The organism is Bradyrhizobium sp. HKCCYLRH3061 (assembly GCF_051168015.1).
Classification (GTDB): Bacteria; Pseudomonadota; Alphaproteobacteria; order Rhizobiales; family Xanthobacteraceae; genus Bradyrhizobium.
In genome coordinates this window covers 56,887-111,587 of record NZ_JBNPUE010000023.1, presented here as the reverse complement: position 1 = coordinate 111,587, position 54,701 = coordinate 56,887, and the positions used below count along the sequence as shown (strand labels likewise).

Below are 54,701 nucleotides of genomic sequence, written 5' to 3'. Positions count from 1 at the left end.
TGCTCACGGGGCCACCCCAACTTGCCAAAAACCCACAACAGTTGAGCCTCGCAATATGCGGAAGCTGAACCGGACAGTCGTGGGACAAGCCCGGCCATGACGTGCAAGACGTGAGGTCTGTCGCCTCACCGGCCTCCGGCTGCTCATTCACCAGAGCGCGAGCTACCCCTTGATGAACGCCAGCAGGTCCGCATTGATCACGTCGGCATGCGTCGTCGCCATGCCGTGCGGGAAACCGGGATAGGTCTTCAAGGTCCCATGCTTCAGCAGCTTGATGCCGATGCGCGCGGAGTCGTCGATCGGGACGATCTGGTCGTCCTCGCCATGCATCAGCAGCACCGGCACGTCGATCGCCTTGAGATCCTCGGTGAAGTCGGTTTCCGAGAACGCCTTGATGCAATCATAGTGTGCCTTGGTGCCGCCCATCATGCCCTGGCGCCACCAGTTGCGGATGACGCCTTCGGAGATCTTGGCGCCGTCGCGGTTGAAGCCGTAGAACGGGCCGGTCGGAATATCGAGGAAGAATTGCGCGCGATTGGCGGCGAGCGCCGTGCGGAAGCCGTCGAACACCTCGATCGGCAGCCCGCCGGGGTTCTTGTCGGACTTGACCATGACCGGCGGCACCGCGCCGAGCAGGGCGGCCTTGGCGACGCGACCTTTGCCGTGCTTCGCCACGTAGCGCGCGACCTCGCCGCCGCCGGTGGAGTGGCCGACATGGATGGCGTCCCTGAGGTCGAGCTTGGCGGCGAGCGCCGCAACGTCGGCCGCGTAGGTGTCCATCTCGTTGCCGGTCTCGGTCTGGCTCGAGCGGCCGTGGCCGCGGCGGTCATGCGCGATGACGCGAAAGCCCTTGTCGAGGAAGAACAGCATCTGCGCGTCCCAATCGTCGGACGACAATGGCCAGCCATGATGAAAGACGATGGGCCGGCCCGAGCCCCAATCCTTGTAGAAGATCTGCGTGCCGTCCGATGTCGTCACGAATCCTGAGCTCATGGGATGTCTGCCTTTCTCACTGGATGGAATCTGCCGCGTTCAAGGCGCGGCGTGATGGCGCTCCTCGTCGCGTCGATACGCAACCAAGGATGTCCGCTGCTACCTTAGCGACGGAGGGTGACGATCTCAGCAACACAGACTCGTGTGCGACATCGTTGCATCTCAACGGGACGCGCGATGGCTGCCCAATCCTGAGCGTAGCGGCATGCGTCGGCGGCGCATGACCTGCATGATTTGCGGGCTGCTTTGCGGTTCCGCGGCCGGACACCCGGTTTTTCCTCCTGGAACCGGGCAGGGCCGTCATTGCGCCCCGGCGCGTCATCGCATAAAGCGTGTTCCCAAATCGTTCAATTCAGCTCAAGCTCCTGGGCTAACCCACTGAAAGCTCAACGCTAATGGGAAAATCACTGATTCCGCCGGAGCCGGCGGAGATTCACGAGGTCGCGCTGCGCGAGGCGCTGGAGGAGCGCTATCTCGCCTACGCGCTCTCGACCATCATGCACCGGGCGCTGCCCGACGCGCGCGACGGCCTCAAGCCGGTGCACCGGCGCATCCTTTACGGCATGCGGCTGCTGCGGCTCGATCCCGGCACCGCGTTCAAGAAGTCCGCCAAGATCGTCGGCGACGTGATGGGCTCGTTCCATCCGCATGGCGACCAGGCGATCTACGACGCGATGGTCCGCCTCGCGCAGGACTTTTCCTCGCGCTATCCGCTGGTCGACGGCCAGGGCAATTTCGGCAACATCGACGGCGATAATCCGGCGGCCTATCGCTACACCGAAGCGCGCATGACCGACGTCGCGCGGCTGCTGCTCGAAGGCATCGACGAGGACGGCGTCGAGTTCCGGCCGAACTATGACGGCCAGTCCAAGGAGCCGGTGGTGCTGCCCGGCGGCTTCCCGAACCTGCTCGCCAACGGCGCGCAGGGCATCGCGGTGGGCATGGCGACCTCGATCCCGCCGCACAACGCCGCCGAGCTGTGTGACGCCGCCCTGCATCTGATCGAGAAGCCCGACGCCAAGTCGCGCGCGCTGCTGCGCTGGGTGAAGGGCCCGGACTTCCCGACCGGCGGCACCGTGATCGATTCAAAGGAATCGATCATCGAGGCCTACACCACCGGCCGCGGCTCGTTCCGCGTCCGCGCCAAGTGGAAGCAGGAGGAGGGCAACCGCGGCACCTGGATCGTCGTCATCACCGAGATTCCCTATCTCGTGCAGAAGTCGCGCCTGGTCGAGAAGATCGCCGAGCTGCTCAACGAGAAGAAGCTGCCGCTGGTCGGCGACGTCCGCGACGAATCCGCCGAGGACGTGCGGCTCGTGATCGAGCCGAAGTCGAAGAACGTCGATCCGGCGCTGATGATGGAATCGCTGTTCCGGCTCACCGATCTCGAGAGCAAGATTCCGCTGAACCTCAACGTGCTGATCAAGGGCAAGATCCCGAAGGTGGTGGGTCTCGCCGAGTGCCTGCGCGAATGGCTCGATCATCTGCGCGACGTGCTGCTGCGCCGCTCGAACTACCGCAAGAAGCAGATAGAGAACCGGCTGGAGATCCTCGGCGGCTATCTGATCGCCTATCTCAACATCGACGAGGTGATCCGGATCATCCGCACCGAGGACGAGCCGAGGCCGGTCCTGATGAAGACCTTCAAGCTCACCGAGGTGCAGGCCGAGGCCATCCTCAACATGCGCCTGCGTAGCTTGCGCAAGCTCGAGGAAATGGAGATCCGCACCGAGGACAAGAACCTGCGCGGCGAGCTCAAGGGCATCAATGCGCTGCTCGGTTCTGAGCAACTGCAATGGGCCAAGGTCGGCGAGCAGGTCAAGACGGTCCGCGACCTGTTCGGGCCGAAGACGCCGCTCGGCAAGCGCCGCACCAATTTTGCCGACGCGCCGGAGCATGACCTCGCCGCGATCGAGGAGGCCTTCATCGAGCGCGAGCCGGTCACGGTCGTCGTCTCCGACAAGGGCTGGGTGCGCACGCTGAAGGGCCACGTCGCCGATCTGTCGAACCTGCAGTTCAAGACCGACGACCAGCTCGGCCAGGCGTTCTTTGCCGAGAATACGTCCAAGGTGCTGCTGTTTGCGAGCAACGGCAAGTTCTACTCGCTCGACGTCGGCAAGCTGCCCGGCGGCCGCGGCCATGGCGAGCCGATCCGCATGTTCATCGATCTCGACCAGGATGCCTCGATCGTGTCGATGTTCGTCACCAAGGGCGAGCGCAGGTTCCTGGTGGCGGCGTCCGACGGCCAGGGCTTCATCGTCAAGGAAGAGGATTGCGTCAGCAACACCCGCAAGGGCAAGCAGGTGCTGAACGTGACCGCACCGGCGGAAGCGCGCGCGATCACCACCGTCCAGGGCGATCAGGTCGCGGTCATCGGCACCAACCACAAGATGGTGGTGTTCGGGCTCGACCAGGTGCCGGAGATGGCGCGTGGCCGCGGCGTCCGGCTGCAGAAATACACCAGCGCGCAGCTGTCCGACGTCACGACGTTCGAGCAGAAGCAGGGGCTCGCCTGGAAGGATTCCGCCGGCCGCGACCAGGGCCTGAGCTGGAAGGAATTGGCCGACTACCGTGGCAACCGCGCCGATGCCGGCCGCATCGCGCAGGGCCTGCCGAAGTCGAACAAGTTCAACCGGCCGATCGAGTAGCGACGTAATAGTATCCGTCCGGCGGCCGTCTATATCAGACAGCGGGCGATCGCGAGGTGCGCGATCGCCCGGAGACATGTTGGATGGCGCACTCGCATTCTCATCATCCCGACCATGATCATTCCCATGATCATGGCTCCCCGCACGCCCATGGCCACGCCGGCCACAGCCACGCGCCCGCCAGCTTCGGCACGGCGTTCGCGATCGGCGTGTCGCTCAACACGGCCTTCGTCATCGCCGAGCTCATCTTCGGCTATGCCGCGCATTCGCTGGCGCTGATCTCGGACGCCGTCCACAATCTCTCCGACGTGATGTCGCTGCTCCTGGCCTGGGGCGCGCTGTGGCTGTCGGGCCGGCGGCCGACCGACCGCCACACCTATGGCTATCGCCGCGCCTCGATCCTGGCCGCGCTGATCAATGCCGGCCTGCTGCTGCTCGTGGTCGGCGGCATCGCCGTTGAGGCCTTCGACCGCCTGCGCAATCCGGACGAGGTCGCCGGCACGACCGTGCTGTGGGTGGCTGCGCTCGGCATCGTCATCAACGGCGCCACCGCGATGCTGTTCATGCGTGGCCGCGACACCGACCTCAATATTCGCGGCGCCTACCTGCACATGGCCGCCGACGCCGCCGTGTCGTTCGGCGTGGTCATCGCGGCGCTGGTGACGATCTGGACCGGATGGCTGTGGGTCGACCCGGTGGTCAGCCTGATCATCGCGCTCGTGGTGCTCCTGAGCGGCTGGGATCTCGCCCGCGACAGCGTCAATCTGGCGCTCGACGCCGTGCCGCGCGACATCGCCCTGCCGGCGGTACGCGATTATCTCGCCTCCCTCGACGGCGTCAGCGAGGTGCACGACCTCCACGTCTGGGCGATGAGCACCAACGAGACCGCGTTGACGGCGCATCTGGTAAGGGCAGGCGGAACGGATGATGCCTTCCTGCATCGCGTCTGCGCTGAGCTGTCCCATCGCTTCAATATCCAGCATCCCACCCTGCAGATCGAGGCCGATGGCTGCGCCTGCAAGCTCGCTCCCGCCGACGTGGTGTGAGCAGTACGCGAATGTGCCCTCGGCACGCAACGACTGGACAGCCCATGCCCGTGACGATCTTCCACAATCCCGCCTGCGGCACGTCGCGCAACACGCTCGCAATGATCCGCGCCTCGGGTGAGGAGCCCGAGGTGATCGAATATCTGAAGACGCCGCCGAGCCGCGAGCAGCTGATCGCGCTGATCAACGCGATGGGCGTCAAGGTGCGCGACGTGCTGCGCGAAAAGGGAACGCCCTATGCCGAGCTTGGGCTGGGCGATCCCAAATGGACCGACGACCAGCTGATCGAGGCGATGCTCGCGCACCCCGTCCTGATCAACCGGCCGATCGTGGTGACCAGCAAGGGCGCGCGGCTCTGCCGCCCGTCCGAACTCGTGCTCGACCTGCTCGATCATCCCGTCTCCTCCTTCACCAAGGAGGACGGCGAGGTGGTGAGCCGGCCTGGCTGAAGCTTTCCGGATCGTGACGCGTTGGTGAGTTGAAACCATGGATACGGCGACCCGTCTCGAAGTGGCGAACTGGCTCGTGGCTCAGAGCCTGACCGGCATGCCGGAAAACGAGATCCTGCGCGGCTTCTGCGAGCGCTGCCGCGCGGCCGGACTCGAATTGTCACGCAGCCTCGCGATCATCGACACGCTGCATCCGATCTTCGAGGGGCGTGGCTTCCGCTGGAACGATTTCGACACGAACGAGGCCGACAGCTTCGAATATGGCTCCAGCAATGAGGGAGAGGCGGCACAGAACTGGCGGCGCTCGGTCTTCCACCACATGCTGGAGAACGGCCATGACGAGTTCAGCATCGACTTCCTGAATTGTGCGCATCTCGATTTTCCGATCATCGAGGAGCTTACCGCACAGGGGCATCGGCACTATCTCGCCTTCGTGCACCGGTTCGGCGAAGCCGGCACGCTCGGCCAGATGGACTGCTTCTATTCGAACTGGCTGACGCGGCGTGACGGCGGCTTCACCGACACGCAGGTCGGCGCGTTGCGCGACCTTGTCCCGCTGCTCGCGCTGACGATCAAATCCGCGCAGCAGGTCGACATCGTGCGAACCCTTGGCCGCGTCTATCTCGGCCGCGATGCGTCGGAGCAGGTGCTGCGCGGCCGCATCTCCCGCGGTGTCACCGAGCGCATCAATGCCGTGCTGTGGTTCTCCGACCTGCGCAGTTCGACCGCGATCAGCGAGAGCATCTCGCCGGACGAGATCATCCCGCTGCTCAACGACTATGCGGAGGCGTCGATCGACGCGATCTACGAGTCCGGTGGCGACGTGCTGAAGCTGATCGGCGATGGCGTGCTGGCGATCTTCACCGGCGGCGACATGGCCTCGGCCCGTCACGCCGCGCTGCGCGCCGAGCATCGCTTTCGGCTGAACATCCTGAAGCTGAACGCACGGCGCGCCGGCGAGGGACGGCCTGTCACCTCGGCCTATGTCGGCCTGCATGTCGGTGAGGTGTTCTACGGCAATATCGGCAGCGAGGACCGGCTCGACTTCACCGTCGTGGGACCGGCCGTCAACGAGGTCAGCCGCATCGCCTCGATGTGCCGCTCGGTCGATCGCGAACTGTTGGCATCCTCCGAATTTTGCGAGGGGCTCGACGGCGAAGGTCGGCGCTATCTGGTGTCGACCGGGCGCTACGCGCTGCGCGGCATCGGCCGCGCGCAGGATCTGTTCACGCTGGATCCGGACATTGCCGGCAGCGCCTCGGCCACGCGGGCCTACGAGAACTACCTGGCGGACGAGATGTCGCACCCTTGACCCACGTCAATGCCCAGCAGAAGCGAGTCTGCCCAGCATTCTCCGCCGGGAGATGAAAGCTCATGTACAAACATATTCTGCTGCCGACCGATGGCTCCGATCTGTCCAAGGCCGCGATCAAGCACGGCATCGCGCTCGCCAAGGCGACCGGCGCCAAGGTCACGGCGCTGGTGGTGTCGACGCCGCTGCATTCGCTGGTCGTCGATCCCCACGCTGCGACCAAGGCGCTCGCGCAATACAAGTCGTTGGTGGCCGATCAGACCGCGAAATATCTCGATCATGTGAAGGACGATGCCGAGCAGGCCGGCGTGGCCTGCGCCACGCTGTGCGTCGAGCACGACAAGCCCTATGAGGCGATCGTCGAGACCGCGCGCAAGCAGCATTGCGATCTGGTGCTGATGGCCTCGCACGGGCTGCGCGGCGTGTCGGCGATCCTGGGCAGCGAGACCTTGAAGGTGCTGACGCATTCGACCGTGCCAATCCTGGTCTATCGCTAGGCGGGCTGCGGCTCCGGCTGGCGCGCGATCGCGACGACCGGCGAGGCGAGGATGACGAGCGCCTGCAGGCCGAAGATGGCGGCGACGAGGTAGAGACAGATGTCGGCGCCGTAGCGGCCGCCGACGACCGCGCCGAGCAGCGAGCCCAGTGGACGGGCGCCGTAGCTCAGGATGTTGATGGCCGAGACGCGCCCGAGCAGGCCGGCCGGCGTCACCGACTGCCGCAGCGTGGTTGTCGAGATCACCCAGAGGATCGGTCCGGCGCCGAGCAGGAAGAAGCTGAGCGCGGCCAGGAGAGGCGAGGGGATGACCGTGGTGAGCGCCATCACCAGCGCCGCGGTGAAGCCGGTGACGGGGCCGAGCCCGATGACGGTGCCGAACGGCAGAAGCCGCATGATGCGCGTCGCCAGCAGCGCGCCGCACACCATGCCGACGCCGAACATCGACAGCACCGTGCCGACGCCTCCCGCCGACAGGCCAAGCCGGTGGACTGCATAGGGCACGAACACCGCGAGCAGCAGGAAATGCGCCGTGTTGAAGATGAACTGGGTCACGAACACCGGCCGCAGCAGCGGATGTTGCAGCACGAAGGCGGCGCCCTCCCGGATGTCGGCGAGCGGATGGCGGCGCGGCACGGGCGCGCGGGCGGGCTCGGCGATGCCGGCCAGGCAGGTGGCTGCGACCAGCGAGAGCGCCGCGGCGCAGCCGAAGGCGGGCGCGCCGCCGATCCAGCCGACCAGCACGCCGCCGAGCGCAGGCCCCGCCGCAAAGGCGATGGTGCGGGCAAGCTCGATGCGCGCATTGGCAGGCGCCAACTGGGCCGGGGCGACGAGGCTCGGCACCACGGCCGGCGCGGCGACGCTGAACACGACCGTGCCGCACACCGCTGCGAATCCGAGCGCCGCCAGCAGCGGCAGCGTGAGCACGCCGGCCGCCAAGGCGATGAGGATCGCGAGCAGCGCCAGCGCGCGAAGCGTCTCGGCCATGGCCATCAGCAGCCGTCTCGGCATCCGGTCGGCGAGCAGCCCCGCAGGGATCGCGAACAGCACGAAGGGCGCGGTCAGCGCCGTCTGCAGCAACCCGGTCTCGCCCTCGCCGACACCGAGCGCGAGCACCGCGACGATCGGTGCTGCGGCGAGCGCGATCTGCTCGGCCGATTGCGCGGTGAGGTTGGACCAGGCGAGGCGGTGGAAGGCGGCGGGCAGGGCGGAGGGAGACATGAACAGGAACCTGTTGTGATGATGCGGCCATCATCACTGCGCCGCCTCCTTGCGCCCACCCGCTTCCTGATCTCCTGCATCGCCCCTCGCGCGGCGGACGGCCTATGCCGCGGTCGGTGCCTCGGCCAATCCCCATTCCGGAGGCAGCGTGCGGAACGCCAGATGCGTGCCCGCATTCAGCGGCGCCGTCTTGAAGCCGAACCGGTGCCAGGCCAGCGCCAGCGCATGCTGGGTGTAGATCGAGATGTGGCCGTTGCGCGGCGCGACGTACCACCAGGACATGCCCTGGCTGTCGAAATCGTCCGGCTGGGTCAATGTGGAGTAGAACACCGCGCCGGGCTCGGCCACGCAGGCCGCCATGGCTCCGATCGTCGCCAGCGGATCGGGAACGTGCTCGAGGGTCTCGAAGCAGGTCACGAGATCGAACTTGCGATCGGGGCGGGTCGCGTGCTCGGCCACCATCGGATCATAGGTGACCGCTTCGGCAAAGCCTTGAGCGCGCAGGCCGGTGCAGAACAGGTCGTTGCCGCCGCCGAAGTCGAGCACCCGCATCCCGGCCTTGTGCGGCGCCCAGAAGCGGGCCACGGCCGCCGCATTGTCGGTTGGCCGCTTGATCCGATAGTCTGGATCCACGGCTTCGTAGCCGTCGTTGTAAATGTGGGTCTTGAACTGCTCGATGCCCCAGTCGTCGAAGGCGTCCGTAAACAGGAAGCCGCAATCCGAGCAGCGCCGGTAGTAGATCGGCACGCCGGCCAGCGGCGGGCGATGTGCATGGGCCGTCTGGCAGGGGCGGTTCATGTCGACCACGCCGTAGAGAGAGGCAGGACCGTCACAGATCTTGCAGGGCACGGGCGCGTTCGTGACCGGTCGGAGACCGAGTTGGGGGGAGAGCATGTTGGATCCCGTCAGTGGGGCAGTGGCACCCGTCGCCGGCGGCACGCCGCGAGGGCCGCGCGCGAATCGGCAGCAACAGGCTCTCGCGATGATGAAGCGGTATCGGAGGATTTCCAGCCTCTCTGCGAGGCGCAGCCATAGGCGGGAGACGCACTTGCAAATAAGTTGCATTAAAGCTCGGTTTCGTCCAGGATGATGTCATGGACGCAAAATCGTCAGACCTTTCGCAACTGCACGCCATGGTTCCGCCGAGCGACCGCCTGATGAACGCAGGCTGGCGCGGCGAGCGCGGCGATCCGTCGCTCGGCGACATGTTCGCGACGGTACGAACCGCAACAAAAGGGTCGCTCTGGCGGAAGCTGCTGGCCTTTCTCGGACCCGGTTACCTTGTCGCCGTCGGCTATATGGACCCCGGCAATTGGGCGACGTCGCTCGCTGGCGGTTCCAAATTCGGCTACGTCCTGCTCTCGGTCGCGCTGCTGTCCAACCTGATGGCGATCGTGCTGCAGTCGCTGTGCACGCGGCTCGGCGTCGCCACCGGCCGCGACCTCGCCCAGGCCTGTCGCGACTCCACCCCGCGCTGGGTCTCGGTGCCGCTGTGGCTGTCGGCGGAGATCGCGATCACCGCCACCGATCTCGCCGAGGTGATCGGCACAGCGATCGGTCTCAGCCTGCTGTTCGGGCTGCCGCTGTCGATCGGCGTCTGCGTCACCGCGCTCGATGTCTTCCTGATCCTGGCGCTGCAGGCGTTCGGCTTTCGCTGGATCGAGGCCTTCGTGGTCGCGCTGCTCGGCATCATCGCGCTGTGCTTCGCGATCCAGATCGCGATGGCCGAGCCCGACTGGGCCGAGGTGGTGAAGGGCTTCGTGCCCAGCGGTCAGCTGATCGCCAATCCGGAGATGCTCTATCTGGCGCTCGGCATTCTCGGCGCGACCGTGATGCCGCACAATTTGTATCTCCATTCGGGCCTGGTCCAGACGCGCGGCTACGGCGACAGCCCGGAGGACAAGCGCGAGGCGATCACGCTTTCCACGATCGATTCCACCATCGCGCTGTGCCTGGCGCTGACCATCAACGCCTCGATCCTGATCCTGGCGGCGGCAACGTTCCACCGTACCGGACAGCGCGACGTGGCCGAGCTCGACCAGGCGCATTCCTTCCTGGCGCCGCTCCTGGGATCGACGCTGGCACCGACGCTGTTTGCAATCGCGCTGTTGTGTTGCGGCCTGAACTCGACGATCACCGCGACCCTGTCCGGCCAGATCGTGATGGAAGGCTTCCTCCACTGGCGGATCGCGCCCTGGCTGCGCCGGCTGATCACGCGCATGATCGCGATCGTGCCGGCGGTGGTGGTGACGATCTGGGCCGGCGAGAAGGCGACCGGGCAGCTCCTGATCCTCAGTCAGGTCGTGCTCAGCCTGCAACTGCCGTTCGCCATCGTGCCGCTGGTGCTGCTCACCGCGAGCCGCGCCAAGATGGGGCAGTTCGTGGCGCCGCGCTGGCTGACGGCGATTGCGAGCCTGATCGCGGTGGTGATCATCGCGCTCAATGCCAAGCTGGTGTGGGATCTGGCGATAGGTTGATGGAGGCGAGTAGCGAATAGGGAGTAGCGAATAGCGGTCGTTCAAATCCCTATTCGCTACTCCCTATTCGCCATTCGCTTCTTCATTCCTGCGGCTCCGGCGCGGTGTCGCCCTCGGCATCCACGCGGAGCCATCCGGCCGCCGCGAGCCGCTGCTGCGGCAGATAGCGGCTCTTGTAGTCCATCTTTTTCGAGCCCTCGATCCAGTAGCCGAGATAGACGTAGGGCAGGCCCTGGCGCCGCGCCCGGGCGATGTGGTCGAGGATCATGAAGGTGCCGAGCGAGCGCGTGGTCTCCGACGGGTCGAAGAACGAGTACACCATCGACAGGCCGTCGCTGAGCACGTCCGTCAGCGCCACCGCGACCAGCTCGCCACCGCGGGCGTTCGGACCGTTGCTCAGATTGCGGCGGCGGTACTCGATGATTCGCGTCTCGACATGGCTGTCCTCGACCATCATTGCGTAATCGAGCACCGTCATGTCGGCCATGCCGCCATGGCGATGGCGCTGATCGAGATAGCCGCGGAAGATCGAATATTGCTCCGACGTCGGCACCGCGCTGCGCTGCTCGCCGACCAGATCGGAATTGCGCGCGAGCACCTTGCGGAAGTTGCGCGAGGGGCGGAATTCGTTGGCGATCACGCGGACGGACACGCAGGCGCGGCACTGGTCGCAGGCCGGCCGGTAGGCGATCGACTGGCTGCGGCGGAAGCCGCCATGGGTCAGGAGGTCGTTGAGATCGGTCGCCTTGTCGCCGACCAGATGCGTGAACACCTTGCGCTCCTGCCGGCCCGGCAGATACGGGCAGGGCGATGGCGCGGTCAGGTAGAATTGCGGGGTGTCACGCGAATGCTGGGTCAAGGAACGTCGTGAGCCTCCGAGGCGATCATCAACAGAATTGCGCTCCGGAGGCGGCCGGTCAATCGCTTTTGCTGCGCCACCTGACGTCTCATCACGTGCGAGCCGGTTCAACCAGCTGCGAGCGCACCGACGTGTTGATCACGACGGTGCCGAGCACGAAGTCGTGCAGCAGCCGGCGGCGGCCGTTGAACAGTCCGATCAGCAGCACGAGCGGCGACAACACCGAGACGGAGATCCAGAAGCAGACCGCATGCACGGCACCGAGCACAAAGTAGCCCGGCGCGCCGTACCAGGTCCGGAGCTCCAGATCCATCACCCGCATGCCGATCGTCGCCGAGCTCGGGCCGCCGATCGTGGCGCCGTAGTAGACGATCGCCCAGATCACCGAGGCCGGCGACACCAGCCAGAACAACGCCCAGCCGAGGCCCAGCGTGACCAGGCCGAACACGGCGATGAAGATCACCGCCAGGATCACCGGGACGGAGAGCACCAAGAGATCGATCAGGAATGCAATCATCCGCCGCGTCAGCACACCGCGAAACAATTCCGGCTGCTGATAGGGGTCGTAGGCGTGCGGCCGGGTACCGGCACCGCCATTGCTATCGCCTGAACCCATATACGCCATGAATCTGCCCTCCGGATTGGCTCAGAGGACATGGGAACCCCACTTCCGCTTGCAAGAGCCGTTCGTGCATGGGGCGCGGCAAATTTCCGGCGATTTCGCGATTTGCAAGCCCGCTTGTAAGCCGGCGCGCGCGCATAGCCGGCGCGCCCGGAAGACCGCCGCAGACCCAGATCCCGAGGCGCCCGCTCAGCGCTGCTGCTGCAGCCGCTCGGCAGCCTGCGGGGCGAAATAGGTGAGCACACCGTCGGCGCCGGCGCGCTTGAAGGCGAGCAGGCTCTCCATCATCGCCCGGTCGCCGTCGATCCAGCCATTGTTGGCGGCCGCCGCGATCATCGCGTATTCGCCCGACACCTGATAGGCGAAGGTCGGCATGCTGAAGGTGTCCTTCACGCGCCTGACGACGTCGAGATAGGGCATGCCCGGCTTCACCATCACCATGTCGGCGCCCTCGGCGATGTCGAGCTCGACCTCGCGCAACGCCTCGTCGGAGTTGGCGCTGTCCATCTGGTAGGTCCGCTTGTCGCCGGTGAGCGTCTTGGCCGAGCCGATCGCGTCGCGGAACGGGCCGTAGAAGGCGGAGGCATATTTGGCCGCATAGGCCATGATCTGCACGTCGAGGAAGCCGGCCTGATCCAGCGCCTGGCGGATCGCGCCGACCCGGCCGTCCATCATGTCCGACGGCGCGATGATGTCGCAACCGGCCTCGGCCTGCACGAGGGCCTGGCGCACCAGCACCGCGACCGTCTCGTCGTTGAGGATGCGGCCGTCCCGGATCAAGCCGTCATGGCCGTGGCTGGTGAACGGATCGAGCGCGACGTCGCAGAGCACGCCGATCTCCGGAAACTCCTTCTTGATCGCGCGCACCGCCTGGCAAACCAGATTGTCCGGGTTGCAGGCCTCGGAGCCGTGCTCGTCGCGCAGCGACGGCTCGGTGTAGGGGAACAGGGCGATGCAGGGGATGTCGAGCTTGGCGGCGCGTTCGGCATCGCGGACGATCTCGTCGACGCTGAGCCGTTCCACGCCCGGCATCGATGCGACCGTGCTGCGGGTCCGATCGCCCTGCACCACGAACAGGGGCCAGATCAGATCGTCCGTCGTGAGCACGTTCTCCCGCACCAGCCGACGCGCCCACTCGGCCTTGCGGTTGCGGCGGGGGCGGATGGTGAGATCGAGCGCCGGTATCGGTGCAGTGGCCGGGTTGCGCGCGGTGTCGCGCAGGTCGATCGGGCGCCCGAATTTGATCGCCATGGGGTGCTGGCTCCTTGAGCTGGCCGGCGAGCCGGAGGATTTGATTTGTTGTAATTCCAACAATCTGTAGCACTTCGGCCGCCGCCCGTCACTTGACCTGACGCAAGCGGCCCGGTTGATTTCCGGCCCGGTTGATTTCACGGTGCCGGCCGGTCAAGAATCGCCATGCTCCTGGTCTTGAGAGGCCCCAATGACGACCTGCCTGTTCTGCTCGAGCTGCCATGGCTGAGATTCCCTCGGCGCGAGATCTGGCGCGTGACAACGCCGCCATGTCGATTGCCGCCATGTCCTCGGATCGGCGCGAGAGCGACGATAATGTCTGGACGCGGCGGCTGGTGCTGTTCCTGCGGGTCATGGCCATGCTCTCGATCGCCAAGGGCCTTTATCATTGGGCCCAGGTGACCGGCTTCATCGGCGGCGAGGACGACGCGTTCGAGAACCAGGCGATGGCCTGGCAGGCGGCGACGGTCTATTTCGCGGTGATCGAGCTCGTCGCCGCGGTCGGCCTGTGGCTGGCGACGCCGTGGGGCGCGGTGGTGTGGCTCACCACGGTCGTGTCGATGGCGGTCATCGAGCTGATGTTCCCCGGCATCTATGGCGGCAATCTGCTGGTGGTCGCGGGCGAGGCGATCATGCTCGCCGCCTACCTCGTGCTGGCCTGGATGGCGGCCCGCGAGCGGCCACCGTAGGTGGTGAGGAAAATTCGTTGCACGCCGTAAATCCTCTCAGCGCGATGCAAGTAATGTTTCGAACACCTTAAGAGCGCCTGCCACAGCCGTTACACAGACCTTAGCGGTGGGAACTGCACCTGTTTTGGAATGTGACAGGGGGGTGAAACAGAGCGCGAACATTGCCCGTCGTCCGTCAACGGACCCTTGCAAAAGCCCCTGTAATCACTGGATTAAAAGAGGATTCACTCTCCGCGATTCATTCTCTCTTTATGCTCTTATTTAAGGCGATCTTCAAAGCACGCCCCTTAAGTTCGTTCTATCAGACGGGACAAAAGTTTCGTCGAATAAGTCGACAAAAACGACGACAGGGGAAGTGTCATGATGAAAGCCGTTGCGACGGCCGTGGAGACTGCTGCGCCGGGCCAGGGCGGCACCGTCCAGTCGCTCTATCTGGAAGCTCTGACGCTGGTGGAGCGGCTGCATCGCCGCCTGCTCGACGTCATCAAGGACGAGTTCGACCGCCGTGGTCGTTCCGACATCAATTCGGTCCAGGCGCTGCTGCTCTATAACATCGGCGACAAGGAGCTGACCGCGGGCGAGCTGCGCACGCGCGGCTACTATCTCGGCTCCAACGTCTCCTACAACCTGAAGAAGCTCGTCGAGCTCGGCTTCCTTGATCACCAGCGCTCGCGCGTCGATCGCCGCTCGGTCCGCATCCGCCTGACCCCCCAGGGCCAGGAGATCCGCCGCATCGTCGACTCGCTGTATCAGAAGCACGTCAAGACCGTGGAGCAGGTCGGCGGCATTTCGAGCGAGGAGTTCTCAACGCTCAACAAGTCGCTGCACCGCCTCGAGCGGTTCTGGACCGACCAGATCCTGTATCGTCTCTGAGCCGGCTTCATCGTTTCGGCTGATCCGGCCTCAGACATCGAGAGAAGACCGGACAGCCCTCGATCCTCTGAGTTCGACCTTGCGTCGGCCCCTGCTGGGCCGGCGCTTTTTTCTTTTGTCGTGGCTCACTTCGTTCGCTGTTGCGAAAAACATCCACTCCGAACTGGAACCAATATCGCCTCTCGGACTTGTCTCCCGCGGAGGTCGGGTGATGCTGCACGATTACGGAATGCAGGTCATGAACGTGGAGCTGGTGAGCGACGCCTATGCGATCGCGGCCAACTACCTGCGGCTGTCGGGGGCGATGACGGATACCATCACGCCGAACGAGCAGCTCGTCGACATGATCGTACAGCTGATTCACCGCGGAGAATTCAACAAGCTCAGACTCGCGAACAAGGCGATCTCGATGTTCGAGATGGCCTCTGCGGCCTGACCATCAAGAGGGGTTGATATGGAAGCTGCCATCGATCGGATCATGCATACCTACGACCTGCTGGCGAACCGCACCGCGGCGGCCAGCGAGGAAGCGCGGCGCAAGGTCAGCGCCTACATCCAGACCTTGTTCGAAGCCGGCGAGCGTGACCCGCATCGTCTCACGGTGTGCGGCCTGACCTACCTGCGCCAGCTCGACGGCCGCGTCGATCCGGTGAAGGCCGGCTACACCGGCCTCTGATGTCATCGGCGCGCGATGGCTCGCGCGCTTGCCTCATGATACCGACAACCTGTATGAGACCGTCAGGTTTCATGCAGGTTGTTTATTTTTGGGGGATCGATGCGTTTGGTGTCCCGAGTTATTGCCACGGTGGGACTCTTGGCCTTCGCGTGCGGCGAGCTGAGTCTGCCCACGAGGAGCATGGCTGAGACGGTCTGGCCCCAGAAGGGACCGAACAGTCGAGAAGCGCTGGCCAGAGTTGGAGCCTGCGCGGAGACGACGATCACGAAAATTGCTGGTCGGTTCGATGAGCCGCTGTCGCCGACCCCGTTCAAGCTCGGCGAGAAGCTCGACGAGTATGGTGAGCCCATAATGGATCAGGGCGTCCACGTGCTGTACCAGAACGGCGCCGAGCAGATCGACTCGGCATGGAATGCCGCCGTCGCGCATTCCAAACTGAGCGATCCCGTGCGGCTCTGCACCGTCTGGAAGCCGAAGAAATGCCCGCCCGGCGATGACCGGGGACGAATCTACAAGGCGACCAATCTCCGGACCAAGAAAACCTGGCAGATGTCGGAAAGCTGGCACTCCTGTGGCGGGGCCTGAGCACGGGGGCTTGCTCCAGCGGCCGTCCACCATATCTGGCGCAAATATCCGGTTTGACCCGCAACCGCTTGGTCTGTCCCTTGGCCTGCCGCCGCCCGTATGGTAAGGGCAGGGGTCTTTTCCGACCGCCTTCACTGAACCGACCGCCGGCCGCCCAAGGCCTTGCGGACGTGGAGATATTCCGCCGATGACCGCTTCCAGCGCCAAGCCCGCCTCGTCAGTCGATTCCTTCTTCTCCGCCACCCTGGCCGAGGCCGATCCCGAGATCGCTGCCGCCATCAAGGGTGAACTCGGTCGACAACGACACGAGATCGAGCTGATCGCTTCGGAGAACATCGTCAGCCGCGCGGTCCTGGAAGCCCAGGGCTCGGTGATGACCAACAAGTATGCCGAGGGCTACCCGGGCGCGCGCTATTATGGCGGCTGCGAATGGGTCGACGTCGCCGAGAACCTCGCGATCGACCGCGCCAAGAAGCTGTTCGGTGCCAATTTCGCCAACGTCCAGCCGAACTCGGGCAGCCAGATGAACCAGGCGGTGTTCCTGGCGCTGCTGCAGCCCGGCGACACCTTCATGGGCCTCGACCTCGCCGCCGGCGGCCATCTGACCCACGGTTCGCCGGTCAACATGTCCGGCAAGTGGTTCAAGGCCGCGCACTACACCGTGCGCCGCGACGACCACCTGATCGACATGGATGCGGTCGCCAGGCAGGCCGAGGAAGTGAAGCCGAAGCTGATCATCGCCGGCGGCAGCGCCTATTCGCGCCCGTGGGATTTCAAGCGCTTCCGCGAGATCGCCGACAGCGTCGGCGCCTATCTGCTGGTCGACATGGCCCACTTTGCTGGTCTCGTTGCGGGTGGCGTCCATGCCTCCCCGGTGCCCTACGCTCACGTCACCACGACCACCACGCACAAGTCGCTGCGCGGTCCGCGCGGCGGCCTCATCCTGTGGAACGACGAGCAGTTCACCAAGAAATTCAACTCGGCGATCTTCCCGGGCCTGCAGGGCGGCCCGCTGATGCACGTGATCGCGGCCAAGGCGGTGGCCTTTGCCGAGGCGCTGCGGCCCGAGTTCAAGGTCTACGCGAAGAACATCGTCGAGAACGCGAAGGCGCTGGCGGAATCGCTGCGCGCCCACGGCTTTGACATCGTCTCCGGCGGCACCGACAACCATCTGATGCTGGTCGACCTCCGGCCGAAGAGCCTGAAGGGCAACGTCTCGGAGAAGGCGCTGGTCCGCGCCGGCATCACCTGCAACAAGAACGGCATTCCGTTCGACCCCGAGAAGCCGTTCGTCACCTCCGGCCTGCGACTCGGTACGCCGGCCGCGACCACCCGTGGCTTCGGCGTCGCTGAATTCCAGCAGGTCGGCAGCCTGATCGCCGAGGTGCTGAACGCGATCGCGCAGGCGCCGGACGGCAGCGCGCCGCTGGTGGAAGCTGCGGTCAAGGCGAAGGTGAAGGCGCTGACCGACCGGTTCCCGATCTATCAGTAAGGCTTGAAGCCACGATGCGCTGCCCGAGCTGCAACAGCCTCGATACGCAGGTGAAGGACTCCCGCCCCACCGAGGATTCCTCGGTGATCCGGCGGCGGCGGGTCTGCGTCACCTGCAACTTCCGCTTCACGACCTTCGAGCGGGTGCAGCTGCGCGAACTCACCGTCATCAAGCGCAATGGCCGCCGCGTGCCGTTCGATCGCGACAAGCTGATGCGCTCGGTGCAGATCTCGCTGCGCAAGCGCTCGGTCGATCCTGAAAGGGTCGAGAAGATGGTCTCGGCGATCGTGCGCGAGCTCGAGAGCGGCGGCGAGTCCGAGGTGTCCTCGGAGGCGATCGGCGAGATCGTGATGGAGCATCTGCGCGATCTCGACGACGTCGCTTATGTCCGCTTCGCCTCGGTGTACCGCAATTTCCGGGAGGCCAAGGACTTCGAGGCCGTGCTCGGCGAGCTCTCGGCCGAGGACGAGACGCCGCGGCTGGCGCCGGTCCGCAAATGATCTTCCGGGTCCTGGTCGATCAGGTCGGCGAGAAGCTGAAGGCGCAGAAGGACGCCGACCGCCGCTTCATGCAGCTCGCGCTGTCGCTCGGCCGTCGCGGGCAGGGGCGGACCTGGCCTAACCCGGCGGTCGGTGCCGTCGTGGTCAAGGACGGCCTCATCATCGGCCGCGGCTGGACCCAGCCCGGTGGACGCCCTCATGGCGAGCCCGAGGCCTTGAATCGCGCCGGCAAGGCCGCGAAGGGCGCCACACTCTATGTGACGCTGGAGCCATGCTCGCATTTCGGCAAGTCGCCGCCTTGCGTGGACGCCGTCATCGCAGCCGGAATCAGCCGCGTCGTGTCGGCGATCGAGGATCCCAATCCGGAGGTCGCAGGGCAGGGGCATGCCAAGCTCCGCGCTGCCGGCATCCAGGTTGAAGTCGGCCTCTGCTCGGCGGACGCCAAGCGCGATCATGCTGGCCATTTCCGGCGCATCCGCGATGGCCGGCCGCATGTGATCCTGAAGCTTGCGGTCTCGGCCGACGACAAGATTGCAGCCGCGGGCAACAAGCCGGTCGCGATCACCGGCGAGGCGGCGCGGACGCGCGTGCATATGTTGCGTGCCCAGAGTGACGCGATCCTGATCGGCGTGCGCACCGCGATCGCCGATGATCCGCTGCTGACCTGCCGGCTGCCCGGCATGGAGGCCCGCTCGCCGGTGCGCGTGGTGCTCGATCCGATGCTGCGGCTGCCCATGACCAGCCGTTTGGTGCAATCAGCGCGAACCACGCCGCTCTGGATGGTCGCGTCAGCGCTTGCCGAGCCCGCGGCGGCGACCAAGCTCGGTGCTGCCGGTGCCCAGGTGATCCGCGTGCCGCCGCAGGCCGAGCCCTCGGCGCTGGAGCCCCCCGCCGTGCTCAAGGCGCTGGCTGAGAAGGGCATCACCCGCCTGATGATCGAGGGCGGCAGCCGCGTCGCCTCATCCTTCATGGCGAGTGGCCTGGTCGATGAAATCTGGCTGCTGCGCGGTCCCGGCGAGATCGGGGCCGACGGCATCGCTGCGCTGGACGCATTGCCGCTGACCGCAATCACGCAGTCGCCGGCCTATCGCGTTCGTGCTAGCGAAACGCTCGATCCCGACACCCTTACGATTTACGAGCGCGCGTAATGTTTACCGGCATCGTCACCGACATCGGCGAGATCGCCAGCCTGACGCCGCGGACCGAGGGCAAGCTGCACCGGCTGCGCATTGCCTGCCATTATGACCAGGCCAGCATCGCCGATGGCGCATCCATCGCCAACAATGGCGTCTGCCTCACGGTCGTGCAGTCCGGCGTCACCGATGGGACGACCTGGTTCGAGGTCGACGCCGCCGCGGAGACGCTGGCACTGACCACGGCCAAGCACTGGCGCGTCGGCACAAAGCTGAACCTCGAGCGGGCCCTGAAGATCGGCGACGAGCTCGGTGGCCACATCGTCGCAGGCCATGTCGACGGCATCGCGACCATCGTCAGCCGCGACAACCTGCCTGACATGGCAAGGTTCGTGCTGAAGACAACGCGGGATCTGGCGCGCTTCATCGCCACCAAGGGCTCGGTCACCCTCGACGGCGTCTCGCTCACGGTCAACACCGTCGACGAACTGGCCTTCTCGGTGCTGATCATTCCGCATACGCTGTCGGTCACCACGCTGTCGTCCTGGCAGGCCGGCAGTGAGGTCAATCTCGAGGTCGACCTGATGGCGCGCTATGCCGCGCGCCTCACGGAAATGAAGTAGCCTCGAAGGAGGCTTTCCGTCTTGGCTTTGCGGGCGCTCGCGCCTACAAGGCCAGCCCTCGTGGCGAGGAGGCGCCGATGTGTCGTCTCGCAGCATGAGGCCGATTTCATCTCGCCCTTCGCGACGCGGCCGGATCGCCGCTCCCTTGGGGCGAGGCACCTGAAGACAATGGAAACAGAACCATGGCAGACGCACGGCGCGCGCCGCTCAAAGACCAGACCGACATCTCCGGCGCCCGGGCGCTGATCGTCGAGGCCCGCTTCTACGACGACCTTCAGGACGCCCTGCTGGAGGGCGCCACCGCCGAGCTGAAGGCGGCCGGCGTGAGCTACGAGGTGCTCACCGTCACTGGCTCGCTGGAGATTCCGGCGACTATTGCCATTGCGCTCGATGCTGCCGCCAAGACCGGCAAGCCTTATGATGCGGCGATCGCGCTCGGCTGCGTCATCCGCGGCGACACCATCCATTTCGAGATCGTGTCGCAGGAATCCTCGCGGGCCCTGATGGATCTGTCGGTGGCGCGCGGCCTGCCGCTCGGCAACGGCATCCTCACCGTCAACAACGAGGACCAGGCCTGGGCGCGCGCCCGCCTCTCTGAGATGAACAAGGGCGGCGATGCCGCCCGCGCCGCGCTCGCCGTGCTGCGCATCAAACGCCGTCTGTCGCGAGGCTGAGATGGCCGAGAGCAGCAACAAGCCGTCCAAGGGCCCGATCCGCGCCGGCGACCGCAAGGCCAACCGCCGTGGCGCGGCGCGGCTCGCCGCCGTCCAGGCGCTCTACCAGATGGACATTGCTGGCGCCGGCATCAACGACGTGCTGGCCGAGTTCGAGAGCCATTGGCTCGGCAACGAGGTCGAGGGCGAGCAGTATCTGCCGGCGGAGGCTGCCTTCTTCCGTGACATCGTCTCCGGCGTGGTGCGCGACCAGACCAAGATCGATCCGGTGCTCGACGCGGCGCTGGAGCGCGGCTGGCCGCTGCAGCGGATCGAGGCGATCCTGCGCGCTGTGCTGCGCGCCGGCGCCTATGAGCTGGAGCGGCGCAAGGACGTGCCGGCCAAGGTCGTCGTGTCCGAATATGTCGACATCGCCCATGCCTTCGTCGAGCGCGACGAGACCGGCATGGTCAACGCCGTGCTGGAGCAACTCGCCCGGCAATACCGCGGCGACGAGATGGGGCCGAAGTAGCGATGGGGGGCGCCGGAGCACGATCGCTGCGAACCGGTGCGATGCCAGTGTCTTTCCTCGACTGTCATCACCCGCGAAAGCGGGTGATCCAGCATTCCAGAGACGAGCGCGGCGTACTGGATCGCCCGGTCCCGCCTTCGTCTATCGGCTCCGGCGCGGCGACGAATGCAAGGGCGCGCCGAAGCTTTAGCGAAGGCGGCAAGCCGGGCGATGACAGCGGAGAGCGGGGAGGGGGGCTGTGACCCAAAACCCCTCCGGCGAAGACTCCCTCATTGCCCGCTATTTCAAGCCGCTGGCGACCGACCCCGGCGCGTTCGGTCTCGTCGACGACGCTGCGATCATTCCCGCCGATGGGGACGACATCGTCGTCAAGACCGACGCCATCGTCGAAGGCGTCCATTATCTCGCCGACGATCCCCCCGACACCATCGCGCGCAAGGCGCTGCGGGTGAACCTGTCCGATCTCGCCGCCAAGGGCGCCGTGCCCGCTGGCTTCGTCCTGACGCTCGCGCTGCGCGAGAAGGACGACGCCTGGCTGACGCAGTTCGCGCGTGGCCTCGGCGAGGACGCCGCCGCGTTCGGCTGTCCGCTGCTCGGCGGCGACACCGTGTCGACGCCCGGTCCCGTGATGATCTCGATCGCGGCCTGGGGGCGGGTGCCCAGGGGCCGGATGGTGCATCGCTTCGGCGCGCGTCCTGGCGACCGGGTGATGGTGAGCGGGACCATCGGCGACGCCGCGCTCGGCCTGCGCATCCTGACGGGCACAACCGAGGCCACGGCGCTGGCCGACGATCCCGCCGCGCGGGATATGCTGGTCGGCCGTTATCGCACGCCACAGCCGCGCAATGCACTGGCTGCGGCCGTGAGAGACTGCGCGACCGCCTCGATGGATGTGTCTGATGGCCTCGCGGGCGACCTGGCCAAGCTCTGCGCCGCCTCTTCCGTGAGCGCCGACATCGTGCTGTCCCACATTCCACGATCGCCGGCAGCGGCGAAGCTGCTTGCTGTCGGGGCCGCGCAGCTTGAAAGCATGATCTCGGGCGGCGACGATTACGAGATCCTCTGCACTGTTCCCGCAGCGCGATGCGCAGCGTTCCGTGCTGCAGCCGAGACGGCGGGCGTTGCCGTCACGGACATCGGCGCCATCGTCGAAGGGGCGCGAGCCCCGCGCTTCCTGGACGGGCAGGGCCGTCCCGTCACACTGACGCGTTTGTCCTTCAGCCACTTCTGACACCTATTTGCACCGCACAATGCGACCAAAGAAGCGTCTGAATTTGGAGCGGTTCAGGCGTCGCGGCGTTGCGTCATCATGGCGATTTTGGCAAGCTTCATGATGTTCGAGGCGGCTCCGCCCGGAGCGGCCTGACAGGGGGCGTGCGTCGCACCATCGCGGCGTGACGTAGTTCAAAAAAGCAAAGAGCCGAGGAAACTAAATGTCAGCTTTATGGGTGATCGTGCTCTGCGGAGCGCTGTCGATCGTCTATGCGATCTGGGCCACTTCATCGGTCCTGGGTGCGGACGCCGGCAATGCGCGCATGCAGGAAATTGCGGCGGCCGTGCGTGAGGGCGCGCAGGCCTATCTCCGCCGCCAATATACGACGATCGGAATCGTCGGCGTCGTGATCTTCGTGCTCCTTGCGTATTTCCTCGGCATGCTCGTGGCGGTCGGCTTTGCGATCGGCGCGATCCTCTCCGGCGCCGCCGGCTTCATCGGCATGAACGTGTCGGTGCGCGCCAACGTCCGCACCGCGCAGGCTGCGACCACCTCGCTCGCAGGCGGCCTCGAGCTCGCCTTCAAGGCCGGCGCCATCACCGGTCTGCTCGTCGCGGGTCTGGCGCTGCTCGGCGTCACGATCTACTTCGGCGTTCTCACCGGCTTCATGAAGCTCGCGCCCGACAGCCGCACCGTGATCGACGCGCTGGTCGCGCTCGGCTTCGGCGCATCGCTGATCTCGATCTTCGCCCGTCTCGGCGGCGGCATCTTCACCAAGGGCGCCGACGTCGGCGGTGACCTCGTCGGCAAGGTCGAAGCCGGCATTCCTGAGGACGATCCGCGCAACCCCGCGACCATCGCCGACAACGTCGGCGACAACGTCGGTGACTGCGCCGGCATGGCCGCCGACCTGTTCGAGACCTACGCGGTGACCGCGGTCGCCACCATGGTGCTGGCTGCGATCTTCTTCGCCAAGTCATCGCTGCTCGCCAACATGATGACCCTGCCGCTCGCCATCGGCGGCATCTGCATCATCACCTCGATCGCCGGCACCTTCTTCGTCAAGCTCGGCGCCAGCCAGTCGATCATGGGCGCGCTGTACAAGGGCCTGATCGCGACCGGCGTGCTCTCGCTCGCCGGCGTCGCGATTGCCATTGCGTGGCTGATCGGCTTCGGCAAGCTCGATGGCGTCGACTACACCGGCACCGCGCTGTTCGTCTGTGGTGTCGTCGGCCTCGTCGTGACCGGCCTGATCATCTGGATCACCGAATACTACACCGGCACCGACTTCCGCCCGGTGAAGTCGATCGCTTCGGCCTCGGTCACGGGTCACGGCACCAACGTGATCCAGGGCCTCGCGATCTCGATGGAATCGACCGCGCTGCCCGCGATCGTGATCATCGCCGGCATCCTGGTCACCTACAGCCTCGCCGGCCTGTTCGGCATCGCGATCGCGACCACGACGATGCTGGCGCTGGCCGGCATGATCGTCGCGCTCGACGCCTTCGGTCCAGTCACGGACAATGCCGGCGGCATTGCCGAAATGGCCGGCCTGCCGAAGGAGGTCCGCAAGTCGACCGACGCGCTCGACGCGGTCGGCAACACCACCAAGGCGGTCACCAAGGGCTACGCGATCGGCTCCGCCGGTCTCGGCGCGCTGGTGCTGTTTGCGGCCTATAACCAGGACCTGCAGTTCTTCATCGCCGACTCCGCGAAGCATCCTTACTTCGCCGGCATCAAGCCGGACTTCTCGCTGAACAACCCCTACGTCGTGGTTGGCCTGCTGTTCGGCGGCCTGCTGCCATATCTGTTCGGCGCGATGGGCATGACCGCGGTCGGCCGTGCCGCCGGCGCGATCGTCGAGGAGGTGCGCCGGCAGTTCCGCGAGAAGCCGGGCATCATGCAGGGCACCGACAAGCCGGACTACGGCAAGGCTGTCGACCTGCTGACCAAGGCGGCGATCAAGGAGATGATCATCCCCTCGCTGCTGCCGGTGCTGTCGCCGATCGTCGTCTACTTCCTGATCTACGCGATCGCGGGCGGCGGCGCGGCCGGTAAGTCGGCGGCGTTCTCCGCCGTCGGCGCCATGCTGCTCGGCGTCATCGTCACCGGCCTGTTCGTCGCGATCTCGATGACCTCGGGCGGCGGCGCCTGGGACAACGCCAAGAAGTACATTGAGGACGGTCACTTCGGCGGCAAGGGCTCGGATGCCCACAAGGCGGCGGTGACGGGTGACACCGTCGGCGACCCCTACAAGGACACGGCCGGCCCTGCCGTGAACCCGATGATCAAGATCACCAACATCGTGGCCCTGCTGCTGCTGGCAATCCTCGCGCACTGAGCGGAGCAATTGTCCTGACGAATAAAGACCCCGCGGCGTGAGCCGCGGGGTTTTTCATGAGACTGAGTTGTTTGCTACTCGGCTGCGCGCTGCCGCGTGCGATACGACTGCAACGTGCTCTGAGCGGTTCGCGGCTGCATCTGCGAGAAGCTCGCCAGATGCTGATCGAGCTGTGGGCGTGCGCTGCCGCTGGCGCCGGCCTGCATGAACAGCAGCGTCGTCGTCGTAACCCAGGACAGGTCCAGCGCCTTGGCGAGCACCAGGAGCTGGTCCGGCTGCTTGCGCACGAAGGCGCGCTCGACCACGTCGAGCGGCAGCTTGCACATCAGCGCCAGCGCCAGCGTGACCTTGTCGAAGCTGCCTTCCTTGGCGAAACCGTGCAGTTGCGCCTCGTGGAGCTGGCCGGTCGCGTGCAGCAGCTCGACATAGTCCTTGGCGGTGACGAAATCGGCCGAGCGCGTCCGCGCTGCCGCCTGCAGTTGGTCCGATGCCTGCGCAACGGCGCGTTCGACGATCTCGGCGCGCGCCGCGTCGGCGCTGGCGAGCTGGCTGCGCACCGCGTCGGAGGCTTCGACGAACAGCCGCACCAGCACCTCGCGCGGACTGTCGGGCCGGCTCCAGAGTTTCAAGGCGAGGTTGGGATCGTCGGACGCCTTCGTCACCAGGCCGGAGAAGCCGTGATCGGAGAAGCGCGCGCCGCCATTGTTGGCGGTGTTCGACACCACGGCCTGATTGCCGCGATCGACCAGAACATCGGTGACGGACTCGGTCAGGATCTTGCGGTCGGAGATCGCGAGCAGATGCTCCTGGCCCCGGGTCTGCGCGGTCGCGACCAGGGTCTCCTCGTCGAGCCGATCGCTCTGGCGCAGCACGGGACCTGCCACCGCGATCGTCTCGTCGCTCGCGAGCAGTCGGAGCAGGCGTAGCGGTGCGTCGGGCAGCCCCGCGAGCCGGCTGCCGAGCTGCGCCCGCGCCGCAATGGCGACGTTGTCGAGCAGCTTGAACAGCACGTGGTCGAACAGATCGACATGCTCTTCGTTGAACTTGCCCGAACCGAAGACGAACAGGTCGGTGACGCGCTCCAGAATCTCCGCGCGCCGCGAGACGTAGCGGCTGGCGAGAATGTCTTCGAGTTGGTGGAGGACGTCGTTGGGCAAGGCACGGCTCATGCGATGGACATCGCCGGCGCCTGCCCCTCGGACGGTGCTCGGACCGCATCCACGCGAAGGTGGTCGGCCAGGCATCCGCTTGACGGTATCTCAGGACCAGATCAAAGGCGCGCGGCCACCATCTATCGCACCATCCCGCTTAAGGTGCCGTTACACCACGAGCCCTGTTGCAATACTCCGCTGCGACGTGGCCGGCCGGGCTCCGAGGGCTACTGCACATCCATCTGCAGGCCTTCCTTCTGGATGATCGAGGCGAATTTGGCTGTCTCGGCCTGGACGAAGTCGCCGAACTGCTGCGGCGTGCCGTAGTCCGCCCGCGCGCCCATGGCCGCGATGTTCTTGGCGATGTCCTCGCGCTCCAGCATCGCCTTGACCTGCAGGTTGAGCGCGCTGACGATCTCCGGCGGGCAGGCCTTGGGCAGGAATACGCCGAACCAGGACGACACGTCGAACTTGGCGAGCTCCGGCGCGCTCTCGCGCATCGTCGGCAGCTCCGGCGCGTTGGCGCTGCGCTCCGGTGTCGTCACGCACAAGCCGGTGAGCTTGCCCTCCTGGACCTGCGGCAATGACGGAAACAGATTGTCGAACAGGATCTGGACGTCGCCCGCCAGGGCTGCCTGCAGCGCCGGGCCGGCGCCGCGGAACGGGATGTGCGTCATCTTCAGCCCGGTGAGCTGCAGGAACCAGGCGCCCGTGAGATGCGGACTCTGGCCGACGCCGGACGAGGCGTAGTTGAGCTTATCGGGATTGGCCTTGAGATAGGCGATCAGCTCGGGAATCGACTTGATGCCGGTGGAGGGATGCGCCGAGACGATGTTGGGGATGCGGATCATGTTGGAGACCGCCTGCAACTGATCCGGCTTGTAAACGAGGTTGCGGAAGATCGAATAGGCGATCGCGTTCGGACCGGGGTTGCCGATCAGGACCGTATGGCCGTCGCCCTTGGTGTTGCGCGCGACCTCGGCGGCGCCGATCGTGCCGCCACCGCCGGAGCGATTCTCGACCACGGCCGACTGTCCCCAGGCGGTCTGCAGATGCGCCGCGAGCAGCCGGCCCATGACGTCGGTGCTGCCGCCGGGCGCAGCGGGCACGATCAGCTTGATCGTCTCGGTCGGGCGCCAGTCGGCGAGACTCGCGCGCGGCAGGATGGCGGCGGTGGACAGCGCCGCGGCGCCGGACAAGAGCTTGCGGCGCGACAGCGCGATGCGATGAGCCAATGATTCCTCCCTGCTGATGTTTTCCAGCAGGGTAGGGAAGATTGCAGCGCCAGAGCAAGCCGGCGAATTGCGCACGGGCTGCGCCAATCAGCGCAGCGGTCCGGCTTTGTGCCGTGGCCCGGAATCATATTCCGGGCTGCGGCGATCGGGTCGGGATCAGTTGAAGCTGAGCAGCTTGAACAGCGGCGTCAGGTAGCTGAGCTCCTGGCCGGAGGTCGGCGTGGTGCGGCTGACGAAGTCGAAGATCTTGCCGTCCTTCATGCCGTAATTGGCGAGCCGGCGGACCTGGCGGTTCTTGTCGAAATAGATCGCGATGACGCGCTGATCGACCACCTTCTGGTTCATGAAGGCGACCGGGCGCTCGGCGCGCTGCGAGATGTAGTAGAACACCTCGCCGTCGAGCGTCGCCACCGTCGATGGCGTGCCCATCACGATCAGCACCTGGTCCTGGCTGGCGCCGATCGGGATCTGCTCCAGCGCGCCCGGCGGCATGATGTAGCCCTTCTGGAACTGCTCGCCGGTGCAGGCGCCGAGCGCCAGACAGGTCAGCGCGATCGCACCAAGGGTGCGCAGACGGGGGCTCAGGCCGCGGGTGAGCAGGCGGGCAGTCGTTCGCATTGTCTGGGTCATCTTCTTCAGATCGGATCCCGTCCCCTTGCGTCGGGCAGGGCGTTGACGTACCGGGCAAACTTGCGGATTGCAACATGCCCCTGAACAGGGTCAGGGAAACTCGACCGCGGAACCGTCATGCTCTGGCCATTCAACCATCTCAGGAAATCCCGACCGTCCCCGCGCGGGACCATCGAGCCGATCTATGGCGCGATCGTGGCACAAACCCGAGACCCGTTGTTTTATAGACACTTGAATGTCCCTGACACGGTGGAAGGGCGGTTCGATCTGCTGATTCTGCATCTCTGGCTGGTGCTGCGGCGGCTGCGCGGGGTGGGGTCGGCGCTGTCGCAGGCCCTGTTCGACCGGTTCTGCGACGACATGGACGACAATCTCCGCGAGATGGGGGTGGGTGATCTGACCGTTCCGAAGCGCATGCAGAAGTTCGGCGAGGCGTTCTATGGCCGCACCGCCGCCTATGATCTGGCCTGGTCGGAGAGCGAGGCCCGGCTGGCGGAGGCGCTGCAGAAGAATATCTTGAACGGCGAGCATCCCGACAGCGCGGCCGGACTTGCCGCCTATGCGGCCCGGGTGGCGGCCGACCTCGCCGCCCTCGACGACAACAGGCTGCTCGGCGCCGGCTGGAGCTTCCCGCGGCCGGTTCAGCAGGACTAGCGACATGACCAGAGACAGAGACACGTCGCGCGAAACGGCGCGAGACCCTTCCAAGGACCCCTGGCGCGCGCCGCCGGTGATCGTGGCGCAAATCCCGGACGCCGGCCTGCATCGCGAGATCGAGGCCGATCCGGCCACGCGCCGGGCGTTGGCAGAGATCGCCGATCTGCGCGAGGTGCTTTCGGCCAAAGCCTCGTTCGACGTGGCCCTGAAGCGTGACGGCAAGGTGCATGTCGAGGGCCGGGTGCGCGCCCGGATCGGCCAGACCTGCGTCGTCACGCTCGATCCGATCGAGACCGAGATCGACGAGCCGATCGACCAGATGTTTGCCCCGCCGGAGCAGATTCCGGAGCTTGCCGACCTGGTCGAGGACGACCCGAACAGCGAGGTCGAGACGGCCGATCCGCCCGAGCCGATCGTCGGTGGGCAGATCGACCTCGGCCGGCTCGCCGCCGACGCGCTGTTCCTGGGGATCGATCCGTATCCGCGCAAACCGGGCGCGGTGTTCGAGCAGCCCGCCGAGGCCTCCGATCCGGCGGACCATCCCTTCGCCGCGCTGAAGGCGCTGAAGCCGGCAGATGCCGTGGGGCCGGGCGCGGTCAAAGCGAAGAAAACGGGTGAGGATTGACGCGCAATTGTGCAGGCCGCTGCCGCGCGATCCTGTCACAAAGCTTGTCAAAATTCTCTCAAGTCGCTGATTTCGAACGAAAAGACGGGGCGCTACCGGTCCCGGACCGGCGCGGCGGTTGCAAAATGCATCGCTCCCGGGAGGTTGTTTCGACACGGAGAGACGCTATTGTCGCGCCCGGGTCGGGGTGCGACGAAAAGGCCCGGACGGCCTCTGGCCTGTCCATCGGCCGCGCAATGCCTCTGAACGACCGCCAAACACGGCCAACCAAATCACGGCCAAGACGAGACAAAGCTCGAGATCAGGTTTCCGGGACGTCATGCCTCAAAAGGTTCGAATCGCGCTGGACGCCATGGGCGGGGATTTCGGCGCGGCCGTCGTCATCCCCGGTGCCGCGATCGCGCTGAGCCGCCATCCGGATGCGGAGTTTCTGCTGTTCGGCGACAGTGCCAAGATCGTTCCCGAGCTCGACCGGCATCCGCGGCTGAAGGCGGTCTCGCGCGTCGTCCACACCGATGTCGCGGTCAGCATGGAGGACAAGCCGAGCCAGGCGCTGCGGCGCGGCCGCAAGACGTCGTCGATGTGGCTCGCGCTCGAGGCGGTGAAGAAGGGAGAGGCCGACGTCGCCGTGTCCGCCGGCAACACCGGCGCGCTGGTGGCGATGGCGCGGTTCTGCCTGCGCACGCTGGACGGGATCGACCGGCCGGCTCTGGCCGCGATCTGGCCGACCGCGCGCGGCGAATCGGTGGTGCTCGACCTCGGCGCGACGATCGGCGGCGACGCCCACCACCTCGTCGCGCTGGCAGTGATGGGCGGCGCGCTGGCGAGCGTGCTGTTCAACAAGCCCAGGCCGACCGTCGGCCTCCTCAACATCGGTGTCGAGGAGATCAAGGGCCATGAGGAGATCCGCGAGGCGGCCGAGCAGCTCCGTGCGATGAACCTGCCGCAGCTCGACTATATCGGCTTCGTCGAGGGCGACGGCATCGGCAAGGGCGCCGCCGACGTGGTCGTGACCGAGGGCTTCAGCGGCAACATCGCGCTGAAGACGGCCGAGGGCACGGTGCGCCAGGTCACGGATTTCCTGCGCGGCGCGATCCAGGCCAGTCTGCTGGCCCGGGTCGGCTACGTGTTGGCACGCGGCGCGTTCGCCGCCCTGCGGGCCCGGCTCGACCCGCGCAAATCCAACGGCAGCGTGGTGCTCGGGCTCAAGGGGATGGTGGTCAAGAGCCACGGCGGAACCGATGCCGAGGGCTTTGCCTCGGCGGTCAGGGTTGGCTATGAGATGGCCCGCTACGATCTCCTGACCAAGATCAATCAAACACTCAATCCCGACGGCGGCGCACCGGCGTCCGAACCCGTCGCCCAGGAGGCTGTCTCGTGACAATTCGTTCGGTCGTGCTCGGCTGTGGCTCCTACCTCCCGCAGCGGGTCGTGACCAATGCCGAGCTGGCAAGCCGCATCGAGACCTCCGACGAGTGGATCGTGCAGCGCACCGGCATTCGTGAGCGCCACGTCGCAGCCGACGGCGAATTCACCTCGCATCTCGCGATCAACGCGGCCCGTGCCGCGCTGGCCGCGGCCGATGTCGATCCGCAGTCGATCGATCTGATCGTGTTGGGCACCTCGACCCCGGACAACACCTTTCCGGCGACGGCCGTGGCGGTGCAGAACGGCCTCGGCATCCATCATGGCGCGGCGTTCGACCTGCAGGCGGTGTGCTCGGGCTTCGTCTATGCGCTCGCGACCGCGGATAATTTCCTGCGCAGCCGCCAGTTCAAGCGCGCGCTGGTGATCGGCGCCGAGACCTTCTCGCGCATCCTCGACTGGAACGACCGCACCACTTGCGTGCTGTTCGGCGACGGCGCCGGCGCGCTGGTCCTCGACGCTCAGGAGCAGGGGGGGGCCTCGGCCGATCGCGGCGTGCTCACGACTCACCTGCGGTCCGATGGTCGCCACAAGGCCAAGCTCTATGTCGATGGCGGACCGTCCTCGACCCAGACCGTCGGGCATCTGCGGATGGAAGGCCGCGAGGTGTTCAAGCACGCGGTCGGCATGATCACCGACGTGATCGTCGACGCCTTCGATGCCACCGGCCTGTCGGCCGAGACCATCGACTGGTTCGTGCCGCACCAGGCCAACAAGCGAATCATCGATGCTTCGGCGCACAAGCTGCACATCGCGCCGGAGAAGGTGGTGTTGACGGTTGATCGGCATGGAAATACCTCCGCTGCCTCGATCCCTCTGGCGCTCGACGTGGCCGTCAAGGACGGTCGCATCAAGAAGGGCGACGTGGTTCTGCTGGAGGCGATGGGTGGCGGCTTCACCTGGGGCTCGGCTTTGGTGCGCTGGTGAGCCTGCCGCGCGGCGGGATTACGCCTTAGATCGGCATGAGGGCCCGTACTTCTATTCACGCTGCTGTTGACCACCGCCGCTTAACCTCTTAATTTCCGGAGCGAATTATTCGCCGAGAGTTTGGGGCAGGCGATGGCGGGAACCGGAAAAACAGTCACACGCGTCGATCTCTGCGAGGCAGTCTACCAGAAGGTGGGGCTCTCGCGGACGGAGTCGTCTGCGTTCGTCGAGCTGGTCTTGAAGGAGATCACCGACTGCCTCGAGCGCGGCGAGACGGTCAAGCTATCGTCGTTCGGGTCGTTCATGGTGCGCAAGAAGGGTCAGCGCATCGGACGTAACCCGAAGACGGGCACGGAAGTGCCGATCTCGCCGCGGCGGGTCATGGTGTTCAAGCCGTCCGCGATCCTCAAGCAGCGCATCAACGGCCAGCAGGGCAACGGCAAGATGAACGGCGAGGCCAGCGCCGAGTTCGGCGCCGAGCCGGAATAGGGCCGGGCTGGCCCGCCGCATCGTCCGGCGAGGCCGTATCGACGCGTTACCTTCGTCCCGCGTGCAGTTCGTCCAGTCGAATCAGCGTAGTCTCCCACTTTCTTGGCAGCACGGTCGAAGGGGAACGGGCATTTGGACAAGGCGCCGGATGCGTTTCGGACGATCAGCGAGGTCGCGCAGGAGCTCGACATCCCGCAGCACGTGCTGCGGTTTTGGGAGACCCGGTTCGCCCAGATCAAGCCGATGAAGCGGAGCGGCGGCCGGCGCTATTACCGGCCCGACGACGTCGATTTGCTCAAGGGCATCCGCCGCCTGCTGTACGGCGAAGGCTACACCATCAAGGGTGTGCAGCGGATCCTCAAGGAGCACGGCGTCAAGTCGGTCCAGGGACTGGCCGACAGCTCCGCCGCGGTCTCGTTCGGCGCGATGGAGGAGACCCTCGGCCAGGCGATGATGGAAGAGGAGCCGATCGGCGAGGCCGAGGTCGAATCGGAGGACGAGGAGGAGGAGGCTTCCGACGAGGAGGGCATCGACTTCCGCTTCGTCGACACCGAGGACGACATCCTCGACACCTTCCGCGTCGGCCCGCCCACCCGCGCCGGCATGAAGCCGGAGGAGCGCGACAAGCTCCAGGGCGTGCTCAAGGACCTGCTCGACTGCCGCGCGCTGCTAGACCGCGCGATGAAGGACGTCTGAGGCGCACAGCGCGCGTCACTGAGAATTCGCCGGGCACGGCCGGTGATCCCGCGTTGTAACCCACCCCGAGAGCCGCAGGTCGGCTGCGCTCCCGTTCCCCTTGCGGGGAGGGGTTGGGGGTGGGGGTCCCCGGTCTCCGTTCAATCTGGCAGCCCCATGCCCCCCAAGGAAACCCACCCGCCGTGCCTTGCATCGGGCTCGGATCACGGCTACAGGAACGGCCATCGGAGCGTGGCGCAGCCCGGTTAGCGCACTAGTCTGGGGGACTAGGGGTCGTGGGTTCGAATCCCGCCGCTCCGACCATTTCTCAAATCGCTGCATTTGACATCGGCCGATGCGTTTTTGCGTGCCCCTGCCGCGACCGCTTTGTCCGTGAGACTGGCTTTTCAAGCCGCAGACCGCCCCCTAAACTCCCGAACAGGGCCTGCTGGACGCTGATCGAGCCGGCTCGTTTCATTTGTGAACGTTGTTGCCGAGACTTCCGTCATGGACGCCGCCATCGCCGACACCTCCTTTGGGCATTTCGAGAACGCCGAGCAGATCGCCTTCTGGAACGGTGCGGGCGGCGGGCGCTGGGTCGCGCGCCGCGCCGAGATCGATGCGATGCTGGTGCCGGTGCAGGAGGCGTTGCTGGAGCGCGCGGCGATCCAGGCGGGCGAGCGGGTGCTGGACATCGGCTGCGGCTGCGGCGCGACCTTGATCGCGGCGGCCGAGAAGGTCGGCCCAGGCGGCAGCGTGCTCGGCCTCGACGTCTCCGCGGCCATGCTGACCGCGGCCCACGAACTCGCCCCGGCCGAGGCGCCCGTGAGCTTCGTGCAGGGCGACGCCATGGTGCACCACTTCAAGGCCGCCAGCGCCGATCTCGTGATCTCGCGGCTCGGCGTCATGTACTTCGCCAATCCGGTGCGCGCCGTGCTCAACATCCGCAATGCGCTGCATTCGGAAGGGCGCGTCGCGTTCGCCTGCTGGGGCGAGCTGCGCGACAACCCGTGGGCGCTGGAGCCGCTGCAGGCGGCCTATGATCACGTGCCGAAGCTGCCGGGATTGCCGCCGCACGCGCCGGACGATTTCGCATTCGGCGCTCCCGAGTGGATGGAGAAGGTGACGACCGATGCCGGGCTGCGCCGCATCCGGCTGGAGCGCCACGACATCGCGCTCGACGTCGGCGCGGGCGCCGGCCTCGACAGCGCGGTGCAGACGGCGCTCGCGATCGGGCCCGCCGGCCGTGCGGTGGCGGGGCAGCCGACCGAGGCCATGGAGGCCGCGACGGCCGCGGTGAGGAAGGCGCTGGCGCGCTACGCCAGAGGCGCGGGCGTCATGGTGCCCGCCTCGTTCTGGACAGTGACGGCCGTCGATCCGTGAAAGGCGGTCTTGATCGCTGAACCCCGTGACAAAGCCGCAAGATCGGTCGAGCGCGTCATGTCCGCCTGCGCTTAGCTGATGCCGCCACGGAGCAAGGAACGATGAAGGCGGCGCTGCGAAACTACCATGCGCGGATGCAGCGGGTGCTGGATCATATCGACCGGCATCTGGAGGATGATCTCGATCTGGACGCGCTGAGCAGCATCGCGGCCTACTCGAAATATCATTTCCACCGGCAGTTCACGGCGACCTTCGGTCTATCCGTGCATCGCTACATCCAGCTCGCCCGCATGAAGCGGGCGTCCTATCAGCTGGCCTACAGCGATGCCCAAAGCGTCACCGAGGTCGCGATGGAGGCCGGCTACGATGCGCCCGATGCCTTCGCCCGCGCCTTTCGGCAACGGTTCGGGCAATCGCCGTCTTCGTTCCGGAAATCTCCCGACTGGGAGCCGTGGCTTGCGGCCTTCGGGCCTCTCGACGACGCGAGGAGCAAGCTGATGCGGACGACCTATACCCCTGACGACGTGACGATTCGCGAGGTGCCGGCCACGCCGGTGGCGATCATGGAGCATCGCGGCGACCCGGCGACGCTCGGCGCGACCATCCAGCGCTTCATCGCCTGGCGCAAGGCGGCCGGCCTGCACCCCAGGACCCATCCGACCTTCACGGTCTGGCGCTCCGAGCGGCGCCCCGCTTCGCCTGCCGACTACAGCGTGGATCTCTGTGTCGGGACCGATCAGCCGGTCGAGACGGACGACGCGACGATCAGAGCCGGCGTGATCCCCGGAGGACGCTGCGCCGTGCTGCGCGTCGTCGGCAACACCCACAATCTGGAGCCCGCCGCGCTGTTCCTCTATCGCGACTGGCTTCCAGCCAGCGGCGAGGAGGTGCGTGACTTCCCGATCTATTGCCAGCGGCTGAATTTCTTCCCGGAGGTTCCCGAGCACGAGACGGCTGCGGACCTGTTCCTGCCGCTGAAATAGCGCCCGACGGCCGGATCCATTCTAAAACATGCAGCCAGGAGCCTTCTCAACCTTGAGTTCCGCCAGGAAGGGGGCTCTGAGGGGGAGAGCGGCCTCCTTTGGAGCGGTTCCAGTTCCCATCCGGGAACCACGAGCGGCCGTGTCCGTTAACGATCAAGCCGCTCAATCAGGGCCCCACACCCTGACATTGAACCTTTGCGCGCACGCGCGCACCAAACCTGTGTTCGGCTCGTTGTGGAGCCGGTTCCAGGAAATTTCAGACTGACATCGGGGTTCACCTCGATGTGCTGTTCATTGTCGTTGAAGGAGGCGCGTATGGTCCTCAGGACTTTGAAAGTTTCGCTGTCCGTTTTTGCCGCTGCAACCTCGGTCGTATCGCTGTTTGCCGTCAGCTGGGTTGGTCTCGCGCTGCTCGGCTACTGACAACTCACGCAAGACGCATGGAGGCGCCATCTGTGCCTCGCGAGACGGAAAGCGCGCCCGGATCGAGCCTGATCCGGGCGCGTTCGTTTTTGCGGATGCGAGAGGCGCTATGCGAAGGCCTTCTCCATCGTCTCGATCAGCACGCGGAACGACTTGTCGTGCCGCGTGATCGGTGGAATCGCCCTGGTGATACCGAGCAACTGATAGACCGCCATCTGCGCGGCACGCACTGAATATTCCACCGTGAACACGACGTCGTCGGGGATCTCTACGAACTGGCTGACGAAGGCGAGGTTCTTCGAATTCGCCGGCACCGGCAGCGGCCGGTCGGCCTTGTTGCGCGGCATGAACATGCTGGTGATGTAGGGCAGGCGGCATGGCACGCAGGTCGCCTGGTTGAACACCGCAAGGTCGAAGTTGAGGTGGCCGCACAATTCTTTGAGGATGTCGGCGCCGCCGCAATCGGCCATCGCCTTGCCGACGAAATTGCCGATGCGGTCGGGATGCAGTGCATAGCCCCAGAACACCTGTACGTCGGCGGGCTGGCCGGCGAAATGCGGCTGGTGATACAGCACGACCGACATCAGCCAGTTCGACTCGGTGAAGGTGACGAGCCCGCCGGTGCCCGCGGCGTTGCCGCTGAACGCTTCCATCGCGTCGAAGAACCGCGGATTGCGGCAGGTGACGGTGAACGACTCCCAGCAGGATTCCGGGATCGATGAGTTGAACGCGGCGGGATTGCCGAATTCGGGGCGGCCCTTCGCGATTGTCTCCCACAGCGTCCAGCCCTGGCTGTCCTGCTTGGTGAGCCGCGGCGGCGGCGCATCCTGCGTGCCCAGGCTGGTCGCGTCCGTCATCGAGCCGTTCTGCAGGAAGACGAGATCGTCGCTCGACAGCGCGACCGTCTCCGGCTTTCCGCTGCGATCCAGCGTGAGGCGCTTGACCACATGCTTGCCGGCTTCCGTCGCGATCTCCATGTCGGTGACATCGACGCCGCCGGCGAAATTCACGCCGTGGCCTTCCAGCCATTTGACGAGCGGTACCACGATCGCATCATACTGGTTGAACACGGTGCGCTTGACGCCGGCCAACGTCTCGATGCGAGGAAACTCGTTCATGAAGCGATGCAGATAGCGCTTGAACTCGACCGCGCTGTGCCAGGGCTGGAACGCGAACGTCGTCTGCCACATGAACCAGAAATTCGTGGTGAAGAACGGCGGCGACAGCCAGTCGGTGATGCGGGAGTTGCCGAGCTTCTCCTCGGAGGCCTCGGTCAGCCGCACCAGTTCGAGCCGGTCCTGCATGGTGAAACCCATGGTGGAGACGTCGATCTTGTGCCGGTTGCGATCGACGAGGCGCGCCTGCGAATGCGCGACATGGGCCTTGTTGAAGGCAATCGTCTCGTCGCGCACGGTGCGGCGGGGATCGCTGGCATCGGGGATGGTGGAGAGCAGGTCCCACGTGCACTCGTAGTGATCGGTCGTCAGCATGCGGCCGCCGCGCAGCGAGTAGGAGCCGTCGGGCAGCCGCGCGCCATCGAGACTGCCGCCATAGGGCAGGTGCTTCTCGTAGATCGTGATGTCGCGGCCCGCGACGCCGCCGTCGCGGATCAGGAACGCCGCGCCGGCCAATGCGCCGATGCCGCTGCCGATGAAATACGCCTTCATGATGGTTCACCCGGATCGTGTGTTATGATCCGGGGCTTAGCTGCTGTGTTCCCTCGCGGAACTGATCCAGGTCAAGCGCTGCGGCGCGCGGTGATCACGATCTCGCGTGGTCCGTCAAGCGAATGATTTCACCACCGACTGCAGCAGCACCTTCAGCGATTTGTCATACGGCGTGACCGGCGGAATGGCGCGGTCGATCTTCAAGAGCTGATAGACCGCATGCATGGCCGCGCGCACCGAATATTCGATCGTGAACACGGCATCCTCGGGCAGCTCGACATATTGGCCGATGAAGGCGAGATTCTGCGAGGTGAGCGGCACCGGCAGCGGCCGGTCGCCATAGCTGCGCGGCATGAACATGCTCATGATGTAGGGCATCCAGCACGGCACGCAGGTCGCCTCGTCGAACACGTTGAGCGGAAAGCGCAGATGCCCGCACAGCTCCTTCAGGATTTCGGCGCCGCTGCACTCGGACATCGGCTTCCCCACGAAATTGCCGACGCGATCGGGATGGAGCCCATAGCCCCAGAAGATCTTGATGGTGCCGGGCTGGTCCGGAAAGTATGGCTGGCTGTAGAGCACGATCGACATCCGCCAGTTCGAATCCTTGAACGTGACGAGCCCGCCGGTGCCGGCGACGTTGCCGGTGAAAGTCTGCATCGCGTCGAAGAAGCGCGCATTGCGGCAGGTGACCGTGAAAGATTCGAAGCTCGACTCCGGAACCGATGAGTTGAACGCGGCCGGATTGCCGAATTCCGGGCGGCCCTGTGCGAGCTTCTCCCAGAGAGTCCAGCCTTGGCTGTCCTCCTTGGTGAGCTGCTTGGGCGGACTGTCGTGGCTGCCGAGGCTGGTCGCGTCCGTCATCGAGCCGGCGGTGTAGAACACGAGGTCATCCGCCGCGAGATCGATGCTGCGGCCGACGAAGTCATGTTCCAGATCGAGGCGCGTGGCGCGATGCTTGCCGTTCTCGGTGACGAGCGCGATGTCAGTGACGTCGGCGCCGCCGACGAAGTTGACACCGTGGCCTTTCAGCCAGCGCATCAGCGGCTTGACGATCGAGTCATTCTGGTTGTGCACCGTCCGCTTGACGCCGCCGAGCGTATCCATCATCGGGAATTCGTTGATGAAGCGGCGCAGATAGCGCCTGAACTCGACCGCGCTGTGCCAGGGCTGGAAGGCGAAGGTCGTCTGCCACATGTACCAGAAGTTCGTCGTGAAGAACGGCGGCGACAGCCAGTCCGAGATCAAGGACTTGCCGAGCTTCTCCTCCGAGGCCTCGGTGAGCCTGGTCATCTCGATGCGGTCCTGCATCGAGAAGCCCATGGTGGAGACGTCGACCTTGTGCCGGTTGCCATCGACCAGCCGCGCCTGCGCGTGGGTGACGTGGAGCTTGTTGAACGCCACGGTCTCCTGGAGGATGGTCTGCTGAGCGTCGGTTTCGCAGGGAATGGTCGACAGCAGGTCCCAGGTGCATTCGTATTGCTCGGTCGTCAGCATGCGCCCGCCGCGCATCGAGTAGGAGCCGTCCGGAAGACGCGCGCCGTCGAGGCTGCCGCCATAGGGCAGGCGCTTTTCGAAAATGGTGATGTCCGATCCGGAGACGCCGCCGTCGCGGATCATGAATGCTGCGCCGGAGAGCGAACCGATGCCGCCACCGATGAAATAGGCCTTCATGAGATCGACCTGTCGAGCAAGGGATTGAAACGAGATAAGGAAAATGTCGCCAGGACGGCCAGGCGGCCGCAACCAGCACGCACTCGCCGCGATGTTACCTCAGCGGGATGAATTAGTCGTCAACAGCTTGAGGTCGTTTACCCCTGGTGTGGCGCAATGTCCCGCGGAGCGGGCCCAACCCCCTCCACCGTCATTGCGAGCGCAGTGTTCAGCCCGGGGACATGGCTGACAGGTGTTCGAAGACATGGTTGACACCTCAAAATTGGCTCGATTCGTCAAGCAAAGGGGCGAGCGATGCCGTGGCGAGAGGTGTCTGTCATGGACCAGCGACGAGAGTTTGTGATGCTTGCCAAGCAGGAGGGAGCCAACCGGCGGCAGCTGTGTCGGCGGTTCGGCATCAGCCCCCAGACCGGCTACAAATGGATCGAGCGGTCTGACGCCGGCGATACGACGCTGGCGGACCGGTCGCGGCGGCCGCATCGAAGTCCGGAGCGCACCGCAGCTGCGACTGAGCAGCAGATTGTCGCGTTGCGCGATGCTCACCCGGCCTGGGGCGCGCGCAAGCTCGCGCATCGTCTCGATCGCGATGGGCAAGCTGTCCCGGCGATCTCCACCGTGCATAACATCCTGCGCCGCTACGATCGGGTGACGGAGCCTGGCGGCACGCCCGGGCAGCCCTACACGCGGTTCGAGAAGGATGCGCCCAATCAGCTGTGGCAGATGGACTTCAAGGGACACAGTGCGCTGGAGAACGGTGTGTCTTGTCATCCGCTCACCGCGCTGGACGATCACTCGCGCTTTTCCTTGTGCCTGGCGGCCTGCGACAATGAGCGCGGCTCTACGGTCAAAGGACATTTGGAGACGACGTTCCGCCGCTATGGACTGCCGGATGCGATGTTCGTCGACAACGGTGGCCCCTGGGGCTTTACTCTCGAAGACCCCTGGACCGCGTTGACGGTCTGGCTGCTGAAGCTCGGCGTTCGAACGATCCATAGCCGGCCCTATCATCCCCAGAGCCGCGGCAAGAACGAACGCTTCCACCGCAGCCTGAAGGCCGAGGTCTTTGCCTTCAAGCGTTACAGGGACCTTCCCGATGTCCAGCGGGCACTCGACGAATGGCGAGCCGTCTACAATCTCGACCGCCCCCATGAGGCTCTCGACTTCAATGTGCCGGCAAGCCGCTATCGGCCCAGCCAACGCACCATGCCGGATCGCCTTCCGACGGTGGACTACGACGAGGGGGAGATCGTCCGTTCCGTGTCGAGCACGAAGGCCTATGTCAGTTTCGAGGGACGGCTCTGGAAAGTCCCTCAAGCCTTTCGCGGTGAGCGACTCGCTATTCGTCCACTCAGACAAGACGGAAAATTCGGAGTTTTCTTTGCCGCTCATCAGATCGCAGCGATCGATTTGCGTGACCCCAAAAGTGTCAACCATGTCCCCGAACAGGTGTAAGCTATGTCTCCGGGCTAAACAGCAGCGAAGCAATCCAGTGCCGAGCAAGGATTCTGGATTGCTTCGCTGCGCTCGCAATGACGCGGTGAGAGCCGGGTTCGCCGTTAACCGCGCGGCAGCCGGCTTGTTTCGTTGTCCGGCGCAGTCGACGTCGGCCTCAATGCCCCGCCATGTGGCGGCCGATTTCGGTGAGATCAGCATCGCTGCCGCGGGTCTCGTAGACCAGCTGGCCGTGGAACATCACGACCAAGCGGTCCGACAGCTCCAGCAGCTCGTCGAGATCCTCGCTGACCAATAGCACGGCGGCGCCGCGATTGCGCGCGGCCATGATCTCGGCGTGGATCTGCGCCACCGCCGCGAAGTCGAGGCCGAAGCAGGGATTGGCGGCGATCAGCACCTCGACGTCGTGACCGAGCTCGCGCGCGAGCACGGCGCGCTGCACGTTGCCGCCCGACAGTGCCGAGATCGGCGTATCCGGCGTGCGGGTCTTGATCTTGTAGCGGTTGATCTTGGTTGTCGCGCCCTGGCGGAAGGCAGCCTTGTTCAGCCACCAGCCGCCGCGGGCGAACGGCGCGCGGTCGAACTCACGCAGCGCGATGTTGTCGGCGACGCTCATGCCGCCGACGCAGGCGTTCTTCAGCGGCTCCTCCGGCAGCAGCGACATCTTGTGCCGGCGCATCTCCTCGCGGCTCGCCACATAGGCCTCGCCGGAGACCCGGATTGCGCCGCTCTCGGCCTCGCGCTGGCCGGCGAGCACCTCGACCAATTGGCGCTGGCCGTTGCCGGAGACCCCGGCAATGCCGACGATCTCGCCGGCGCGCACGGTGAGCGACAGGTTGTGCACAGCGAGGCCGCCGGAATCGTCGCGCGCCACCAGCTTCTCGACCTCGAGCCTGACGTTGCCGGCCTCGCCGGTGCGCGACGGCTGCACCGTGAGCTGCTCGGCGCCGATCATCATCCGTGCCATGTCGTCGGGCGTCAGTTCGGTGACCTTGCCGCGGCCGGCGAGCTTGCCGCGCCGGAGGATGGTGACGTCGTCTGCGAACGCCATCACCTCGCGGAATTTATGCGTGATCATCAGGATGGTCAGCTCGCCGGCCTCGACCATCTTGCGCAGCATGCCCAGGACCTCGTCGGCCTCGCCCGGCGTCAGCACCGAGGTCGGCTCGTCCAGGATCAGGAAGCGGCGCTTGAGATAGAGCTGCTTGAGGATCTCGCATTTCTGCCGTTCGCCCGCGGAGATGTCGGAGACCTTGGCGTCGAGCGGCACGCGGAACGGCATCCGCGCCAGGAAGGCCTCCAGCTCCTTCTTCTCCTTCGCCCAGTTGACCACCGCCGGCACGTCGTCGCGCGCCAGCACCAGGTTTTCCGCGACCGTCATCGCCGGCACCAGGGTGAAGTGCTGATAGACCATCCCGAGGCCGAGCGCGTGCGCGTCCCTGGGATTGTTGATGGCGCGCTCGCGCTCGGCGATCAGCACGTCGCCCTCGGTCGGGCGGTAGTAGCCCATGATGCATTTGACCAGCGTCGACTTGCCGGCGCCGTTCTCGCCGAGCAGCGCGTGGAACGAGCCAGGCCTGACCTTCAGCTCGACATTGTCGAGCGCGGTGAACGCGCCGAAGCGCATCGTCATCGCGATGGCCTCGACGCCGAACGCGCCTGATGGCGTCGGATCGTCGCCGATCACGACAGCGCCTCGATCAGCGCCGCGGAGGTCGCGACCGCGCCGAACACGCCGCCCTGCATCTTGATCATCTTCAGCGCGTGATCGTGGTTGCCCTTGTCGGTGGCACCGCAGCAGTCCGACAGCAGCACGCATTCGAAGCCGCGGTCGTTGGCCTCGCGCATCGTGGTGTGGACGCAGACGTCGGTGGTGATGCCCGTCAGTACGATGTTCTGGATGCCCTTGAGGCGCAGGATCAGCTCGAGGTCGGTGGCGCAGAACGAGCCCTTGCCGGGCTTGTCGATCACGATCTCGCCGGGCGCCGGCGCCAGCTCGGGGATGATCTCCCAACCCGGCTCGCCGCGCACCAGGATGCGGCCGCACGGGCCGGGATCGCCGATCCCGGCGCCGATCTGCTGCGAGCGCCAGCGCTTGTTGGCGGGCAGGTCGGACAGATCGGTGCGGTGGCCCTCCCGGGTGTGGATGATGCAGAAGCCCTGCGCGCGCATCACGCTGAGCAGCTTCTTGATCGGCTCGATCGGCGCGCGAGTCAGCGACAGGTCATAGCCCATCTTGTCGACATAGCCGCCGACGCCGCAGAAATCGGTCTGCATGTCGATCACGATCAGGGCCGTGTTCTCTGGCCTGAGATCGCCGTTGTACGGCCAGGCATAGGGCTCGGAGCGGATGGTGCGCGCGGTCATGGTGGACCTCTGAAATCAGCGGGTGATGGACAGTTCGGCCGGCGCGCCGCTCAAGGTGCGTTTCGGCGAGCAGGTGATGATCATGATCAAGAGCGTCAGGATGTAGGGCGCAGCGTTGAACAGATGATAGCCGGAGGTGACGCCGACCGATTGCAGCGCCGGTCCGAGCGCTGCGGCACCGCCGAAGGCGAGCGAGGCCCACAGGCACAGCATCGGGTCCCAGCGCGCGAAAATCACGAGCGCCACCGCGGTGATGCCTTGGCCCGAGGAGAGGCCCTCGTTCCAGCTGCCGGGATAGAACAGCGACAAAAACGAGCCGCCGATGCCGGCGAGGAAGCCGCCGGCCATGGTGGCGCGCAGCCGGATCATCAGCACCGAGTGGCCCATCGCGCGCGCCGCATCCGCGCTCTCGCCGGCGGTGCGGATCAGCAGGCCCCAGCGGGTGGTTCGGAATGCCCACAGCAACAGCGGCGCGAGCACGACGCCGAGCAGGAAGAGGACGTTGATGCGCAAGGCCGCGCGCACCTGCGGCACGTCGCTCCACCAGCCGAAATCGATCGCCGGAAGCCGCGCCGCCGTCGGCTCGATCAGCGGCTTGCCGAGGAAGAAGGCGAGCCCGGTGCCGAACAGCATCAAGGAGATTCCCACCGCGACGTCGTTGACGCGCGGCAGCGAGCAGATGCCGGCATGCAGGGCGCCGAGCAGCGCGCCGGTGAGGCCGGCGGCGAGCACGCCTGCCCACGGCGATCCCGTGAGATAGGAGATGCCATAGGCGCTCATCGCGCCCATCACCAGCGTGCCCTCAAGGCCGAGATTGATGCGACCGGAGCGCTCGGTGATGCATTCCCCTAGGCTCACGAACAGGAACGGCGTGGAGACGCGGATGGCGCCGCCGAGCACCGCCAGCGGCACGGTCCAGAGCCCGATATTGCCGTCAGCCATGGATCAGGACTTTCCCTTGAGGACACCGATGCGGCCATAGAGCGCGTCGCTCGCCAGCACCGAGATGAAGATGATGCCCTGCAGCACCAGCACCGAGGCGTCGGGCAGGCCGAGCCTTCGCTGCAAGAGGCCGCCCGAGGCATTGATGCCGCCGAGCAGGATCGCGACCGGAATGATTGCCAGTGGATTCTGCCGCGCGAGGAAGGCGACGAGGATGCCTGTGAAGCCGTAGCCGACGGCGAGATTGGCATTGGTGCGCCCCTGGACCGCGGCGACCTCGACCATGCCGGCCAGGCCAGCGCAGGCGCCGGCGAGGAAGCAGACCGTCAGGATCAATTTGCCCACGGAGAGGCCAACGATCTTTGCGGCCCGGATGTTGCCGCCGGCGACGCGCGCGGCGAAGCCGAACGTGGTGTGATAGATCAGCACGTAGGACGCGATTGCCGCGATCAGCCCGAACACCAGGCCCCAATGCACGTCGGTGCCTGGGATGCTGCCGATCATGTTGGCGGCGCCGATCTCGCGCGTCGACGGCTTGTTGAGGCTCGCCGGGTCACGCATCGGGCCCTCGACGAGATGGTTGAGGATCGCGAGCGCGATGTAGACCAGCAGCAGGCTGGAGATGGTCTCGTTGACGCCGCGATACTGGCGCAAGCCGCCCGACAGCAGGATCCACAATCCGCCGCCGGTCATGCCCGCGATCACCATCGCGATCTGCACGACGAGCGGCGGCATGCCCTGCAAGGCCAGCGCCGCCGAGGTTGCCGACAGCGCGCCGATCAGCAGCGCGCCCTCGCCGCCGATGATCACCATGCCAAGCTGAGCGGGCAGGGCGGTGCACAGCGCGGTGAGGATCAAGGGAGCCGCGCGCGTCAGCGTGTTCTGCCAGGAAAACCAGGTGCCGAAGGCGCCGTAATACATGTACCAATAGAGGTCGAGCGGGTTCTTGCCGAACAGCGCGACGAAGATGCCGAACACCAGGAGCGCGGCGACCAGCGCCGCGCCCGGGATGAGGATGTATTCAATGCTCGCGCCATGGCGTTGCAGGAAGCCTGCGTCGGCGGCCGGCGCGATGGCGGCCGCATCAACCGGATCGGCCGCCTCCGTGGTCACGACGTCGCTCCGATCACGCCCTCGACCAGATAGTCCATCTTCTCGAGCTCCGGATCCTTCTGGCCGCGCTCGGTGCCGGCGGTGATCACGGTGTTGCCCTTGTTGTCCTTGATCGGGCCCTTGAAGATCGTATAGCCCTCGCCGAGGAACTTGCTCTTGATCTCGTCGGCGTGCTTGCGCGCCTGCTCGGACACCGCCTCGCCATACGCCGAGATCTTGACCACCTCTTCCTTGAGGCCGCCGCGATAGAAGTTCGGAATGCTCTCGCCGGCCTGGAGCATCTTGACGAACTTCGGATACAGCGCTTCCCAATTCCACTCGGCGCCCGTCAGATAGGCCTTCGGCGCCAGCGGCGACTGGTTGACGTGATAGCCGGTGACGAACGCGCCGCGGCGCGCGGCGTTCTCGACCATCGTCTTCGGACCGTCGACATGGCAGGTCAGGACGTCGACGCCCTGGTCGATCAGGCTGTTGGTCGCCTCGGCCTCCTTGACCGGCATCGACCAGTCGCCGGTGAAGATCACCTGCGTGGTGGCCTTGGGATTGGCAAGCTGCGCGCCGAGCGTGAAGGCGTTGATGTTGCGCAGGACCTGTGGGATCGGCTTGGCGGCGACGAAGCCGAGCTTGCCGCTCTTGGAGGTGTAGCCCGCGACGATGCCGGCGATGTACTGCGCCTCGTCGATATAGCCGAAATAGGAGCCAGCGTTCTTCGGGTCCTTCTCGCTCCAGAGGCCGCCGCAGTGCTCGAAGCGCAGCTTCGGGTACTTCGCCGCCATCTTGATCATGTGCGGATTGTAGTAGCCGAACGAGGTCGGAAACAGCAGCGTGGCGCCGTCGAGATTGATCATGGACTCGATCGTCTTCTCGACCGCGTCGGTCTCCGGCACCTTCTCCTCTTCGATCACCTTCAGCCCGGGCAGCTTCTTCAGCGCCGCCGCACCCTGCGCATGCGCCTGGTTGTAGCCGTAGTCGTCGCGCGAGCCGACATAGATGAAGCCGATCGTCGTCTCCGCGGCGAAGGCCGGCCGCAGGCCCGCGGCCGCGCCGAGCGTCAGCGCCGCGCCACCCTGCAACAGATGCCGTCGTGAAATCCTGCCAAAGTCCATTGGTGAGCTCCCTCGGCGGGTCGATCCGCCCGCGCTGTCATCTCGGCTTCACCGCCACACGGCGGAGCCTCGAACGGGAGTGATCGCAAGCTTTGTGCCAGCGGCTTTCAGCGCGGCCGAGGAGCTAAGTCACTGAAGTGTTGGTGTTTTGTGGCTGACTGTAAACTGGGCAGTAGCGTGACACGGCAATCATTAGCCTATTAATTGATCAATCGACTGCAATTGTATGCAATGAGTTCGGCCGGGCGGGACCCCCAGACGGTCAGCCGCGCGCCTTCGCGAAGCGCGGCGGTCAGATCCCGGGCGTGAATGCCGACGTCTTGGGGAGGCGCCAGGCTCTCTGGGAAACAGTCGGCTCTCTCCACGTCATTGCGAGGAGCGCAGCGACGAAGCAATCCAGTGTCCCGTCCACAGCGCTGGATTGCTGCGCTGCGCTCGCAATGACGGATGAGAGCGCAGAACGCAGCAGGGCTCAGAGGCCACGCTTTGCATGGCGTCCTATTGCATGAGAATTCGTCGCGCCGCTCTCAGATCCCGAGCAGCCAGACCGCGACGATGGTGCCGATCACGGCGAGCCCGCTGATCGTCCACCCCGTCACATAGGCGCCGTCGTCCGATCCCGCGGGATCGACCATCGTGTCGCGCCAGCCTTGGTCCTGCCAGTGCCCCTGTTGGTACGCCATGCGAACCTCCTCGAGCCTGCCTCCCCACGGAATAAGTCGGACGCCTGTCGAGAAGGTTCAACCCCAAGCTGAAATCTTCGTTGCATGCGCTGCAACGCAAATCTCCGACATCCCCTCTGGTCAGGCCGGCGAAACGTCCTAAGCTCGCAAACGCGTTCCACGAAGAGAACGAGCAAGTCGCCGGGGCGGCATGGCCGTCCCGCAGCAGGGAAGGAAGACCATCCGATGAAGGATTTCGCCGGCAGGATCGCCGTGATCACCGGGGGTGGCACGGGCATGGGCCGCGAGCTCGCGCGCCAGCTCGTCGCCGAAGGCTGCAACGTCGCCATGTGCGACGTCTCGACCGAGGCGATGGCCGAAACCAAGCGGCTGTGCGAGGCCGAGAAGCTGCCGCAGGGCCTGCGCGTCACCACCCATGTCGCCGACGTCTCGATCGAGGCGCAGCTCCAGCGTTTTCGCGATGAACTCGCCGAGCAGCAGGCCACCGACAAGATCCATCTGCTGTTCAACAATGCCGGCATCGGCGGCGGCGGCAGCCTGTTCACCAATTCAAGAGAGCAATGGGAGCGCACCTTCAACATCTGCTGGGGCGGCGTCTATCTCGGCGTCCGCACCTTCCTGCCGATGCTGCTGAAGGCGGACGAGGCTCATATCGTCAACACCTCGAGCGTCAACGGCTTCTGGGCCTCGGTCGGCATGGGTGTTTCGCACACCGCCTACAGCGCCGCAAAGTTCGCGGTGAAGGGATTTACCGAAGCGCTGATCAACGACCTCCGCCTCAACGCGCCGCACATCAAATGCTCGGTCGTGATGCCCGGCCATATCGGCACCTCGATCGTGTCGAACTCGCGCAAGGTGCAGAGCGGCACCGAGTCCGACGAGCTCAGCGAGACCGAGATCGGGCTAGCGCGCCAGCGCATGAAGGGCATGGGCATCGACGTCTCCGCCATGAGTGACCAGGACATCCAGGCCGCCGCCCGCGAGCGCGCCCGCAGCTTCCTCGAAGACGCGCCGACGACGGCGGCGCAGGCCGCGAAGATCATCCTCGACGGCGTCAAGGCCGAGCAGTGGCGCATCCTCGTCGGCGAGGACGCCAAGCTGCTCGACATGCGCGTCCGGCAGTCACCAGAGCAGGCCTACGAGCCGGAGTTCTTCCAGCGCTTTGCGCAGGAGGCGGGCTGGAAGCTGGGGTAGGGTTGGCGTACGCACGCCTCGACGGTGCCAGTGATTGCGCCCTCTCCCCTTGTGGGAGAGGGCTCCGCTGATATCAGCGTCGTGCTCACTTGGGTGAGGGGTTGTATCCACAGAATCGCCGCCCGTATGGAGAGAGACCCCTCACCCGGATTCGATGCTACGCATCGAATCCACCCTCTCCCACAAGGGGAGAGGGTGCACCGTCCGTGCGGCGAGACACGACTTTCAACTAATTAGTCGGCCGCTGAGTTTTACCTCGACGACGCCACCCGGTACGCCATCCGCGTGTGGCTCGGGCAATAGGGCAGGCCCTCGATCGGCTTGGAGCCGCAGAAGCAGAAATCGTCGGCGCCGGGGGTCGAGATCGGCCAGCGGCAGCGCTCCTTGGAGAGTTCGAACAGCGAGCAGCCGTTCTCGACCGTGCCGACCGGCTCCTCGACAACGATCGGCGGCGGATCGTTCTGGACCGCGCGCAGGATGCGGCGGCGCAGCTTCGGCACGGGACGGCGGGCGCCATCGCGTGTCGTCTCGGCGCGAACCACGCGCCTGGTGTCGCCGCCATTGTCGCGCGTCAGCGCCAGGCGGGAGATCTTGCCGATCACGGCGTTGCGGCTGACGCCGAGCTCGGCGGCGATCTCTCGGCAGGTCAGCCCGGCCTCAAAGTGCTGCTTCAGGGCCTGGAGCCGTTCCTCGGTCCAGGTGGGGAGTGTCTGTCGTTCGGCGGGCATTGTTGTCGCTTCCAAGTTTGATCCGTCCTGGATCGTCCTGGCCGACGGCTGCACCGAAACTGTTGTCCGCGCTGCGTGTCCCTAGCTTACGCCCGTCCGTTGTCGCGAATCGACAGCAGCCCATCCTTGATGGCGAGCCGGATGCCTTCTTCAATCAACGTTCTGCAGACACCCGGAACGCTGGTGCCGTGGGTTCCCTGTTTCACGAGCTTTTCGAGATAGCCGATGGTTGCCAGGGCTAGGGTTACGGGGATGCGGTCAGTTTCGGCTTTTTCCGTCGCCATGCCTAAAAGCTAGTCCGTAACCGATGTACAGAAAAGTAACTTTTTAGACTCTATTAGGAATCGGATTGGTTGTACAGCGGCTTGGGGATAACTGGTTAAGATATTGAATTTTATGGAAATATGACGAATCGGGCTGGTCGCGGCGGTGACTCTCCGCCCGCTCGGCGAGTCCGGGCCCGGAATGGTACGGGAAGCACGGGCCGGGAAGATTCGCGTGGGCCGCGGTGTCCGATGGTTTCTTCAACCGCCGCCGTGCCGCGGGGCACCTGATCGGGGAGCCCTGGCGGAATTGTCGGCTGAAGAGGCGGACGGTCGCTCGCGGCTTTTCCGGTCGGTGCGAGAAAATTCGTCATTCCAGAAATAACACTTTCGCTTTTCCGGAAACTGTGCTTTAGTGCCGCCATCCCGCCTCACTCGGAAGGGGCGTTGCGCGCGATCGTCACGACACGCGAGGCGGGGAGCGATGGCCGCGATGGAGCCGCAGCGTATCCGCGAGGATGCGCGGACGAACGGCTCGGCGCGGACGTGAAGTCGCAGCGTGCTGACACCCCGACGCTGGTGTCACGTTCGCGACGGCGCTTGCGCGCCGCGCGGGCAATGGTGGCCAACAAGCCCGGCGCACCAGGCAGACTGCGTATAAGCGTGAACACCATCGCGCAGGGAAGGCCGGGCGTTCTCGGCTGCACCTGTGGTACCTGCCGCCTGCATTTTTCTCGCAGGCGGGCCGCAGGCGCCAGCCGGCGCCTGGCCTTCCCTGCGCCCTCCGACTTTTGAGAGGGTGAGATGATGGCATGACTCGGCGCGAGCGGCGCGCGAGGATGATAGATCGTGTCTCTTGGAGTGAACGAGGGTTGCACTTCAAATTCGGTCGTCATCCCCGCGAACGCGGGGGATCCAGTACGCCGCGGCCTGTCGAGGACTTACGCCTGCCTCTGGATAATGGGTCGCCCGGTCGAGCCGGGCGACGGCAGCGGGGCGAGCCGCGCCAGCGTGCCCGACACAAACCTCACCCGTGCACGACGGCCTTCGCGATCATGCAATGAATGCCCTTGGAGCCGTTGACGGTCTGGGTCACCCGCAGGTCGGCGGCGAGGCTGCACAGCGTGTAGGCGTCCTCGCGCGACAGGTTGCGCTTCTCGCCGAGCAGCACGATCATGTCGCGCAGTGCCCGCACCGCGCATTGGTCGAGATCGGGGTCCATCGCCATCGTCATGTAGTGCGTGGCGGTCTCGGCGCGTGGATAGTCGAACTTGAGATCCTTGCGCACGGTGAGGCGGAAGCGGCCCTGCAGCGCGGTCTCGATCGCCGTGACGCAGACCTCGCCGTCGCCCTGCACGCCATGGCCGTCGCCGCAGGAGAACAGCGCGCCCGGCACGAACACCGGCAGATACAGCTTGGCGCCGGCACCGAGCTCCTTGTTGTCGAGATTGCCGCCCATCGCGCGCGGGATCAGCGAGGTGATGCGGCCCCAGGCGGGCGGCGGCGCCACACCCATCACGCCGAAGAACGGCGCCAGCGGCAGCTCGAGCCCCCACGGCAGCTTGCCGACCATCCGTTCCTTGTCGAGCGGGATGTTCATCAGCCGGCTCTCGTGGAAATCGTCGGGCAGGGTGCCGGCCAGCGGGCGGATGAAATTATAGCCCCAGTCCTGGCGCAGCTGGACGTCGAGAATGTCGACCTCGAGCACGTCGCCGATTTCGGCGCCGTTGACCGCGATCGGCCCGGTCAGGATGTGGCCGGGCACCATGCGCTCGCTGCGGGCGTGGACGTCGAACAGCTCCGGCGGCACGTGGAACTTGCTGGTATCCGGCACCACGTCGGGTCCGCCGCTGATCGAATCGATCGTGACCTCGTCACCGCTGTCAACCGTGAGCACCGGCTTCAGCCGGGATTCGAAGAAGCCCCAATGGCAGGTCTCGGGGCTGGCGTGCAGATGATGGTGGGCCATGATGCTCTCGTTATTGCCGGTTCGAGCCTGAGCATAGCGCATCCCATGGCGTTCGCAGAGAGATGGCAACGCATGGCGGCTGTCGTGTATGAGGGCGGCCGTGGCACTTCACCCCGCGCCGGAGCTCGCAATGTTCTTTGTGCTGTCGAAGACGCTCGGCCTGCTGGCACTGCCGACCAATTTCATGATCGCGCTGGGCCTGCTCGGTGCCATCCTGATGCTGACCCGGTTTGCCGTGCTGGGGCGCAGGCTGGTCGTCTCGGCCATGCTGCTACTGGCGATCGTCGGCCTGACGCCGCTCGGCAGCCTGATGCTGTATCCGCTGGAGAGCCGGTTTCCGAAATGGGATCCGGCGAACGGTGCGCCGGACGGCATCATCGTGCTCGGCGGTCCGGTCGATTCCGATCTGTCGGCAATGTACGGCATGCCGGTGACGGTGGCGGGCGCGGACCGGGTGATCCAGGCGGCCGCGCTGGCGCGGCGCTACCCGACTGCACGCATCCTGTTCACCGGCGGCAGCGCCAATCTGATCGCGACCGAGGCCAAGGAGGCCGATGTCGGCGCCGAGATCCTGCTCAGCCTCGGCGTGCCCAGGGAGCGGCTGCTGCTGGAGCGGCAGTCGCGCAACACCTACGAGAATGCGATCTTCTCCAAGGCGATGATCTCCCCGAAGCCGGGCGAGCGCTGGCTGCTGGTGACCTCGGCCTATCACATGCCGCGCTCGGTCGGGCTGTTCCGGAAAGCGGGCTTTCCGGTCGAGCCGTATCCGGTCGATTGGCGCGTCGGCCGCGTGCTGGATTTCGATGGCATCTCGCTGCTCGGCCTGCGCCGCGCCGACATTGCGGTGCGCGAATGGGTCGGGCTGTTGGCCTACCGCCTGCGCGGCCGCATCGACGATCTGTTTCCGGGACCGGCCTAGGCGGTCGTCTTGCCGAAGCCGGCCGCTTTTGCCGCCAGCTCGCCGCGCACGTGCGCGACGACCGGCTCGTAGCGGCAGCTTGCATCCTGCCGGAACAGCCGCGCGCTCGGATACCACGGGCTGTCATCGCGATCCCTGAGCCAGCGCCAGTCGGCGAGGGAGGGCAGCATGATCCATGTCGGCCGGCCGAGCGTCGCGGCGAGATGCGCGACGCTGGTGCAGACCGTGACCACGATGTCGAGGCAGGAGATCAAGGCCGCCGTCTCGACGAAGTCGGTCAGCTCGGCGGTGAGGTCGCGGATGCCGCTCTGCTGCGCCAGCATCGTCCGGTCCGCGGGCCGCAGCTCCTTTTGCAGGCTGATGAAATCCGCATCGAGATCGAGCAGCGGCAGCAAGGTCGACAGCGGCATCGAGCGGTTGCGGTCATTGCCCTGGTGCGGGTTGCCGGACCACACCAGCCCGACGCGCAGCCGGTCATGCGACCCCAGCCGCTGCTCCCAGGCCGCGATGCGCTCGGCCGGGAGCCGCGGCAGATAGGAAGCGGACGGAATGGTGGCGAGTGTGGTGCCGAAAGCGAGCGGCAGGCTCATCACCGGGCAATGCATGTCGAAGGCCGGCCGCTGCAGCTCCGGCGCGAACGCAAGACATTCCGACACGCCCTCGACACCTGCCAGCAGCGGCCGCAGCGCCTCGCGGACCACCAGGATCACCCTGGCGCCGCGCGCGGCGACCATCGGCAGGTAGCGCGCGAACTGGATGGTGTCGCCGAAACCCTCGTCCTCCTCGATCAGGACGGTCTTCCCCGTGATGTCCTCTTTGCCCAGCCATTTCGGCTCCGCAAAGCGCGGATATTCGGGCGAGAAATCCGGCATGTTCCAGCGCGCCTCGCGCCGCGCCCAGCCCGCGGCGTAGTCGCCGCATTGCAGCTCGACATGGGCAAGCTGCCAGGCCGCCTTGGCGTTGCCGGGCTCGGTCGCGAGGACCTCGCGGTAGACCGCGGCCGCCTCCTCGAAACGCAGCGCCTGCAGCAGCGCGAAGCCCTTGTTGTGCAGCACGTCGACAAAGCCCGGCCGCAGCGCCAATGCCTTGTCGAACCAGACCAGCGCCTCGTCGATCCGGCGCAGGCAGACGAGGGCGTCACCGAGATTGTTGCAGGTCAGCACATCGGTCGGCGCCAGCGCCTGCGCGCGCTCGCAATCCGCCAGGTAGTCGTCGTAGCGCTTCAACCCGCGCAGGCAGCGGGCGCGCATCTGCAGCGACTGCAGGTCGCCCGGCTGCTGCGTCAGGCTGATCGTGAAGGCCTGGGCGGCTTCCTCGTAGCGCTGCTGCTGATGCAGCAGCAGGCCGCTCTGGAACGCGGCCTCACGGTGCACGGGATCGATCGTCAGCGCGTGCTGATAGCTCAGCAGCGCCTCGGCGCCGCGGTCGAGCGCCTGCAGTACGCCGCCCATATGCTTCCACAGCTCGGCCTCGTCGGGCTTGAGCTGGATCGCCTTGTCGAAGACGGCGAGGGCGTCGTCGAGCCGGCCCATCTGCTTCAGGGTGAAGCCGAGGCTGGTGAGATAGTCGATCTTCGGGGTCTGCCGGATCGCGCGCGAGAACCACGCCACGGCATGGTCGTGCTGGCCGGTCTGCAGCGCGATGATGCCCATCAGCGCAAGGCTGTCGGCGTGGGTCGGGTCGGCCGCCAGCGCCTGCTCGCAGCAGACCTGCGCATCGAGCAGACGCCCTCCGCCGAGGTGATGCAGTCCCGCCTCGTAGAGGGCGGCGGGCGACAACACGGGCGTTCCGCCGGGGCCGGCCGTTGCGCTCTTGGCGCCTTCCTTCCGGTCGCTGCGGGTCATCACCTGATCCTTTCCGAGGATCGAAAATTCATAAGTGATTCCCGTGATTTCGAGAAGGATCATGGTATGGCGGGCGAGCCGGAAGCTGGAAATACTGGCATCATCAGGTGCGAGGGTCTAACAAGCCGCCCGAAGCTGAACCACACGCGGCGCGGACGCCCGGTGCGGCAGGGAGGGAATGCCACATGCAACAGCCGAACGCGGCAGACAGGCTGGACCTGGCGGCCATGGTCGCCGATCTCAACAGCCTGCTGCGGCTGAAGACGACCGTGATCGGCATCAAGATGTTTGCCCGCGTCGAGGACATGGAAGCGATCGAGAAGATCCGCCGTCCCAACGCGGTGCACACCACCGACCAGATCGTCAGCATGGCTTCGCGGCTCGGCTGGACCGTTGGCATCACCGGAGATGATCTCGTCGGCGCGCAGTGCCGCGCGGTGATCGGGCTCGGCCCGCAGGACGACACATGGCTCGAGGGCGCGAACTATGTTGGCGTCTGGCACGGCACGGCGGAGGACGCGCGCAAACGGCAGGAGGCGCTGGATGTCGTGCCGTTCGGCCGCCATCAGGCCATGGCGGTGAGCCCGCTGTCGAGCGGCCGGCTGGATCCGCCGGACATCTGTCTTGTCTATGCGACGCCGGGACAGATGATCATCCTGATCAACGGCCTGCAATATGTCGGCTACAAGAAGTTCGAGTGGGGCGTCGTCGGCGAGACCGCCTGCGCCGATTCCTGGGGACGCGCGCTGAAAACCGGCGAGCCGAGCCTGTCGCTGCCCTGCTTCGCCGAGCGCCGTTATGGCGGCGTGCCGGACGAGGAGATGCTGATGGCGCTGAAGCCGTCCGATCTCGCCAAGGCGATCGCCGGCATGAAGCAGCTCGCCAGGAACGGTCTGCGCTACCCGATCGCCCCTTACGGCATTCAGAACGACGTCCGCGCCGGCATGAGCGTGTCGTATGGGAAGAAGTGACATGTGTCGTCATTGCGAGCGAAGCGAAGCAATCCAGAGTTCCTTTTTTGAGACGGTCTGGATTGCTTCGTCGCAAGGCTCCTCGCAATGACCGAGTGACTGATCCGCAGTTGATCTCTAGGAAACAACAATGACGTCATCCAAGTTCGACCTCATCGTCTACGGCGCCACCGGTTTCACGGGCAAACTGGTCGCCGAATATCTCACCAAGCGATATGGCGGCGATAAATCGCTGCGCTGGGCGATGGCCGGCCGCAGCCTCGACAAGCTTGCCGCCGTGCGGGACGAGATCGGTGCGCCCGCAGATACGCCGCTGGTGGTTGCCGACGCGTCGGATCCTGCGTCACTGCAGGCGATGGTGGCGCAGACAAAGCTCGTGCTGACCACTGTCGGTCCGTATCAGCTCTACGGCAACGAGCTCGTCGCCGCCTGCGCCGAAACCGGCACCGACTATGTCGATCTCTGTGGCGAGCCGGTGTGGATGCGGCAGATGATCGACAAGCATCAGGCGACCGCCGAGAA

The 54,701-nt window shown here is 65.8% G+C and carries 53 protein-coding genes and 1 tRNA gene (1 of these 54 running past the window's edge); 33 read left to right on the top strand and 21 right to left on the bottom strand.

What is annotated here, in order from left to right:
- Window positions 1–162 precede the first annotated feature (162 nt).
- A complete protein-coding gene (locus ACQR2C_RS29260; RefSeq protein WP_434874833.1) occupies window positions 163–993 on the bottom strand; it encodes an alpha/beta fold hydrolase in 831 nt (276 codons plus the stop codon).
- Window positions 994–1,388: 395 nt separating this feature from the next.
- On the opposite strand from ACQR2C_RS29260, the gene parC reads away from it, so the two are divergent.
- The 5 genes from parC (at window position 1,389) to ACQR2C_RS29235 (ending at window position 6,945) form a co-directional block, all read left to right on the top strand.
- Window positions 1,389–3,641: a DNA topoisomerase IV subunit A gene (gene parC / locus ACQR2C_RS29255; RefSeq protein ID WP_434874834.1), complete on the top strand. Its 2,253-nt coding sequence runs from the start codon at window positions 1,389–1,391 to the stop codon at window positions 3,639–3,641.
- Between the two features lie 83 nt (window positions 3,642–3,724).
- Window positions 3,725–4,687, top strand: a complete 963-nt coding sequence (locus ACQR2C_RS29250) for a cation diffusion facilitator family transporter (protein ID WP_315805840.1) — start codon at window positions 3,725–3,727, stop codon at window positions 4,685–4,687.
- A 44-nt stretch (window positions 4,688–4,731) separates the two neighbouring features.
- Window positions 4,732–5,136, top strand: a complete 405-nt coding sequence (arsC, locus tag ACQR2C_RS29245; protein WP_434874835.1) for an arsenate reductase (glutaredoxin) — start codon at window positions 4,732–4,734, stop codon at window positions 5,134–5,136.
- 37 nt (window positions 5,137–5,173) lie between these two features.
- Window positions 5,174–6,448, top strand: a complete 1,275-nt coding sequence (locus tag ACQR2C_RS29240) for an adenylate/guanylate cyclase domain-containing protein (protein ID WP_316181550.1) — start codon at window positions 5,174–5,176, stop codon at window positions 6,446–6,448.
- Between the two features lie 62 nt (window positions 6,449–6,510).
- The gene (locus ACQR2C_RS29235; protein WP_315805837.1) at window positions 6,511–6,945 is read left to right on the top strand and encodes a universal stress protein; all 435 of its coding nucleotides are present in this window, start codon (window positions 6,511–6,513) and stop codon (window positions 6,943–6,945) included.
- On the opposite strand, the gene ACQR2C_RS29230 is transcribed toward ACQR2C_RS29235, so the two are convergent.
- Window positions 6,942–8,165, bottom strand: coding sequence for an MFS transporter (locus ACQR2C_RS29230; protein WP_434874836.1), 1,224 nt, complete (start codon window positions 8,163–8,165; stop codon window positions 6,942–6,944). The genes ACQR2C_RS29235 and ACQR2C_RS29230 overlap by 4 nt on opposite strands.
- Window positions 8,166–8,267: 102 nt before the next feature.
- Window positions 8,268–9,059, bottom strand: a complete 792-nt coding sequence (locus ACQR2C_RS29225) for a class I SAM-dependent methyltransferase (protein WP_315805835.1) — start codon at window positions 9,057–9,059, stop codon at window positions 8,268–8,270.
- A 200-nt stretch (window positions 9,060–9,259) separates the two neighbouring features.
- Here ACQR2C_RS29225 and ACQR2C_RS29220 point away from each other — a divergent pair, with 200 nt between their 5' ends.
- Window positions 9,260–10,642 carry an Nramp family divalent metal transporter gene (locus ACQR2C_RS29220; RefSeq protein ID WP_316181545.1) on the top strand — a complete coding sequence of 461 codons (1,383 nt, stop codon included), beginning with the start codon at window positions 9,260–9,262 and terminating at the stop codon, window positions 10,640–10,642.
- 82 nt (window positions 10,643–10,724) lie between these two features.
- On the opposite strand, the gene ACQR2C_RS29215 is transcribed toward ACQR2C_RS29220, so the two are convergent.
- The 3 genes from ACQR2C_RS29215 to hemB all read right to left on the bottom strand — a co-directional run bounded on the left by ACQR2C_RS29215 (window position 10,725) and on the right by hemB (window position 13,374).
- Window positions 10,725–11,501: an arginyltransferase gene (locus ACQR2C_RS29215; protein WP_315720511.1), complete on the bottom strand. Its 777-nt coding sequence runs from the start codon at window positions 11,499–11,501 to the stop codon at window positions 10,725–10,727.
- A gap of 91 nt (window positions 11,502–11,592) precedes the next feature.
- A complete protein-coding gene (locus ACQR2C_RS29210; RefSeq protein WP_316217817.1) occupies window positions 11,593–12,126 on the bottom strand; it encodes an RDD family protein in 534 nt (177 codons plus the stop codon).
- A 186-nt stretch (window positions 12,127–12,312) separates the two neighbouring features.
- Entirely contained in the window at window positions 12,313–13,374 is a 1,062-nt protein-coding gene (hemB, locus tag ACQR2C_RS29205; protein ID WP_434882659.1) for a porphobilinogen synthase, read from the bottom strand.
- A 221-nt stretch (window positions 13,375–13,595) separates the two neighbouring features.
- Between hemB and ACQR2C_RS29200 the strand changes: the two genes are divergently transcribed.
- From ACQR2C_RS29200 to ACQR2C_RS29140, 13 genes are all read left to right on the top strand, one after another.
- Window positions 13,596–14,063 (top strand): DUF6163 family protein, encoded by a 468-nt coding sequence (locus tag ACQR2C_RS29200; protein ID WP_315711435.1) that lies wholly within the window; start codon window positions 13,596–13,598, stop codon window positions 14,061–14,063.
- Window positions 14,064–14,423: 360 nt separating this feature from the next.
- Window positions 14,424–14,936, top strand: a complete 513-nt coding sequence (gene ldtR, locus ACQR2C_RS29195) for a transcriptional regulator LdtR (protein WP_008962376.1) — start codon at window positions 14,424–14,426, stop codon at window positions 14,934–14,936.
- A 211-nt stretch (window positions 14,937–15,147) separates the two neighbouring features.
- Entirely contained in the window at window positions 15,148–15,372 is a 225-nt protein-coding gene (locus ACQR2C_RS29190) for a hypothetical protein (protein WP_315805831.1), read from the top strand.
- An 18-nt stretch (window positions 15,373–15,390) separates the two neighbouring features.
- The gene (locus tag ACQR2C_RS29185) at window positions 15,391–15,612 is read left to right on the top strand and encodes a hypothetical protein (protein WP_006612770.1); all 222 of its coding nucleotides are present in this window, start codon (window positions 15,391–15,393) and stop codon (window positions 15,610–15,612) included.
- A 180-nt stretch (window positions 15,613–15,792) separates the two neighbouring features.
- Window positions 15,793–16,197 (top strand): hypothetical protein, encoded by a 405-nt coding sequence (locus tag ACQR2C_RS29180; RefSeq protein ID WP_434882658.1) that lies wholly within the window; start codon window positions 15,793–15,795, stop codon window positions 16,195–16,197.
- Between the two features lie 187 nt (window positions 16,198–16,384).
- Window positions 16,385–17,689 (top strand): serine hydroxymethyltransferase, encoded by a 1,305-nt coding sequence (gene glyA / locus ACQR2C_RS29175; protein ID WP_434882657.1) that lies wholly within the window; start codon window positions 16,385–16,387, stop codon window positions 17,687–17,689.
- Between the two features lie 14 nt (window positions 17,690–17,703).
- Window positions 17,704–18,189 (top strand): transcriptional regulator NrdR, encoded by a 486-nt coding sequence (gene nrdR, locus ACQR2C_RS29170; RefSeq protein WP_011927287.1) that lies wholly within the window; start codon window positions 17,704–17,706, stop codon window positions 18,187–18,189.
- Window positions 18,186–19,337, top strand: coding sequence for a bifunctional diaminohydroxyphosphoribosylaminopyrimidine deaminase/5-amino-6-(5-phosphoribosylamino)uracil reductase RibD (gene ribD / locus ACQR2C_RS29165; protein ID WP_434882656.1), 1,152 nt, complete (start codon window positions 18,186–18,188; stop codon window positions 19,335–19,337). Before nrdR ends, ribD begins: the two co-directional genes overlap by 4 nt.
- Window positions 19,337–19,945 carry a riboflavin synthase gene (locus ACQR2C_RS29160; RefSeq protein WP_434882655.1) on the top strand — a complete coding sequence of 203 codons (609 nt, stop codon included), beginning with the start codon at window positions 19,337–19,339 and terminating at the stop codon, window positions 19,943–19,945. Before ribD ends, ACQR2C_RS29160 begins: the two co-directional genes overlap by 1 nt.
- 182 nt (window positions 19,946–20,127) lie before the next feature.
- Window positions 20,128–20,619: a 6,7-dimethyl-8-ribityllumazine synthase gene (gene ribH, locus ACQR2C_RS29155; RefSeq protein ID WP_434882654.1), complete on the top strand. Its 492-nt coding sequence runs from the start codon at window positions 20,128–20,130 to the stop codon at window positions 20,617–20,619.
- Window position 20,620: 1 nt separating this feature from the next.
- Entirely contained in the window at window positions 20,621–21,130 is a 510-nt protein-coding gene (gene nusB, locus ACQR2C_RS29150; protein WP_434882653.1) for a transcription antitermination factor NusB, read from the top strand.
- A gap of 238 nt (window positions 21,131–21,368) precedes the next feature.
- Complete coding sequence (gene thiL / locus ACQR2C_RS29145; RefSeq protein ID WP_434882652.1) at window positions 21,369–22,361, top strand: thiamine-phosphate kinase; 993 nt, start codon at window positions 21,369–21,371, stop codon at window positions 22,359–22,361.
- Window positions 22,362–22,563: 202 nt separating this feature from the next.
- Window positions 22,564–24,684 (top strand): sodium-translocating pyrophosphatase, encoded by a 2,121-nt coding sequence (locus tag ACQR2C_RS29140; protein WP_316181531.1) that lies wholly within the window; start codon window positions 22,564–22,566, stop codon window positions 24,682–24,684.
- Window positions 24,685–24,758: 74 nt separating this feature from the next.
- Here ACQR2C_RS29140 and ACQR2C_RS29135 read toward each other — a convergent pair whose 3' ends face one another.
- From ACQR2C_RS29135 to ACQR2C_RS29125, 3 genes are all read right to left on the bottom strand, one after another.
- On the bottom strand, window positions 24,759–25,841 hold the full coding sequence (locus ACQR2C_RS29135) for a DUF2336 domain-containing protein (protein WP_316217897.1): 1,083 nt from the start codon (window positions 25,839–25,841) through the stop codon (window positions 24,759–24,761).
- A gap of 221 nt (window positions 25,842–26,062) precedes the next feature.
- A complete protein-coding gene (locus ACQR2C_RS29130) occupies window positions 26,063–27,070 on the bottom strand; it encodes a Bug family tripartite tricarboxylate transporter substrate binding protein (RefSeq protein ID WP_316181529.1) in 1,008 nt (335 codons plus the stop codon).
- A 156-nt stretch (window positions 27,071–27,226) separates the two neighbouring features.
- Entirely contained in the window at window positions 27,227–27,688 is a 462-nt protein-coding gene (locus tag ACQR2C_RS29125; protein WP_315805821.1) for an outer membrane protein assembly factor BamE, read from the bottom strand.
- Window positions 27,689–27,817: 129 nt separating this feature from the next.
- Here ACQR2C_RS29125 and ACQR2C_RS29120 point away from each other — a divergent pair, with 129 nt between their 5' ends.
- The 9 genes from ACQR2C_RS29120 to ACQR2C_RS29080 all read left to right on the top strand — a co-directional run bounded on the left by ACQR2C_RS29120 (window position 27,818) and on the right by ACQR2C_RS29080 (window position 34,864).
- Window positions 27,818–28,354 (top strand): ubiquinol-cytochrome C chaperone family protein, encoded by a 537-nt coding sequence (locus ACQR2C_RS29120; RefSeq protein WP_315805820.1) that lies wholly within the window; start codon window positions 27,818–27,820, stop codon window positions 28,352–28,354.
- 4 nt (window positions 28,355–28,358) lie between these two features.
- A complete protein-coding gene (locus ACQR2C_RS29115; protein ID WP_316237433.1) occupies window positions 28,359–28,982 on the top strand; it encodes a YceD family protein in 624 nt (207 codons plus the stop codon).
- Between the two features lie 319 nt (window positions 28,983–29,301).
- Window positions 29,302–30,363: a phosphate acyltransferase PlsX gene (gene plsX, locus ACQR2C_RS29110; protein ID WP_316181524.1), complete on the top strand. Its 1,062-nt coding sequence runs from the start codon at window positions 29,302–29,304 to the stop codon at window positions 30,361–30,363.
- Complete coding sequence (locus ACQR2C_RS29105) at window positions 30,360–31,334, top strand: beta-ketoacyl-ACP synthase III (RefSeq protein WP_434882651.1); 975 nt, start codon at window positions 30,360–30,362, stop codon at window positions 31,332–31,334. Before plsX ends, ACQR2C_RS29105 begins: the two co-directional genes overlap by 4 nt.
- A gap of 132 nt (window positions 31,335–31,466) precedes the next feature.
- Entirely contained in the window at window positions 31,467–31,823 is a 357-nt protein-coding gene (locus tag ACQR2C_RS29100) for an integration host factor subunit alpha (RefSeq protein WP_315740211.1), read from the top strand.
- Between the two features lie 132 nt (window positions 31,824–31,955).
- Window positions 31,956–32,519: a MerR family transcriptional regulator gene (locus ACQR2C_RS29095; RefSeq protein WP_315805816.1), complete on the top strand. Its 564-nt coding sequence runs from the start codon at window positions 31,956–31,958 to the stop codon at window positions 32,517–32,519.
- Between the two features lie 225 nt (window positions 32,520–32,744).
- Window positions 32,745–32,822 (top strand) — tRNA-Pro (locus tag ACQR2C_RS29090).
- Window positions 32,823–33,005: 183 nt separating this feature from the next.
- Window positions 33,006–33,881: a class I SAM-dependent methyltransferase gene (locus ACQR2C_RS29085; protein ID WP_434874846.1), complete on the top strand. Its 876-nt coding sequence runs from the start codon at window positions 33,006–33,008 to the stop codon at window positions 33,879–33,881.
- Window positions 33,882–33,982: 101 nt separating this feature from the next.
- Window positions 33,983–34,864, top strand: a complete 882-nt coding sequence (locus ACQR2C_RS29080; protein WP_315805813.1) for an AraC family transcriptional regulator — start codon at window positions 33,983–33,985, stop codon at window positions 34,862–34,864.
- Window positions 34,865–35,394: 530 nt separating this feature from the next.
- On the opposite strand, the gene ACQR2C_RS29075 is transcribed toward ACQR2C_RS29080, so the two are convergent.
- A complete protein-coding gene (locus ACQR2C_RS29075) occupies window positions 35,395–36,954 on the bottom strand; it encodes an oleate hydratase (protein WP_434882650.1) in 1,560 nt (519 codons plus the stop codon).
- Window positions 36,955–37,068: 114 nt separating this feature from the next.
- The gene (locus ACQR2C_RS29070) at window positions 37,069–38,664 is read right to left on the bottom strand and encodes an oleate hydratase (protein WP_434882664.1); all 1,596 of its coding nucleotides are present in this window, start codon (window positions 38,662–38,664) and stop codon (window positions 37,069–37,071) included.
- Window positions 38,665–38,922: 258 nt separating this feature from the next.
- Here ACQR2C_RS29070 and ACQR2C_RS29065 point away from each other — a divergent pair, with 258 nt between their 5' ends.
- On the top strand, window positions 38,923–40,080 hold the full coding sequence (locus tag ACQR2C_RS29065) for an IS481 family transposase (RefSeq protein ID WP_316216558.1): 1,158 nt from the start codon (window positions 38,923–38,925) through the stop codon (window positions 40,078–40,080).
- 157 nt (window positions 40,081–40,237) lie between these two features.
- On the opposite strand, the gene ACQR2C_RS29060 is transcribed toward ACQR2C_RS29065, so the two are convergent.
- The 6 genes from ACQR2C_RS29060 to ACQR2C_RS29035 form a co-directional block, all read right to left on the bottom strand.
- Window positions 40,238–41,713: an ABC transporter ATP-binding protein gene (locus ACQR2C_RS29060; protein ID WP_315800410.1), complete on the bottom strand. Its 1,476-nt coding sequence runs from the start codon at window positions 41,711–41,713 to the stop codon at window positions 40,238–40,240.
- Between the two features lie 50 nt (window positions 41,714–41,763).
- Complete coding sequence (gene biuH, locus ACQR2C_RS29055) at window positions 41,764–42,447, bottom strand: biuret amidohydrolase (protein WP_434846929.1); 684 nt, start codon at window positions 42,445–42,447, stop codon at window positions 41,764–41,766.
- A gap of 15 nt (window positions 42,448–42,462) precedes the next feature.
- A complete protein-coding gene (locus ACQR2C_RS29050; protein ID WP_315775139.1) occupies window positions 42,463–43,389 on the bottom strand; it encodes an ABC transporter permease in 927 nt (308 codons plus the stop codon).
- 3 nt (window positions 43,390–43,392) lie between these two features.
- The gene (locus ACQR2C_RS29045) at window positions 43,393–44,502 is read right to left on the bottom strand and encodes an ABC transporter permease (RefSeq protein WP_316181507.1); all 1,110 of its coding nucleotides are present in this window, start codon (window positions 44,500–44,502) and stop codon (window positions 43,393–43,395) included.
- A complete protein-coding gene (locus tag ACQR2C_RS29040; protein ID WP_315740200.1) occupies window positions 44,499–45,608 on the bottom strand; it encodes a BMP family ABC transporter substrate-binding protein in 1,110 nt (369 codons plus the stop codon). The genes ACQR2C_RS29045 and ACQR2C_RS29040 overlap by 4 nt, the downstream gene beginning before the upstream one ends.
- Window positions 45,609–46,135: 527 nt before the next feature.
- Window positions 46,136–46,291 (bottom strand): hypothetical protein, encoded by a 156-nt coding sequence (locus tag ACQR2C_RS29035; RefSeq protein WP_434882649.1) that lies wholly within the window; start codon window positions 46,289–46,291, stop codon window positions 46,136–46,138.
- Between the two features lie 225 nt (window positions 46,292–46,516).
- Between ACQR2C_RS29035 and ACQR2C_RS29030 the strand changes: the two genes are divergently transcribed.
- Window positions 46,517–47,485 (top strand): SDR family NAD(P)-dependent oxidoreductase, encoded by a 969-nt coding sequence (locus tag ACQR2C_RS29030; RefSeq protein ID WP_315799651.1) that lies wholly within the window; start codon window positions 46,517–46,519, stop codon window positions 47,483–47,485.
- 251 nt (window positions 47,486–47,736) lie between these two features.
- Here the strand turns inward: ACQR2C_RS29030 and ACQR2C_RS29025 are convergent, their stop codons facing one another.
- The 3 genes from ACQR2C_RS29025 to ACQR2C_RS29015 all read right to left on the bottom strand — a co-directional run bounded on the left by ACQR2C_RS29025 (window position 47,737) and on the right by ACQR2C_RS29015 (window position 50,445).
- Complete coding sequence (locus tag ACQR2C_RS29025) at window positions 47,737–48,213, bottom strand: GcrA family cell cycle regulator (protein WP_315799652.1); 477 nt, start codon at window positions 48,211–48,213, stop codon at window positions 47,737–47,739.
- Between the two features lie 86 nt (window positions 48,214–48,299).
- The gene (locus ACQR2C_RS29020) at window positions 48,300–48,497 is read right to left on the bottom strand and encodes a hypothetical protein (protein ID WP_006614936.1); all 198 of its coding nucleotides are present in this window, start codon (window positions 48,495–48,497) and stop codon (window positions 48,300–48,302) included.
- A gap of 1,006 nt (window positions 48,498–49,503) precedes the next feature.
- On the bottom strand, window positions 49,504–50,445 hold the full coding sequence (locus ACQR2C_RS29015; RefSeq protein WP_316181504.1) for an acetamidase/formamidase family protein: 942 nt from the start codon (window positions 50,443–50,445) through the stop codon (window positions 49,504–49,506).
- A 130-nt stretch (window positions 50,446–50,575) separates the two neighbouring features.
- Here ACQR2C_RS29015 and ACQR2C_RS29010 point away from each other — a divergent pair, with 130 nt between their 5' ends.
- Window positions 50,576–51,364 carry a YdcF family protein gene (locus ACQR2C_RS29010; protein ID WP_434882663.1) on the top strand — a complete coding sequence of 263 codons (789 nt, stop codon included), beginning with the start codon at window positions 50,576–50,578 and terminating at the stop codon, window positions 51,362–51,364.
- Here the strand turns inward: ACQR2C_RS29010 and ACQR2C_RS29005 are convergent.
- Window positions 51,361–53,208 (bottom strand): tetratricopeptide repeat protein, encoded by a 1,848-nt coding sequence (locus tag ACQR2C_RS29005; protein ID WP_434882648.1) that lies wholly within the window; start codon window positions 53,206–53,208, stop codon window positions 51,361–51,363. The two genes, ACQR2C_RS29010 and ACQR2C_RS29005, sit on opposite strands and share 4 nt — an antisense overlap.
- A 185-nt stretch (window positions 53,209–53,393) precedes the next feature.
- Here ACQR2C_RS29005 and ACQR2C_RS29000 point away from each other — a divergent pair, with 185 nt between their 5' ends.
- Window positions 53,394–54,179 (top strand): DUF169 domain-containing protein, encoded by a 786-nt coding sequence (locus ACQR2C_RS29000; RefSeq protein ID WP_315799654.1) that lies wholly within the window; start codon window positions 53,394–53,396, stop codon window positions 54,177–54,179.
- A gap of 130 nt (window positions 54,180–54,309) precedes the next feature.
- Window positions 54,310–54,701: the start of a saccharopine dehydrogenase family protein gene (locus ACQR2C_RS28995; RefSeq protein ID WP_434882647.1), read on the top strand. It continues 787 nt past the right edge of the window; 392 of the gene's 1,179 nt are visible here — the first part of the coding sequence; it begins with the start codon at window positions 54,310–54,312; the stop codon falls past the right edge of the window.

Bases quoted from the DNA above. Each gene is read 5' to 3' on its own strand.
- ACQR2C_RS29260 (WP_434874833.1), bottom strand. From the start codon at position 993: ATGAGCTCAGGATTCGTGACGACATCGGACGGCACGCAGATCTTCTAC.
- parC (WP_434874834.1), top strand. From the start codon at position 1,389: ATGGGAAAATCACTGATTCCGCCGGAGCCGGCGGAGATTCACGAGGTC.
- ACQR2C_RS29250 (WP_315805840.1), top strand. From the start codon at position 3,725: ATGGCGCACTCGCATTCTCATCATCCCGACCATGATCATTCCCATGAT.
- arsC (WP_434874835.1), top strand. From the start codon at position 4,732: ATGCCCGTGACGATCTTCCACAATCCCGCCTGCGGCACGTCGCGCAAC.
- ACQR2C_RS29240 (WP_316181550.1), top strand. From the start codon at position 5,174: ATGGATACGGCGACCCGTCTCGAAGTGGCGAACTGGCTCGTGGCTCAG.
- ACQR2C_RS29235 (WP_315805837.1), top strand. From the start codon at position 6,511: ATGTACAAACATATTCTGCTGCCGACCGATGGCTCCGATCTGTCCAAG.
- ACQR2C_RS29230 (WP_434874836.1), bottom strand. From the start codon at position 8,165: ATGTCTCCCTCCGCCCTGCCCGCCGCCTTCCACCGCCTCGCCTGGTCC.
- ACQR2C_RS29225 (WP_315805835.1), bottom strand. From the start codon at position 9,059: ATGCTCTCCCCCCAACTCGGTCTCCGACCGGTCACGAACGCGCCCGTG.
- ACQR2C_RS29220 (WP_316181545.1), top strand. From the start codon at position 9,260: ATGGACGCAAAATCGTCAGACCTTTCGCAACTGCACGCCATGGTTCCG.
- ACQR2C_RS29210 (WP_316217817.1), bottom strand. From the start codon at position 12,126: ATGGCGTATATGGGTTCAGGCGATAGCAATGGCGGTGCCGGTACCCGG.
- hemB (WP_434882659.1), bottom strand. From the start codon at position 13,374: ATGGCGATCAAATTCGGGCGCCCGATCGACCTGCGCGACACCGCGCGC.
- ACQR2C_RS29200 (WP_315711435.1), top strand. From the start codon at position 13,596: ATGGCTGAGATTCCCTCGGCGCGAGATCTGGCGCGTGACAACGCCGCC.
- ldtR (WP_008962376.1), top strand. From the start codon at position 14,424: ATGATGAAAGCCGTTGCGACGGCCGTGGAGACTGCTGCGCCGGGCCAG.
- ACQR2C_RS29190 (WP_315805831.1), top strand. From the start codon at position 15,148: ATGCTGCACGATTACGGAATGCAGGTCATGAACGTGGAGCTGGTGAGC.
- ACQR2C_RS29185 (WP_006612770.1), top strand. From the start codon at position 15,391: ATGGAAGCTGCCATCGATCGGATCATGCATACCTACGACCTGCTGGCG.
- ACQR2C_RS29180 (WP_434882658.1), top strand. From the start codon at position 15,793: ATGGCTGAGACGGTCTGGCCCCAGAAGGGACCGAACAGTCGAGAAGCG.
- glyA (WP_434882657.1), top strand. From the start codon at position 16,385: ATGACCGCTTCCAGCGCCAAGCCCGCCTCGTCAGTCGATTCCTTCTTC.
- nrdR (WP_011927287.1), top strand. From the start codon at position 17,704: ATGCGCTGCCCGAGCTGCAACAGCCTCGATACGCAGGTGAAGGACTCC.
- ribD (WP_434882656.1), top strand. From the start codon at position 18,186: ATGATCTTCCGGGTCCTGGTCGATCAGGTCGGCGAGAAGCTGAAGGCG.
- ACQR2C_RS29160 (WP_434882655.1), top strand. From the start codon at position 19,337: ATGTTTACCGGCATCGTCACCGACATCGGCGAGATCGCCAGCCTGACG.
- ribH (WP_434882654.1), top strand. From the start codon at position 20,128: ATGGCAGACGCACGGCGCGCGCCGCTCAAAGACCAGACCGACATCTCC.
- nusB (WP_434882653.1), top strand. From the start codon at position 20,621: ATGGCCGAGAGCAGCAACAAGCCGTCCAAGGGCCCGATCCGCGCCGGC.
- ACQR2C_RS29140 (WP_316181531.1), top strand. From the start codon at position 22,564: ATGTCAGCTTTATGGGTGATCGTGCTCTGCGGAGCGCTGTCGATCGTC.
- ACQR2C_RS29125 (WP_315805821.1), bottom strand. From the start codon at position 27,688: ATGCGAACGACTGCCCGCCTGCTCACCCGCGGCCTGAGCCCCCGTCTG.
- ACQR2C_RS29120 (WP_315805820.1), top strand. From the start codon at position 27,818: ATGCTCTGGCCATTCAACCATCTCAGGAAATCCCGACCGTCCCCGCGC.
- ACQR2C_RS29115 (WP_316237433.1), top strand. From the start codon at position 28,359: ATGACCAGAGACAGAGACACGTCGCGCGAAACGGCGCGAGACCCTTCC.
- plsX (WP_316181524.1), top strand. From the start codon at position 29,302: ATGCCTCAAAAGGTTCGAATCGCGCTGGACGCCATGGGCGGGGATTTC.
- ACQR2C_RS29100 (WP_315740211.1), top strand. From the start codon at position 31,467: ATGGCGGGAACCGGAAAAACAGTCACACGCGTCGATCTCTGCGAGGCA.
- ACQR2C_RS29085 (WP_434874846.1), top strand. From the start codon at position 33,006: ATGGACGCCGCCATCGCCGACACCTCCTTTGGGCATTTCGAGAACGCC.
- ACQR2C_RS29080 (WP_315805813.1), top strand. From the start codon at position 33,983: ATGAAGGCGGCGCTGCGAAACTACCATGCGCGGATGCAGCGGGTGCTG.
- ACQR2C_RS29075 (WP_434882650.1), bottom strand. From the start codon at position 36,954: ATGAAGGCGTATTTCATCGGCAGCGGCATCGGCGCATTGGCCGGCGCG.
- ACQR2C_RS29065 (WP_316216558.1), top strand. From the start codon at position 38,923: ATGCCGTGGCGAGAGGTGTCTGTCATGGACCAGCGACGAGAGTTTGTG.
- ACQR2C_RS29060 (WP_315800410.1), bottom strand. From the start codon at position 41,713: ATGACGATGCGCTTCGGCGCGTTCACCGCGCTCGACAATGTCGAGCTG.
- biuH (WP_434846929.1), bottom strand. From the start codon at position 42,447: ATGACCGCGCGCACCATCCGCTCCGAGCCCTATGCCTGGCCGTACAAC.
- ACQR2C_RS29050 (WP_315775139.1), bottom strand. From the start codon at position 43,389: ATGGCTGACGGCAATATCGGGCTCTGGACCGTGCCGCTGGCGGTGCTC.
- ACQR2C_RS29040 (WP_315740200.1), bottom strand. From the start codon at position 45,608: ATGGACTTTGGCAGGATTTCACGACGGCATCTGTTGCAGGGTGGCGCG.
- ACQR2C_RS29035 (WP_434882649.1), bottom strand. From the start codon at position 46,291: ATGGCGTACCAACAGGGGCACTGGCAGGACCAAGGCTGGCGCGACACG.
- ACQR2C_RS29030 (WP_315799651.1), top strand. From the start codon at position 46,517: ATGAAGGATTTCGCCGGCAGGATCGCCGTGATCACCGGGGGTGGCACG.
- ACQR2C_RS29025 (WP_315799652.1), bottom strand. From the start codon at position 48,213: ATGCCCGCCGAACGACAGACACTCCCCACCTGGACCGAGGAACGGCTC.
- ACQR2C_RS29020 (WP_006614936.1), bottom strand. From the start codon at position 48,497: ATGGCGACGGAAAAAGCCGAAACTGACCGCATCCCCGTAACCCTAGCC.
- ACQR2C_RS29015 (WP_316181504.1), bottom strand. From the start codon at position 50,445: ATGGCCCACCATCATCTGCACGCCAGCCCCGAGACCTGCCATTGGGGC.
- ACQR2C_RS29010 (WP_434882663.1), top strand. From the start codon at position 50,576: ATGTTCTTTGTGCTGTCGAAGACGCTCGGCCTGCTGGCACTGCCGACC.
- ACQR2C_RS29005 (WP_434882648.1), bottom strand. From the start codon at position 53,208: ATGACCCGCAGCGACCGGAAGGAAGGCGCCAAGAGCGCAACGGCCGGC.
- ACQR2C_RS29000 (WP_315799654.1), top strand. From the start codon at position 53,394: ATGCAACAGCCGAACGCGGCAGACAGGCTGGACCTGGCGGCCATGGTC.